Source organism: Pantoea sp. Taur (assembly GCF_009830025.1).
Classification (GTDB): Bacteria; Pseudomonadota; Gammaproteobacteria; order Enterobacterales; family Enterobacteriaceae; genus Pantoea; species Pantoea communis.
Window position 1 is genome coordinate 1 of the sequence record NZ_SZZZ01000002.1, and the last position, 57,671, is coordinate 57,671.

General features: G+C 53.5%; 47 protein-coding genes and 1 pseudogene (1 of these 48 running past the window's edge). 25 read left to right on the plus strand and 23 right to left on the minus strand.

Translation table 11 applies throughout. The features are described 5' to 3' along the window. Nucleotides 1-281, plus strand: a pseudogene (locus FD744_RS25520) (IS4 family transposase); the annotation flags it as partial. Nucleotides 282-327: 46 nt separating this feature from the next. On the opposite strand, the gene dtpA reads toward FD744_RS25520, so the two are convergent. Next, a complete protein-coding gene (gene dtpA, locus FD744_RS02455) occupies nt 328-1,836 on the minus strand; it encodes a dipeptide/tripeptide permease DtpA (protein WP_160867198.1) in 1,509 nt (502 codons plus the stop codon). 652 nt (nt 1,837-2,488) lie between these two features. On the opposite strand from dtpA, the gene FD744_RS02460 reads away from it, so the two are divergent. Further along, complete coding sequence (locus FD744_RS02460) at nt 2,489-3,178, plus strand: CTP synthase (protein ID WP_160867199.1); 690 nt, start codon at nt 2,489-2,491, stop codon at nt 3,176-3,178. Nucleotides 3,179-3,210: 32 nt separating this feature from the next. On the opposite strand, the gene FD744_RS02465 is transcribed toward FD744_RS02460, so the two are convergent. Beyond that, a complete protein-coding gene (locus tag FD744_RS02465; RefSeq protein WP_202403380.1) occupies nt 3,211-4,170 on the minus strand; it encodes a zinc-dependent alcohol dehydrogenase family protein in 960 nt (319 codons plus the stop codon). A gap of 1,249 nt (nt 4,171-5,419) precedes the next feature. Here FD744_RS02465 and FD744_RS02475 point away from each other — a divergent pair. The 8 genes from FD744_RS02475 to FD744_RS02510 all read left to right on the plus strand — a co-directional run bounded on the left by FD744_RS02475 (nt 5,420) and on the right by FD744_RS02510 (nt 16,454). Beyond that, entirely contained in the window at nt 5,420-7,942 is a 2,523-nt protein-coding gene (locus FD744_RS02475; RefSeq protein WP_160867200.1) for a type VI secretion system Vgr family protein, read from the plus strand. A gap of 2 nt (nt 7,943-7,944) precedes the next feature. Next, nucleotides 7,945-8,400 carry a hypothetical protein gene (locus tag FD744_RS02480; protein ID WP_160867201.1) on the plus strand — a complete coding sequence of 152 codons (456 nt, stop codon included), beginning with the start codon at nt 7,945-7,947 and terminating at the stop codon, nt 8,398-8,400. A 14-nt stretch (nt 8,401-8,414) separates the two neighbouring features. Further along, the gene (locus FD744_RS02485; RefSeq protein ID WP_160867202.1) at nt 8,415-9,545 is read left to right on the plus strand and encodes a triacylglycerol lipase; all 1,131 of its coding nucleotides are present in this window, start codon (nt 8,415-8,417) and stop codon (nt 9,543-9,545) included. Further along, nucleotides 9,542-10,639: a T6SS immunity protein Tli4 family protein gene (locus tag FD744_RS02490; RefSeq protein WP_160867203.1), complete on the plus strand. Its 1,098-nt coding sequence runs from the start codon at nt 9,542-9,544 to the stop codon at nt 10,637-10,639. The genes FD744_RS02485 and FD744_RS02490 overlap by 4 nt, the downstream gene beginning before the upstream one ends. Before the next feature lie 238 nt (nt 10,640-10,877). Next, complete coding sequence (gene yiaA, locus FD744_RS02495; protein ID WP_160867204.1) at nt 10,878-11,318, plus strand: inner membrane protein YiaA; 441 nt, start codon at nt 10,878-10,880, stop codon at nt 11,316-11,318. Nucleotides 11,319-11,662: 344 nt separating this feature from the next. After that, nucleotides 11,663-11,917: a PAAR domain-containing protein gene (locus FD744_RS02500; protein ID WP_072226632.1), complete on the plus strand. Its 255-nt coding sequence runs from the start codon at nt 11,663-11,665 to the stop codon at nt 11,915-11,917. 5 nt (nt 11,918-11,922) lie between these two features. Then, nucleotides 11,923-13,041: a hypothetical protein gene (locus FD744_RS02505; protein WP_160867205.1), complete on the plus strand. Its 1,119-nt coding sequence runs from the start codon at nt 11,923-11,925 to the stop codon at nt 13,039-13,041. A 110-nt stretch (nt 13,042-13,151) separates the two neighbouring features. After that, nucleotides 13,152-16,454: an ImcF-related family protein gene (locus tag FD744_RS02510; protein WP_160867206.1), complete on the plus strand. Its 3,303-nt coding sequence runs from the start codon at nt 13,152-13,154 to the stop codon at nt 16,452-16,454. Nucleotides 16,455-16,562: 108 nt separating this feature from the next. Here the strand turns inward: FD744_RS02510 and nth are convergent, their stop codons facing one another. From nth to ydgT, 9 genes are all read right to left on the minus strand, one after another. Next, nucleotides 16,563-17,195 carry an endonuclease III gene (nth, locus tag FD744_RS02515; RefSeq protein WP_058962383.1) on the minus strand — a complete coding sequence of 211 codons (633 nt, stop codon included), beginning with the start codon at nt 17,193-17,195 and terminating at the stop codon, nt 16,563-16,565. After that, complete coding sequence (locus tag FD744_RS02520; protein WP_097119808.1) at nt 17,192-17,893, minus strand: electron transport complex subunit E; 702 nt, start codon at nt 17,891-17,893, stop codon at nt 17,192-17,194. Before FD744_RS02520 ends, nth begins: the two co-directional genes overlap by 4 nt. After that, entirely contained in the window at nt 17,890-18,522 is a 633-nt protein-coding gene (gene rsxG / locus FD744_RS02525; RefSeq protein WP_166931562.1) for an electron transport complex subunit RsxG, read from the minus strand. Before rsxG ends, FD744_RS02520 begins: the two co-directional genes overlap by 4 nt. A gap of 2 nt (nt 18,523-18,524) precedes the next feature. Then, nucleotides 18,525-19,583, minus strand: a complete 1,059-nt coding sequence (gene rsxD / locus FD744_RS02530) for an electron transport complex subunit RsxD (protein ID WP_160867207.1) — start codon at nt 19,581-19,583, stop codon at nt 18,525-18,527. Then, nucleotides 19,584-22,505: an electron transport complex subunit RsxC gene (rsxC, locus tag FD744_RS02535; RefSeq protein WP_160867208.1), complete on the minus strand. Its 2,922-nt coding sequence runs from the start codon at nt 22,503-22,505 to the stop codon at nt 19,584-19,586. It abuts the gene before it with no gap. After that, nucleotides 22,498-23,076 carry an electron transport complex subunit RsxB gene (rsxB, locus tag FD744_RS02540; protein WP_034827415.1) on the minus strand — a complete coding sequence of 193 codons (579 nt, stop codon included), beginning with the start codon at nt 23,074-23,076 and terminating at the stop codon, nt 22,498-22,500. The genes rsxC and rsxB overlap by 8 nt, the downstream gene beginning before the upstream one ends. Next, complete coding sequence (gene rsxA / locus FD744_RS02545) at nt 23,076-23,657, minus strand: electron transport complex subunit RsxA (protein ID WP_034827413.1); 582 nt, start codon at nt 23,655-23,657, stop codon at nt 23,076-23,078. The genes rsxB and rsxA overlap by 1 nt, the downstream gene beginning before the upstream one ends. Nucleotides 23,658-23,780: 123 nt before the next feature. Next, on the minus strand, nt 23,781-24,224 hold the full coding sequence (locus FD744_RS02550; RefSeq protein ID WP_034827411.1) for a DUF2569 domain-containing protein: 444 nt from the start codon (nt 24,222-24,224) through the stop codon (nt 23,781-23,783). 101 nt (nt 24,225-24,325) lie between these two features. Continuing rightward, nucleotides 24,326-24,541 carry a transcription modulator YdgT gene (ydgT, locus tag FD744_RS02555; protein ID WP_034827409.1) on the minus strand — a complete coding sequence of 72 codons (216 nt, stop codon included), beginning with the start codon at nt 24,539-24,541 and terminating at the stop codon, nt 24,326-24,328. 675 nt (nt 24,542-25,216) lie between these two features. On the opposite strand from ydgT, the gene ytfQ reads away from it, so the two are divergent. Genes ytfQ through yjfF form a run of 4 tightly spaced genes read left to right on the plus strand, consistent with a single transcriptional unit; the run spans nt 25,217 to nt 29,742 of the window. Then, nucleotides 25,217-26,173 (plus strand): galactofuranose ABC transporter, galactofuranose-binding protein YtfQ, encoded by a 957-nt coding sequence (gene ytfQ, locus FD744_RS02560; RefSeq protein WP_160867209.1) that lies wholly within the window; start codon nt 25,217-25,219, stop codon nt 26,171-26,173. Between the two features lie 56 nt (nt 26,174-26,229). Then, nucleotides 26,230-27,750: a galactofuranose ABC transporter, ATP-binding protein YtfR gene (ytfR, locus tag FD744_RS02565; RefSeq protein ID WP_034827399.1), complete on the plus strand. Its 1,521-nt coding sequence runs from the start codon at nt 26,230-26,232 to the stop codon at nt 27,748-27,750. After that, nucleotides 27,743-28,759, plus strand: a complete 1,017-nt coding sequence (gene ytfT / locus FD744_RS02570; protein ID WP_160867210.1) for a galactofuranose ABC transporter, ATP-binding protein YtfT — start codon at nt 27,743-27,745, stop codon at nt 28,757-28,759. Before ytfR ends, ytfT begins: the two co-directional genes overlap by 8 nt. Next, nucleotides 28,756-29,742, plus strand: coding sequence for a galactofuranose ABC transporter, permease protein YjfF (gene yjfF, locus FD744_RS02575; protein ID WP_038647220.1), 987 nt, complete (start codon nt 28,756-28,758; stop codon nt 29,740-29,742). The genes ytfT and yjfF overlap by 4 nt, the downstream gene beginning before the upstream one ends. Nucleotides 29,743-30,794: 1,052 nt before the next feature. On the opposite strand, the gene araA is transcribed toward yjfF, so the two are convergent. Beyond that, complete coding sequence (gene araA, locus FD744_RS02580; RefSeq protein ID WP_160867211.1) at nt 30,795-32,285, minus strand: L-arabinose isomerase; 1,491 nt, start codon at nt 32,283-32,285, stop codon at nt 30,795-30,797. Between the two features lie 11 nt (nt 32,286-32,296). Continuing rightward, nucleotides 32,297-33,982 carry a ribulokinase gene (locus FD744_RS02585; protein WP_160867212.1) on the minus strand — a complete coding sequence of 562 codons (1,686 nt, stop codon included), beginning with the start codon at nt 33,980-33,982 and terminating at the stop codon, nt 32,297-32,299. 366 nt (nt 33,983-34,348) lie between these two features. On the opposite strand from FD744_RS02585, the gene FD744_RS02590 reads away from it, so the two are divergent. The 5 genes from FD744_RS02590 to FD744_RS02610 all read left to right on the plus strand — a co-directional run bounded on the left by FD744_RS02590 (nt 34,349) and on the right by FD744_RS02610 (nt 40,126). Then, entirely contained in the window at nt 34,349-35,332 is a 984-nt protein-coding gene (locus FD744_RS02590; protein WP_160867213.1) for an arabinose ABC transporter substrate-binding protein, read from the plus strand. A gap of 144 nt (nt 35,333-35,476) precedes the next feature. Further along, a complete protein-coding gene (araG, locus tag FD744_RS02595) occupies nt 35,477-36,997 on the plus strand; it encodes an L-arabinose ABC transporter ATP-binding protein AraG (protein ID WP_097117235.1) in 1,521 nt (506 codons plus the stop codon). Between the two features lie 17 nt (nt 36,998-37,014). After that, the gene (araH, locus tag FD744_RS02600; RefSeq protein WP_097117234.1) at nt 37,015-38,001 is read left to right on the plus strand and encodes an L-arabinose ABC transporter permease AraH; all 987 of its coding nucleotides are present in this window, start codon (nt 37,015-37,017) and stop codon (nt 37,999-38,001) included. A gap of 89 nt (nt 38,002-38,090) precedes the next feature. Then, nucleotides 38,091-39,008 carry an arabinose operon transcriptional regulator AraC gene (araC, locus tag FD744_RS02605; RefSeq protein ID WP_034827384.1) on the plus strand — a complete coding sequence of 306 codons (918 nt, stop codon included), beginning with the start codon at nt 38,091-38,093 and terminating at the stop codon, nt 39,006-39,008. Nucleotides 39,009-39,085: 77 nt separating this feature from the next. Beyond that, nucleotides 39,086-40,126 (plus strand): oxidoreductase, encoded by a 1,041-nt coding sequence (locus tag FD744_RS02610; RefSeq protein ID WP_160867214.1) that lies wholly within the window; start codon nt 39,086-39,088, stop codon nt 40,124-40,126. 119 nt (nt 40,127-40,245) lie between these two features. Here the strand turns inward: FD744_RS02610 and add are convergent, their stop codons facing one another. The 3 genes from add to malX form a co-directional block, all read right to left on the minus strand. Continuing rightward, nucleotides 40,246-41,244 (minus strand): adenosine deaminase, encoded by a 999-nt coding sequence (add, locus tag FD744_RS02615; RefSeq protein WP_034827380.1) that lies wholly within the window; start codon nt 41,242-41,244, stop codon nt 40,246-40,248. 118 nt (nt 41,245-41,362) lie between these two features. Next, nucleotides 41,363-42,541 carry a MalY/PatB family protein gene (locus FD744_RS02620; RefSeq protein WP_160867215.1) on the minus strand — a complete coding sequence of 393 codons (1,179 nt, stop codon included), beginning with the start codon at nt 42,539-42,541 and terminating at the stop codon, nt 41,363-41,365. Further along, nucleotides 42,538-44,127 carry a maltose/glucose-specific PTS transporter subunit IIBC gene (gene malX, locus FD744_RS02625; RefSeq protein ID WP_160867216.1) on the minus strand — a complete coding sequence of 530 codons (1,590 nt, stop codon included), beginning with the start codon at nt 44,125-44,127 and terminating at the stop codon, nt 42,538-42,540. Before malX ends, FD744_RS02620 begins: the two co-directional genes overlap by 4 nt. A gap of 179 nt (nt 44,128-44,306) precedes the next feature. Here malX and malI point away from each other — a divergent pair, with 179 nt between their 5' ends. Next, on the plus strand, nt 44,307-45,332 hold the full coding sequence (malI, locus tag FD744_RS02630) for a Mal regulon transcriptional regulator MalI (RefSeq protein ID WP_160867217.1): 1,026 nt from the start codon (nt 44,307-44,309) through the stop codon (nt 45,330-45,332). Nucleotides 45,333-45,366: 34 nt separating this feature from the next. Here malI and FD744_RS02635 read toward each other — a convergent pair whose 3' ends face one another. Both FD744_RS02635 and manA read right to left on the minus strand, forming a co-directional pair. Then, nucleotides 45,367-46,866 (minus strand): YdgA family protein, encoded by a 1,500-nt coding sequence (locus FD744_RS02635; RefSeq protein WP_160867218.1) that lies wholly within the window; start codon nt 46,864-46,866, stop codon nt 45,367-45,369. Between the two features lie 128 nt (nt 46,867-46,994). Next, entirely contained in the window at nt 46,995-48,170 is a 1,176-nt protein-coding gene (gene manA, locus FD744_RS02640; RefSeq protein WP_160867219.1) for a mannose-6-phosphate isomerase, read from the minus strand. Between the two features lie 196 nt (nt 48,171-48,366). Here manA and fumC point away from each other — a divergent pair, with 196 nt between their 5' ends. Further along, nucleotides 48,367-49,764, plus strand: coding sequence for a class II fumarate hydratase (gene fumC / locus FD744_RS02645; protein ID WP_034827360.1), 1,398 nt, complete (start codon nt 48,367-48,369; stop codon nt 49,762-49,764). A gap of 82 nt (nt 49,765-49,846) precedes the next feature. Here the strand turns inward: fumC and tus are convergent, their stop codons facing one another. Continuing rightward, nucleotides 49,847-50,773 (minus strand): DNA replication terminus site-binding protein, encoded by a 927-nt coding sequence (gene tus, locus FD744_RS02650; protein ID WP_160867220.1) that lies wholly within the window; start codon nt 50,771-50,773, stop codon nt 49,847-49,849. 155 nt (nt 50,774-50,928) lie between these two features. Here tus and FD744_RS02655 point away from each other — a divergent pair, with 155 nt between their 5' ends. Continuing rightward, nucleotides 50,929-52,128, plus strand: coding sequence for an MFS transporter (locus FD744_RS02655; RefSeq protein WP_160867221.1), 1,200 nt, complete (start codon nt 50,929-50,931; stop codon nt 52,126-52,128). A 159-nt stretch (nt 52,129-52,287) separates the two neighbouring features. Beyond that, nucleotides 52,288-52,773, plus strand: a complete 486-nt coding sequence (locus tag FD744_RS02660) for an Rrf2 family transcriptional regulator (RefSeq protein ID WP_034827354.1) — start codon at nt 52,288-52,290, stop codon at nt 52,771-52,773. Nucleotides 52,774-52,818: 45 nt separating this feature from the next. On the opposite strand, the gene FD744_RS02665 is transcribed toward FD744_RS02660, so the two are convergent. From FD744_RS02665 to FD744_RS02675, 3 genes are read right to left on the minus strand one after another with little or no spacing between them, the layout of a single operon-like run. Beyond that, nucleotides 52,819-53,073 (minus strand): pentapeptide MXKDX repeat protein, encoded by a 255-nt coding sequence (locus FD744_RS02665; RefSeq protein ID WP_160867222.1) that lies wholly within the window; start codon nt 53,071-53,073, stop codon nt 52,819-52,821. A 29-nt stretch (nt 53,074-53,102) separates the two neighbouring features. Continuing rightward, entirely contained in the window at nt 53,103-53,885 is a 783-nt protein-coding gene (locus tag FD744_RS02670) for a molybdopterin-dependent oxidoreductase (protein ID WP_202403392.1), read from the minus strand. Between the two features lie 8 nt (nt 53,886-53,893). Next, a complete protein-coding gene (locus FD744_RS02675) occupies nt 53,894-54,508 on the minus strand; it encodes a cytochrome b/b6 domain-containing protein (protein WP_058960005.1) in 615 nt (204 codons plus the stop codon). Nucleotides 54,509-54,645: 137 nt separating this feature from the next. On the opposite strand from FD744_RS02675, the gene FD744_RS02680 reads away from it, so the two are divergent. Continuing rightward, nucleotides 54,646-55,365: a response regulator transcription factor gene (locus FD744_RS02680; protein ID WP_237449323.1), complete on the plus strand. Its 720-nt coding sequence runs from the start codon at nt 54,646-54,648 to the stop codon at nt 55,363-55,365. Further along, nucleotides 55,362-56,804 carry a HAMP domain-containing sensor histidine kinase gene (locus FD744_RS02685; protein ID WP_160867224.1) on the plus strand — a complete coding sequence of 481 codons (1,443 nt, stop codon included), beginning with the start codon at nt 55,362-55,364 and terminating at the stop codon, nt 56,802-56,804. Before FD744_RS02680 ends, FD744_RS02685 begins: the two co-directional genes overlap by 4 nt. Before the next feature lie 45 nt (nt 56,805-56,849). On the opposite strand, the gene oqxB is transcribed toward FD744_RS02685, so the two are convergent. Beyond that, nucleotides 56,850-57,671, minus strand: the final stretch of a protein-coding gene (oqxB, locus tag FD744_RS02690) for a multidrug efflux RND transporter permease subunit OqxB (protein ID WP_160867225.1). Its footprint extends 2,331 nt past the window's final position; 822 of the gene's 3,153 nt are visible here — the last part of the coding sequence; its start codon lies beyond the right edge, outside the window — the gene reads right to left on this strand; its stop codon occupies nt 56,850-56,852.

Consider the following 57,671-nt stretch of genomic DNA (forward strand, 5'->3'; position numbering starts at 1 on the left):
ACAATCTGGTGAGATATCAGATGATAAGAATGGCCTCAACGCTGAAGGGATACTGGCCTAACCAGCTCAGCTTCAGGGAATCGACAGCGTGGGTGATGAAACTGCTCTGGACACTTGAAGGCGCTTCGCCTGGGCGTATCCCGGAACTGGTAAAGGACGTAAGTTCGATAGCAGAGATGGTCAGACTACCGGGACGACGGGAGCGCTCGTTCCCAAGGGTGGTGAAAGAGAGACCCTATAAATATCCGACAGCCAGAAGAAAAAATGCCAGTCAGGCTTAACTGACTGGCATTAGGGCGTTTGCCCGGCTTATTCACATCACCTTCATTACTGATTGGCGTTAGCGCTTTTCAGTTCAGGCTGTGAAGCATCACTCTGCGTCATGCGGTTCAGCAGTGGCGCGGTGATCAGCATCAGGATAGCGATCACACCGGTCGCAATACCAATCTGCTGGAACACATGGCTGTAAACTTCCAGTGAAGCATGCGGATCGGTCACATCATTCGGTACGGCCATCAGATTCGCCACTTTACCGGCAATCATTGCAGCACCCGCCGTGGTGAGGAACCAGGAACCCATGATGAAGCCCATCAGACGCTGTGGGACTAACTGCGCCACCATCGCCAGGCCAAGACCGGAAATCATCAGTTCGCCCACACTCTGCAGTGCATAGCTGATGATCAACCAGTTCACAGACACAATACCGGCATCATTAGCGAACTTGGCACCAAATGGCAGCACCAGGAACGCAGCAGAGCACAGCACCATACCAATCGCGAACTTGTGTGGCATAGGCAGTTTGTCGCCCAGCTTGTTGTAAACCGCTGCCAGAATCGGGCTGGCCAGCATGATCCAGAACGGGTTCAGTGCCTGGAACTGTTCAGGTTCGAAGGTAATGCCCAGAATGGCATGCTCAACGTTACGAATAGCAAAGAAGTTCAGTGAGGTTGGCATCTGCATGTAGAGCACGAAGAACACAATCGCTTCGAGCATCAGCAGGAAGGCGACGATCATTTTACGGCGTGCTGCACCTTGCAGGGCAAAGGCTTCTTTCGCGAACACCAGCACGATGCCGATGGCAATCACGCCCAGTGCCATACGCGCAATGCTTTGGTGATGCAACAACCAGGCGGCAATGGCAACCAGCGCCACCACACCTACCAGCGTCATCAGCAATTTGCTGACATTCAGTGGCGCAAAGTCCGGTTTAGAACCGTAGTTTTTCACCAGGCGCTGGCAGAACAGGAAGTTCAGTAAGGTAATCACCAGACCCACCACGGAGAGCGAGAACGCTGCGCCCCAGCCGTAATGTGCAGCCAACCACGGTGTCAGCATCATCGAGAACAGAGAACCGATGTTGATCGACATATAGAACATGGTGAACGCACCGTCGATGCGCGGATCATCTTTCTCGTAGCAGGTAGACAGCAGAGAAGAAGGGTTGGCTTTAAACAAGCCACTACCCACGGCGATAGTCGCCATACCGACGTACACCATCGCAGTGTCATGACCTGAGAAAGCGATCAGTGCATAACCGAGCGCCAGCACGATCACGCCGAGCACAATCACGCGTTTGGTACCCAATACTTTATCGCCCAGCCAGCCGCCAATCGCGACCATGCCGTAAACCAGGGCGCTGAACGAGGTGAACAGGGTAATGGAGTCCGCTTCGGACATGCCAAGCTGTTTCACCAGGTAAACGGCCATGATGGCTTGCAGACCGTAGTAGCCGAAACGCTCCCACAATTCGATGGAGAAGATCAGATAAAACGCTTTCGGTTGCTTGAACGCGTTGAGGCTTACTGCCTCGTCAGTGTGTTTGTTTGCAGTTGACACGTGTACCTCAGTTTATACATAGCCTGTTTTACGACAGGAATTAAGTCTGCGTCGGGCTGAGTAATCCCGCGCAACATTGTTATTAGAAAGGAAAAACGGCGCCTAATTTGGCTGAATCAGGCCAACAGGGCAAGCATTTTTTGCACGCTGAAATACTTGTAACAGGTAGGGTTAATGCCGTTATAAGAAGCTGTAAATCAGTGTTAAATATTGCTGTGTGGCATTATATCAGAATAATCGTGCTAACTGGAGATCCTTAGGATCATTTTCCTGATATAAACCGCTTAAGGTGTATTTTACAGAACATAACGCTATAGATGATAATTTAAACCAATATAAAGACCGTGAATGTACATTTACTAAGCACAATTGCTTGATAGTTGAGCGTAATAGGCTGACTAAAGTTTCCAAATGGCTAATTTGTTGATCCTGCGCACAAAATTACGAATTAATTAAAACTGTAAAAGAAGTAAACGATTGCGTGGTCAACATCCGTCGAGTTAATCACCACAAAGAGGAATGTTTAGCCGTATAAAAAGCAGGCTATAACCAAAATGCGCGCAAACGAAAGTGAGTGATATCGCGCTGAAATGCGCTTAGACAGGTCGTGATGTTTGCTGTAACCTCGTTTTTTCCCTAAAAGGACGTAGCCATGACGCAGTCAGTTCGTGTCGCCCTTGTTGGCGATTACCGTGCCAATGCCGTTGCACATCAAGCCATTCCTCCTGCTGTACAGTTTGCCGTAAAATCCCTCTCGCTCGACGTCACCGCCGACTGGATCGCCACCCCAGACATCCATCAACACAACTGGAACGATTACGATGCCATTTGGGTGGTGCCGGGCAGCCCGTATCTCAACGACGAAGGTGTCTTTGCGACGATCCGCTGGGCGCGTGAAAACCACAAACCGTTCCTCGGTTCGTGTGGCGGTTTCCAGTATGCGGTGGTGGAGTACGCCCGCAATGTACTGGGTTGGGAAGATGCCGGGCATGCGGAAACCGATGAAAGTGGGCGCTGGGTGATTGCCCCACTGGCCTGTTCGCTGGTGGAACAGCGTGGCACGGTGACTTTCGAAGCGGGTTCAAAGATTGCGCAAGCTTACGGCACGCTGGAGAGTGATGAAGGGTATCACTGCAATTTCGGCGTGAACCCGGAATTCAGTGACGCGCTGGCAACCAAGAATCTTAAGATTACGTCATGGGATTTGGATCGTGACGTACGCGGTGTTGAACTGACCGATCATCCGTTCTTTGTCGCGACGCTGTTCCAGTCAGAACGGGCGGCGCTGCAAAATCGGCTATCCCCGCTGGTGGTCGCCTGGCTGCAGGCTGCGGCTAAATAATTGATTGAACAGAGAGGCTGCTTCGCCTCTCTTTACTCGTCCAGACACAGCAGGGGTTTACGCGCACGACCCGACTGGTGATAACTTTCGATTGCCGCGCGCCACTCTTTCAATGGGAAAATTTCCACCTCACCACACTCGCTGTCGCGCAGCAGTGGCCAGATCTTTGAGAAAAGCTGTTGCCACGGTGCCGCGCCAATATCGCCCAAGGTGTGCCGCACATGAAACCAGTGCAGTGCTGGACGGGCGGCATTCACTTTTACCGGCGCGCCGCTTAATACCCCGTAAGCCACAAAGTGCGCGTGCTCAGGTAGCGTTCGCCAGATCAACTGCCCCACATCGCCCCCTACCGCATCAAAGACGATATCGGTTTGCGCACTCACTGCTTCTATCGCTTCACGCGCGTTGTCCTGCAACGCAGTCAGATCCAGGGCATGCAACCGTTCGGCATGTGCTGACGCGCGATACACCACCACAACCCGACGCGCACCGTGCAGTTTCGCCCACTGGGCCAGCAACAGGGCGCAAGCAGAACCACCGGCAGTGATCAGGACATTTTTACCGCTGACCGGCCATTGCTGCAGCATCAGCCAGGCGGCCAGCGGATTGATATAGGCGCGTGCGGCCAGCGTACTCGTAATATCCGATGGTACCGGAATAGCGAGTTGTGGATCGATATCCACATAACGTTGCCAGCAGCCCATACCACGCAGCGGTAACACGCGTTGCCCCACTAAATGTGAGTAAGCAGAGGGCGCGGAGATCACGGTGCCCACGCCTTCGTAGCCAGCGACCTGTGGCGGCGCGACACGGTGACGATAAGCACCGGTAATCGGGATCAGATCAGATGCGTTCACTGGCGCATAGTGCATTTGCACGCGCAGCAGATCAGCGGAACAAGGGGATAAAGAAGAGGATTCCAGCGTCAGTACATCAACAGGATCGCCAAACTGCCGATACCAGAGCGCGAGATTGCGATCCGTTATCGGCATGGACTCAGACTTCGGTTTTGGCGTCGAATTAGGATGGTGAAGTCCTAAATAACCATTATTTAATGTCATGAGGTTTTAGCTTAAGGACGATTTCTTATAATTCTACATGACCACTTTTGCTTTTTTCCATTAATAGCAACCCGCTAATGCAATGGATTATATCCTTTCGGTTAAAGCCCAGATCTGCCGGCATCTCTGATAGAGAGGAAAATGTGTCCCAAACTGAGTGCTATTTGTGAAACAGAGATAGCGGTGGCGCTTTTCCCCCCCTCAACCTCGGCAATGTGTACCGGGCGCAACGATCACGGCAATCGCCCCCCAAAATAATCCCTCGGAGAAAGTTGTTATATTTTCTTACTGGTTTTTCCTCATTTGAATGAAGTGACCGCCTGAGAATAAATTTTCTCAAAAATTTTTTCAGATATTTCTGGCTAAATTATGAGCCATCTAACAATGACTTAAAGCCAAATCTAAGAATTTCCTTATATAAATCAGCAATAAGAGAACGTGTCAGGCTGTTGCTTTAGGTCCATTGATTACTTTATATTCGTGCGCGGACTTACAGGAAAAGTCGGGTCTTAATGCTTTTCTCCACTATTTATACGATTGAATCATAAGTGTGGATTATCAAACTGGGGCTTTGAAAGTCCGTTCCAATTTACGCCAGTGCCTGCACACCGCAGGGGCGCATAAGTCAATCGAGCTTCCCCTCTCGTTCATAAGGAGAACGCAAGGGTGGTTAAGGTTAACCCTGTGATGCACGACATCAAGGGCACTTATAAAAAGAAGGGCAACTACCTGGAGCAGATTGAACTGCGCAGCGAATAAAAACCTGGACTTACAAGGATGTCAAAATCATTCATTCCAATTCATTGCACGAACGCGCCTTCGCGTAAGCCCGTGTGGGTGGTTCACTGTGCGCTTTTTCAGAGGTTCGCCTGCGCGCAGATACGCCTCTGAAAAATACACCGATTTACAGATGCCTCAGACCTTATAGGCCTCGGTTAACGGCCAGGGGCGGTAGCGTGCCTGAAACAGAGTGAGAATTTATCAAATTTAGTAGTCGCAGCAGTCGTATGACAATCACTGGGGGCGGTTTTTCCCTATGGAAAAGCATGCGATATCGGTGACGTTAATCCCTGATAGCTTGATAAAGAAGTCATTATCGGCAATCAAGAAATAAAAATCTTACTGACGTTATTCTCTCTGCAATTAGTGGGAGACATAACAATTCGTCATCAAGGAGAGAATGACAATGATCCCCTCTGGCCTAATAGAAAAAACAGCATCGGTAATTTCCTCTACGCTCAATCGATATTCTTTATTGATTCCAGCCTGCAATTCACCGATTGATGTGGAAAATCTTACGGGCATGGAAGCGCTGAGCGAGAACTACCTTTACAGCGTGATGTTCACCAGCCCGGATAATGACATTTCACCAGACCGGATGCTGCGCAAAGCGGTGACGCTGATTATGGGCATTGGACCTCTGCAGAAATTCGAATCGCAGAAGATTGTTCACGGCTACATCACCGACTTCCGGCGTCTGACGGGTTCCGCAGACCAGGTTAGTTATCTCATTATTATTGAACCCCGCTTTGCGCTTCTGGATAAGCAATACCGCTCACATCGCTTCTTTGTGAATAAATCCGTTCCGGAAGTTGTCAGTCAGATACTGGATGAGCATGGTTTTCAGGGGTGGGAATATGAATTCAGCCTGAAGCATGACTACCCCAAAAGAGAGCAGATTAACCAGTATCAGGAAAGTGACCTGAAGTTTGTACAGCGTCTGTTGTCTGAAATCGGCATTTTCTATTACTTCACACTTCATCCCGACACTCAGACTGAGGTCATCCGTTTTGGTGACGCGCAGAGCGCTTATTCCGATCAGAAGTCGCTGCCGCTGAACAGCCCGTCAGGTCTTGAAGACAATGCTCAGGAATCTGTCTGGAACCTGAATCTGACCCATAACGTGGTTGAAGCGGGTGTGACAACAAAGGATTACAACCACCGTGAGGCACAGCGCGTGCTGCGGTCGGTGAAGGCTGATATGACACGGGGTGATGGTGAGAATATCTCTTACGGGGAGGTTTATCACTATCGTCCCCGCCATCCTTACAGCGGCGATAAGTTTGCTCCGGAGACCGAGACCGCAAACTTTTATGCCCGTCTCGATCATGAACGTTTTCTTGCCCGGCAGACGCTGATATCCGGTATTTGCAACGATACTTTTATCGGCCCCGGACATGTTTTATCTGTTACCGAAACAGGCATACCCACGCTGCCTGCACAGTTGCAGAGTCCCGTTTTAATCACCCAAATCAATGTCAGTGCGAGCCGACGTTCGGCCTTTCAGGCAACGCTGAATGCTGTGCCTTACAGTGAGACGCTTTGCTGGCGCCCCGCACTGCCTGCTCGTCCTAAAGTCAGCGGTACCATGACGGCGCGCGTGACCAGTGCGAAAGACAACGACATCTATGCCTGGCAGGATGCATCCGGGTTATACCGAGTGGTGTTTGATGCGGACGAGGAGGGTAGAGAGCGCGGCCTGGAAAGCATGCCCGTTCGCCTCGCGAAACCTTACGGTGGAGATATGTACGGCTTCCACTTCCCGCTGATACAGGGGACGGAGGTGGCAATAGCGTTTCGTGAGGGTGACCCGGACCAGCCGTATATTGCTCATGCGCTGCATGATTCTCGTCATGTTGATCACGTCACCGAGAAAAACAGCACCCGCAATGTTATCCGTACGGCAGGGCTGAATAAACTGCGTATGGAGGATAAGCGTGGTGAGGAGCATATCAAGCTCAGCACGGAGTATGGGGGCAAGACGCAGCTGAATCTGGGGCACAATGTCGATGCGCGGCGTGAGCTTCGTGGCGAAGGAGCAGAGCTACGGACTGATAATCATATCGCTATCCGTGGTGGCAAAGGCGTGTTTATCACTGCGGATATTCAGCCTCAGGCACATGGGAAGATGTTGTCGATGCAAGATGCACTTAGCGAACTTCAAAAGGCGCAGCAATTAACTGAGTCCTTGCGAAGTGCAGCAGAGATGGCAAAAGCCGAATTGGCGGATTTACAAACCCAGAAGTCGCTTTTGAGTGATGCCATCACCGAGCTTAGGCAGTCTGCGTTACTACTCTCAGCGCCTGGTGGCATCGCGCAAGCCACGAGTAAAAGTCTGCAACTGTCAGCAGGTGAAAACCTCATTGCAACCAGCGGTAAAAACACTGACTTCAGCGTAATGAAAGCTTTTACGGTGGCAGCGGGCGAAAGAATCAGCCTGTTTGCACAAAAGCTGGGACTGAAGTTACTAGCAGCTAAGGGGAAAGTCGAAATTCAGTCTCAGAGTGATGAGATGTTGCTGGACGCATTCCAGGATGTACGCATCAGTAGTAGCGAAGGTAAAGTTATCATACGTGCAAAACAGGATATTTTGCTGGTAGGTAGCGGTGGTGCTTATCTGAGAATAGGAGACGGTGAAGTAGAGAGCGGTGCCCCGGATAAAATTATTCAGCGCGCAGCGGTATGGCAAAAATTCGGTGGTCAAAGCGCAAGCGAAATGTTTAATACCTGGCAACAGGGTAATTATGAACTCAACACGCAACTCATCCGGGCAGGAACCAAAGAAGCGGTAAAAAGTCATCAGGGGAATGTGATTAGTGCTCTTGGGAAGACATTGGCGACCTCAGATGATGCAGGGAAAATAGCCCCTCAAAGCTTTCCTGACATTGCCAGCATCAATTTAAACTTGAACAAGGAGCGTTAGTCATGTCTGAGGAAAAAACGACACCAAAAATTGAGCCGACATTTGATGAGGATGGTAATGCTTGTTATCAGTTGTTTACCACGCCTAAAGAAAAAAACATTTTACAGCGATGTGTCGTGTATCCAGACCGGGTTATTCCAGTCATTTTTATACCGGGAGTAATGGGTAGCAATTTAAAAGATAAGAAAGGTAAAAAAATCTGGAGGCTTGATAGTAATCTCCAGATTTTAGGCGACTGGTTTAAAGAAAATGCGGCAGTCCGAAAAAAGAAATTAGACCCTAATGAAACAATAGTTGATGATGGCGGAAATATTATCGGAAAATCAGAATCCCATTTGCTCAAAACTCGCCGGCAGCGAGGATGGGGAACTGTGGGATACACAAGCTATGCCACTTTTCTTGACTGGCTGCAGAACACGCTTAACGACTTTGAAAACACCCCTCTAACGAGCGCGTGATTCTACTGAAATCTATGCTGAAAACAGAAACAGGTGATGTCTCACTGAGTAAAGGTGAGGTGGATTTGACTTACCGTTACCTTTTTCCGGTATTTGCCATGGGTTATAACTGGCTGCAGTCAAACGGTGATTCAGCAATTGCATTGGCTAAATTCATTGACAAGCAAATTCAGTTTTATCGGCAGAAGGGCCGGATGTGCGAGAAGGTGATCCTGATTACGCATTCCATGGGGGGGCTCGTTGCCCGGCACTATACTCAGAACCTTGGGGGGGCAGCCAAGGTTCTGGGAGTGGTACACGGCGTGATGCCGGCACTCGGAGCCGCAGCGACTTACCGCAGAATGAAAGCCGGGACGGAAAATGGCTCAGGCAACGTAGTTGGTTGGTTGGGTGCACAGATACTTGGCCCAAGTGCGGAAGCCATGACCGCCGTGCTATCTCAGTCTCCCGGTCCTCTGCAACTGTTACCGGGAAAAGCTTACGGGCAGCGCTGGCTGAAAATCAGGGATGACAAAACCATCCATGCGTTACCGGTAGCCGACCCTTACAGCGAAATTTATCTGCAGCGGGATAAATGGTGGGGGCTGTGTGAGGGTCAGTTTATAAACCCTGGCAAAAGCACTGACCCGGCAGACAGGGATAAAGATTGGCAAACATTCTCAAAAACAATTCAACGAGAAGTTAAGCCTTTTATCGAGGATCTCTGCGGAAAGTATCATCCGAATAGTTGGGCATTCTACAGTGCGGATATGACGTACCGGGCCTACGGTGACGTCTGCTGGCGCGCAAATACTCCTCGTGCAGAAGCGTGGCTGAATCGCAACCGTAAGCGTGACGGGCTTGCAGCTCGCGCGCTTGATAAAACGGAGATGTTTGAGAAACGAAGCGTTTCTTCCCCCCTCTCAGGTAGCGGCTGGGCAACGGGCATTCATCAGACTTATCAGCTTTTGCCAGCAGAAGAGGCTGGGGACGGGACGGTTCCGGTGCGGTCTGGACGTATTGCTGAACATCATTTGCAGGCGCGTTTTCAGATTTCCGTTTCACATGAGGCAGCCTTCCAGAACAGACAGGCGCAGAAGTTTACCTTGAGGGCGCTGGTGAAAATCGTTCAGCAGATAGAACAGACCGCGCTGAGGTATGAATGAGTATTAAAAAACCAATCATAACGCTGGTGCTGCTGGCCACCGGTTTTACCAGCTGGTATGGCTACAGATGGATGCCGCCGAGAATAAATCTGACCACTGAGGAGCACAATAACGTGACGCACTTTTTACAGGGAATGGCCACTCGATGTCTTGGACGTTATCTGATAGACCTACCCAATACCTTCGCCACTTCATCAGATCAGGTTATAGCATATGTTAACAAATCACCGCTGAATTATAAACGCATCTATCCTCCGGCTTTTAAACAGAAGATCCGTTTGAGAGAAATTGAATTATCTGCCACAAAAACATTACGCCCACAGGATATGCCATTTTTGAAGGCTATCCATTCTTTACCTGATGGCATGCAGGGCGTTGTATTTGAACGAAATGAAAGCACCCAGATTCCTGATGCTTCACGTATCCTTGAGGCGCACCTCTATACCAATGGTGTTGCAGTAGAAATAACCATGGAAGCCGATAATGGATTATCGTCGCGCTATGATGAAGAGCGAAAGCAGACCCCCGAAATCTACGGTAATACCGTTCCGCAAAAACTGATTGAGCTGACTAAGCTGCTTAAGCGCATTTCCGGCAGGAAAGAAGATGACATACCCAACACCCCCGGTTTTTGCCTGCCAGAGTTGTTCATTAAGGATGGTGATAGCAAGCAAAAAGAGCGCTACGGTTTCCTTTACAAATCATCAGAATTTCCCGCATTAGATTTTGATTTTGACAGCGATAATTACATTGCGTCTGATGATTCTCTGCTGGAGAGAAGTGCCATGATGGAGCGCAACATCAAGCGAGCCGAAGGCAATACGATCGCCAGTGGACGCCGTAACATTAATGGATTGTATGCAGAACAGTGGCTGGCAAAAGGATTGCTTAGTGACACCTACGGTGAAAAAGCCCTCCGATTTGTCATTAATTTCAATGAAAAAACGGCATCTCTCATGCATCCAATGTTATCTCTGACGTTCCTGCAGCAGGGTCTTGAGGGCGAGGGACGTCTTACAGAGGCCGAAGCAGTAAGTATCTGGCAGCAGATTACCGACACTATCCGTATCCGCCCAAATGCGATAGCAAAATAGCCTGCTTTACCTAATCATTAGTACAACCGCATGACATATATGTTTTTTTGCACTGAATGTCGCCTGTCTATTGCCAGACATTCTCCCATTCAATCCGAATATTTTTACTGTTTTTAGTCAACGGCTGTTTGAAAAATGCGCACAGGGCGCAATGCCCTGGTGCATTGGTCTGAATTTAATTCCGGCGGCAGGTCTTTTTAACATTTTAACTTATTTTTAATAAATTAAAGGAAATCCTATGAAAACGCAGAATATCCCTGTTTCACCCGCATTTATCGCTATTTCCTGGATTGCCATGATCGGCGGCAGTGTGGTTTATTTGGCCGGTTTGTGGCAGGCAGGGATGGAGCTAAATGAAAAAGGCTACTATTTTTCTGTGCTGATTCTTGCGCTGTTTGCTGCGGTTTCATTGCAAAAAACGGTTCGCGATCGCCAGGAAAATATCCCCACAACTCGCCTTTACTACGGAGTGTGCCTACTGGCATTTGGTCTTTCAGTTGCGCTGCTGGTTATCGGATTGGTGAATGCAACACTGATGCCTAGCGAAAAAGGGTTTTACGGTGTGTCATTCTTCATGGCGCTATTTGGTGCAGTAGCCGTGCAGAAGAATACCCGTGATAACCAATTCACAGAACAAGGGATACCGGTTAATAATAACGTTGAGAATACTTTGGAGTAATGGCTGTCGGGCGGTGATGCGCCCGATTCGAATTATACAATTAAAGATTGTTCATATTTATTTTTATTTGGCCATTACACCTTTTGTTGAGAGTATGCACATTTAATAGAGTATGCAATTATGATTGACAGGAATGCCGTGGTTCAACTTTTATGCGATCACGTTTTTGTATACTATCGATATAGTGAATAAATAAGTTTAAACTAGTCAACCCTTAGTCGTAATCATGCAACAAAGTATATTTGTCTGTTATTTATTATTTTAAACTATTCACTTTTATATTTCATGGTTTATTCATTTCCGTTAATGCTTTATCTCACCATTTAAAATAGGAGGGAAAGTATATGCCAGCACTGACTTGCTTAGGCGATGCAACCACACACGGCGGTAAGGTTATATCAGCCACATCAACCATGTATGTCGAAGGTGTACAAGTGGCATTAGTAGGAGATAGCGTTTCATGCCCACTGCATGGTTCTAACCACATTCAGCAAGGCGATCCTACAGTGTTTGATAATGGCGTTCAGGTGGTTGTTCACGACTGCGTATGTGAATGTGGTTGCAAAGTTATCAGCTTTCGAAATGAGATGGTAGATTAAATAAAATGAATTGGCCAATTCCAGATATCCCACCAAAAAAAATCTTGAAGAAACCATCCATTAAATTCTTGACGATTGTTTTTATTCTTTTGATTTGCTTAGGTGCATTAACTTCAATTTTTCTGCTGAAAGTTCATGATTACAGAGATATAATAATCAATGGTTTGCTACCTTCAGGGTTGATATGGCTATGTCTCGTGGGAATTATTTGGTTTCGCTATGATCAATCTTCCAATGCAGCTATATTATGGGGTATTCAGACTCAACTTACCAAATCTCATTGGCAGCGTTGGGCTATGTGGCAAAGGCCGATTATAGCAAATATAATCTTGTGTCCTGAAGAAAATGGAAGCGAAGCTTTAATTGGAGATCCTTCTAATATTCCAGCATATCCGGTTAAATGCAGGCATCTACACCACGATTTTTTAAATTTAAGCTCTAAGTTTATTTTTTTAGATGAAAATCTGGAAAGACAATGCCCTGGTTATCGAAATAGTCTTTATGACATCATTTTACTCAAAACAGAAAAGCATGATGCATCTCACATTTCTGAGGCTGTATTTAAACAATGGGATATTGTCCCTAATATTGTGTCTGTGACTGACCAATACTTTTCAGGTTCTGAATTCTGTTCGATTAAAGAAATGGCACTGATTATTACATTACAGGATTGGCCTAACTCTGTTGAATGTGGATATAGTGAATTCATTAACGCAAGTCTTATATGTTCATCAGAAATGATCAAGAGTGATTCATTTCTTGTCAAAGCAGGTGTAGGGAGATTTTTGCATTCAAACTCTCTGACGAAATCACTTGATATTCTCACAGAGTATAACAGGTTGGAGGCTTCAGAAATGAAGCGTGTATGGCTTTCGGGAGTTGAGGAGGCTGATAAGATTACAATCGTACGCTATGCTGAAGAAAAAAAATGGGCACTTCCTTCTCGATATCCATTTTTGGTTGTTAATCATTCATTTGGCCCGCCAGGACCACTATCCTTTCCTGTTTCTATTTCACTATTAGTTGATGCTGCAATTAGAACGGGAGAAACTCAATTATTAATATCAGGTGGCAAGGATAAAGCCTATTCATTTTGTCTGATTACAAGGAAGTTGTTTTTATGACATCAGCAGCTTCGCCGGTCATTCGGCGTTTTAGTGTAACAGGATATTCAATATTAGTCGTGGCGCTTGCATGCGTAAGTGCATTCCTGATCACTACTTTCAGAAGTGGTATGGATATCTTAGGCGTAAATGTTGAATATTTTTGGTTAATCTGGGGGATGTGTGTAATAGCTTTAATAATAGCTGTCTTTACTCTTCATTTTTATCAGAAAAAGTCAATTGGCGAAAAGCAAGAGCAATATTTACCTCAAAAAATAATTGGGCACGACAAGCAATTAGATAAGAAAAAAACCACTTCAACTGAAAATCACCGGATTATTCTTCAGCATCTCCATTATGCTCTCCGCCAACAACACGGCCGTCTTTGGAATTTCAAAGTTCACATCCTTCTCATCACGGGCAGCGTGTCAGACGTTGAACGCTTGGCACCTGGCCTGACCAATCAACTCTGGCAAGAGGACAGTGGTACGCTGTTGTTGTGGGGCGGCGATCCCGCCTCTCAAACTGATGAAAACTGGCTGATTGCTTTAAAGCGTCTGCGTCGCCGTCCTGCAGACGCGATAATTTGGGTGACTTCTGCTGCTGACCAGCTTAACGACATTGGCGGGTTGCCCACTACTGCGCAACCTTCCAGTGCCGCGATTGATGCCACCGCACATGCCTTATCGGCTCGCTGCAATATGCTCGGCTGGCGACTGCCGCTGTTCGTCTGGTCATTGCATATACGGGCTGGAAAGCAATCTGGCCGTATAACTCAGGCCGTTGGGTTCCAGACTTCCACAACCAATAATCACGATGCATTGCTCGCGGCACTGGCGGCGGATCTCATCGCGCAGGGGACCCAGCAGGTGGCGGGCTCGCCGCAGCATCACTTTTTGCTGAGCCTCGCGGACCAGCTGGCGCGTGTGCCTGAATCGATAACTACGCTGCTTTCTCCGCTGCAGAGTGTTCATCGCTCTCTGCCGCTGGCGGGGATGGTGTTCAGCCCGCAATCGGAAGGTACGGCACTTACGGTGCCACACCATTGGATACGCGCTAACCGCTGGGATGCGCTGCCTGCGTCTTCAAATGAACTCCCTGCTCATCTTCGCCCGTCTCGCTATGGCATGCAGTGGAATCGCATTCTCGCCGCAGCCGCCTGTGTGCTGGTGGTACTGTGGGGAGCAGGAATGCTGGTCTCTTTCGCCGCCAATCGCAGCATTATCGGTGATGCCGTACAGGTGACTGAAAACGCTTCTGACAGCAGTCAGTCTTTAAAACAACGGCTTGCTGCGATGGGCGTGCTTCAGGATACGATCGGGCAATTACAGTATCGCCAGGAGCATGGTACGCCCTGGTACAGCCGCCTCGGACTGAATCAGAACGAAGAACTGCTGTCTGCCCTGTGGCCTCTTTACCGTCAGGCGGCGCTGCCCCTGCTACGCGACGCCGCAGCCTTGCAGCTTACTGACGCGCTGAAAGCCTATGCCGCACTCCCACCTGACAGCCCATTGCGGGAAACGCAGTCAAAGCAGGCCTACACACAGCTCAGACTGTATCTGATGCTGACGCGCCCTGAACGTATAGATCCCAGTTGGTTCAGCCAGACGCTGATGCAGAACTGGACGCAGCGACAGGGTGTGGACAAGGCATACTGGCAGGGCGCCGGGAGTCCGCTGCTGGCCTTCTATGCAGATAATCTCAATGCTCATCCTGAGTGGGCGCTGAAAGCAGACCCGGAGCTGGTCAGGCAGGTGCGCGCCCTGCTGGTTCGCCAGATGGGGGTGACCAACAGCGAGTCCCGCCAGTATCAGAGGGTGCTGGCGCAGGTGGCGCACCAGTATGCCGATATGCGCTTGGCCGATATGACCGGCGATACGGATGCCGGTCGGCTGTTTACCACCGATGAAGTTGTTCCCGGCATGTTCACCCGTCAGGCCTGGGAAGATGGCGTTAAACCCGCGATTGAAAAGGGGGCGCGGGAGCGGCGTGAGGAGATGGACTGGGTACTCAGTGATGCGCCGCCCCCCGCTGGTGATGCTTCCTCACCCGAAGCGCTGGAGGCGCGGCTCACCAGCCGATACTTTGCCGACTACAGCGCAGCCTGGCTGAACTTCCTCAACAGCCTGCGCCTGCAGCCTGCACCGACGCTTTCCGACGCAATTGACCAGCTCACGCTGATGGCGGATGTGCGCCAGTCGCCGCTGGTGGCGCTGATGAACACCCTTAGCGTGCAGGGACGGACCGGGCAGAGTGGGGATGCTATTGCTGACTCGCTGGTGAAGTCTGCGCAGAACCTGCTCAGTAGGGAAAAGCGCCCTGCCATTGACCAGAACAGCGGCCCGAGCGGCCCACTCGATGCGACTTTCGGCCCGCTGCTGGCGCTGACTGACAGTCAGGGCAGCAGCAGTATGAGCCTGCGCACCTTCCTGACGCGCATGACTCAGGTGCGTCTGCGCCTGCAGCAGGTCACCAACGCAGCAGACCCGCAGGCCATGACGCAGATGCTGGCGCAGACGGTGTTTCAGGGGAAAACCGTGGACCTGACTGACACGCGTGATTACGGCAGCCTGGTCGCTGCCGGGCTGGGACAGGAGTGGAGCGGTTTCGGACAGACAGTGTTTGTGCGCCCGATGGAGCAGGCCTGGCAGCAGGTGCTGATGCCGGCTGCGGGCAGCCTGAACGCCCAGTGGCAGCAGGCGGTGGTGAACGAGTGGAACAGCGCGTTTGGCGGCCGCTATCCGTTTAAAAATGTCAGCAGTGAGGTGTCACTGCCGCTGCTGGCGAAATATCTGAATGCGGACAACGGTCGCATCACCCGCTTCCTGCAGTCGCGCCTGAGCGGTGTGCTGCACCGCGAAGGCACCCGCTGGGTACCGGACAGCATCAACGCCCAGGGACTGACATTCAATCCCGCATTCCTGAAAGCGATGAACCAACTGAGCCGGATTTCTGACGTGGTGTTCACCCGCGGAGAGGCCGGGCTGCACTTTGAGCTGCGTCCTGGCACGGCTGCAGACGTGATGCAGACTGACCTGATTATTGACAGTCAGAAGCTCACCTACATGAATCAGCAACCGGTGTGGAAACGCTTCACCTGGCCGGCTGACACTGAAGCGCCCGGCGCATCACTGAGCTGGATAAGCACGAAGGCTGGCACCCGCCAGTATGGTGATATGCCAGGGAGCTGGGGCCTGATTCGCCTGCTGGATAAGGCTCAGGTCAGCGCTAATCCGGGCATCAGCAGCAGCTGGCAGCTCACCTGGCAGGCTCCCGACGGCCGTCCGCTGAACTACATTCTGCGAACAGAAGCGGGGGAAGGGCCGCTGGCGCTGCTGAAGCTGCGCAACTTCACGCTCCCGGCCGACATATTCATTATCAGTAACGCCCCGGACGTGCCGGATGAAACTTTTGTCAGCGAGGAAGACTCATGACCCTGCAATCCCTGATTAATGCCTGCGGTGCGAATGCGGACCATCTTCGCGTGCTGGCGACGGACTCAGTCTTTCTGTGGGAGCCGTGGCTGAAGCCCCTGGCGGACACTAAGACTCTTTAGCGTCGAACTCACACAGATCTTCAATCAGGCAGGAGCCGCAGCGTGGTTTACGTGCCACGCAAGTATAGCGGCCGTGCAAGATTAACCAATGGTGGCAATCGACTTTAAAGGCAGATGGCACCACTTTGATCAGTTTATCTTCGACTTCTTCGACATTCTTGCCGGGCGCGAAGCGGGTGCGATTGCTGACGCGGAAGATATGCGTATCCACGGCAATGGTCGGCCAGCCAAAGGCGGTATTCAGCACAACATTGGCGGTCTTGCGTCCGACGCCGGGCAGGGCTTCTAATGCCGCACGGTCCTCCGGAACTTCACCACCGTGCTGCTCGATGAGAATGCGGCAGGTTTTAATCACATTCTCTGCCTTGCTGTTAAACAGGCCGATGGTCTTGATGAACTCTTTCACGCCATCAACACCCAAAGCCAAAATAGCGGCGGGGGTGTTCGCTACCGGATACATCTTCGCCGTGGCTTTGTTCACGCTAACATCCGTGGCCTGTGCGGATAACAGCACCGCAATCAGCAGTTCAAACGGCGAACTGAAGTACAGTTCCGTTGTGGGATGCGGGTTGTCATCACGCAGGCGCGTGAGAATTTGCAGTCGCTTTTCCTTGTTCACACGGCCTTCCCGGTTTCACCTTGTGGCGCGGCTTCAGGTTCAGCAGCGCGCAGTGCGGCTCGTTGCTTCATTTTCTGATCGATCAGATATTTACCGGCCAGCAGCATGCCTAAGCCAATAAAAGCTCCAGGCGGCAGCATCGCCAGCAACATCGGTGAATCGAAATGGAACACTTCAATGCGCAGCGCTTTGGCCCAGGGGCCCAGCAGTTGGTCAGCACCGTTAAACAGGGTGCCGCTACCGATCAATTCACGAATCGAACCTAGCGTCACCATCGCGCAGGTCGCGCCCATACCAATGGCAAAACCATCCAGCGCCGACAGCGGAATACTGCTCTTAGAAGCCACTGCTTCAGCGCGGCCCACCACAATACAGTTGGTCACGATCAGGGGAATAAAGATTCCCAATGACTGATACAGGCCATAAGCGTAAGCATTGATCAGCATCTGCACGCAGCTCACCACCGAAGCGATGATCATCACGTAAATCGGGATGCGGATTTCAGCCGGCACCCAACGACGCGAGGCGGAGATAGCGCTGTTGGTGATGGTCAACACCAGCGTGGTGGCCAGGCCAAGGCCGAGGGCATTAGTGGCGGTTGAGGTCACGGCCAGCAGCGGGCACAAGCCGAGCAGCTGCACTAAGGCGGAGTTGTTCTTCCACAGGCCGCCAACCAGCAGGGATTTTGCTTCACTCATGGTGCATCTCCACATTCGGGCAGCGAAGAGAGCTTCGCTGGCAACGTTTCAATCAGTAATGCGGTACGTTTAGTGGCATTCACCACTGCGCGCGGGGTAATGGTCGCGCCGGTAAATTGATCAAATTCACCGCCGTCTTTTTTCACCGCAAAGTTCTTGTCGTCGGCACCGTGCACCACTTTGCCGTTAAAGCTGTTGATCCAGTCGGAGATACGCAGTTCGATCTTGTCGCCCAGACCCGGTGTTTCATGGTGTTCCACCACGCGGACACCTAATACTTTGCCGTGAAAATCGGCACCGACCAGCATCTGAATTGCACCAGAATAGCCGTCTGGCGCGGTGGTCTCAAGCGCCGCCGCGACGGGTTTATCACCTTTACGCGCCAGATAGAGATGATGCGGCTGGTTATTGCCTAATGCCGCTGCATCCGTCACCAGGAAACACTCTTGCTGAATGTGGTTGTCATACATCTCGGTAGGCACTACCTGATCGAGCAGGTTTTTTTGCTGCAGTGCCGTTTGATGTTCCACCGTCGGCTTGGTGACATAGTTCACCACCGCAGTGACGCCGGTGGTGATCACCGCAAACGCCGCCAGCGTCACGGCATTTTTACGAATAGCATCGAACATCATTAATCCTTGCGATGGCCGTAAACGCGCGGCTGAGTGTAGTAATCAATCAGCGGCACGCAAATGTTTGCCAGCAAAACGGCGAACGCCACGCCGTCCGGATAGCCGCCAAAGCTGCGAATCAACCACACCAGCAAACCAATCAGTGCACCATACACCAGGCGACCACGGTTAGTCGTCGAGGCGGTGACCGGATCGGTGGCGATAAAGAACGCGCCGAGCATGGTCGCGCCGGAGAACAAATGAATCAGCGGCGAGTTCAGCGATTCCGGTGAAAACAACCAGCCAAGGGTGGCGCAGAAGGCCAGCGACACCAGGAAACTGACGGGGATGTGCCAGCGAATGGCATTTTTTGCCAGCAGCAGCATACCGCCCAGCAGGTAACCGAGGTTGATCCACTGCCAGCCCAATCCCGCCAGCACACCGGTATAGATCGGTTCCGCCAGCAACTGTTCTGCGCTATGTCCGGCGCGCAAGCCGGTTTTAAAGGTATCCAGCGGCGTGGCCTGGCTGACGCCATCCACCCCGAGCTGCAACTGCTGCATGGTTTCACCGGCCAGCGTGTGATTGGTGAAGATCATGCTGAGAGAATCCAGCAGGCCGGGTTTGATTGCCTGCAATGTATCCGGCGGCAACCAACTGGTCATCTGCACCGGGAAGGAGATCAGTAAGACCACATAACCGACCATCGCTGGGTTGAAGGGGTTTTGACCCAGGCCGCCATACAGTTGTTTCGCGATAACAATGGCAAACACGGTACCAATGACCACCAGCCACCAGGGCGCCAGCGGCGGCAGACTGATGCCGAGCAGCAGCGCGGTGAGCAGGGCGGAGTTATCCGAGAGAGTCGGAACCACTGGTGTTTTGCGCAGACGCAAAATGGCGCCTTCGGTGATCCATGCGGTGGCGGTGGCCAGCAAAACCTGAATCAGAAAACCCACGCCAAAGAAATACCACTGCGCGGCCATACCCGGCAGCGCAGCCAATACCACCAGCAGCATGATGTTGCCGGTGCTGCGGCGGTTGTGGGTATAAGGGGAACTTGCGATACGAAAAGCCATTTAATCCTCAGTCGTCGAAGGCTGCTGCTGCGCTTTACGCGCTTTGGCACGGGCGACCGCGGCGGCAATGGCCGCTTTACGTGGGTCGGCGGAGTCAGGAGAGGCAGCAGCCTCCACTTCAGAAGATGATTCAGGTGCGGCTTCAGCAGACGCAGAAGCTTGCTCTGCAGCCGCTGCAGCTTTCTTCGCTTTAGCGCGCGCAATGGCCGCTTCCACCGCGGCTTTGCGCGGATCGACTTCAGCGGCAGGTGCTGCATCAGAAGGCTCAGGTGCGTGTGGTTCGTCAGCAGGTTCAGAAATCTGCTCAGCCGCCGCAGCCGCAGCCGCTTTCTTCGCCTTAGCTCGAGTAATGGCGGCCTCAACCGCTGCTTTACGCGGATCAACTTCAGCGGCAGGTGCTGCGTCAGCAAGCTCAGACACTTGTTCACCAGAAGCCGCCGCAGCTTTCTTCGCTTTAGCGCGCGCAATGGCGGCTTCAACCGCCGCTTTACGCGGATCAACTTCTGCAGCCGGGGCTGCATCAGCAGATGCAGGCGCTTGTTCGCCAGCCGCAGCGGCTTTCTTCGCTTTGGCACGGGCAATAGCGGCTTCAACCGCGGCTTTGCGAGGATCGACCTCAGCGGCAGGAGTGACATCAGCAGGTTCAGGCGCTTGTTCACCAGCCGCCGCAGCGGCTTTCTTAGCTTTAGCGCGCGCAATGGCGGCTTCAACCGCCGCTTTACGCGGATCAACTTCAGCGGCCGGGACTGCATCAGCAGATGCAGGCGCTTGTTCGCCAGCAGCAGCGGCTTTCTTCGCTTTAGCACGTGCAATGGCGGCTTCAACCGCCGCTTTACGCGGATCAACTTCAGCGGCCGGGACTGCATCAGCAGATGCAGGCGCTTGTTCGCCAGCAGCAGCGGCTTTCTTCGCTTTAGCACGCGCAATGGCGGCTTCAACCGCGGCTTTACGAGGATCAACTTGAGCGGCCGGGGCTGCTTTAGCAGGCTCAGAAACTTGTTCACCAGCCGCAGCCGCAGCTTTCTTCGCCTTAGCGCGCGCAATGGCGGCTTCAACTGCCGCTTTACGCGGATCAACTTCAGCGTCCGGGGCTGCTTTAGCAGATGCAGGCGCTTGTTCGCCAGCCGCAGCAGCTTTCTTCGCTTTGGCGCGCGCAATGGCTGCTTCAACCGCGGATTTGCGTGGATCAGCTTCAGCAACAGGTGTTTCAGCAACGTCGCTGATCGGTTGCTCAGCCACACCAGACTTCTTCGCCTTAGCACGCGCAATGGCCGCTTCAACCGCGGCTTTACGCGGATCGCCAGACTGGCGACTCAGCGCCTGCGTTTCAGACTGTTTTTCCGCCTGCTGAGCTAACGCCTGTGCATGGCGAGCCTCACGCTCGGCAGTTTCCTGTTCCGGTGTTTTGGCGGCACGCGCCTTCACGCGAGCAATCGCCGCGTCACGTTCACCCTGATCGCTACGTGCCACACGCTGTTTAGCTTCTTCATGACGCGCTTCACGCGCCAGTTTTTCCCGCTCTAAACGCGCCTGACGCGCTTCAAAGCGCGCTTTAGCTTCAGCGGTGCGCTTCGCTTCGAGATCGATAGCGCGCAGCTCTGCCTTCTCCTGGCGATAATATTGCACCAGCGGAATATTACTTGGGCAGACGTACGCACAGGCACCGCACTCAATGCAGTCATCGATATTGTGAGCGCGCGCCTTCTCATGATCGCCGCCCTGGCTGTACCAGAACAGCTGCTGAGGCAGCAGTTTCGCCGGGCAGGCATCCGCACAGGCACTGCAACGAATACAAGACTGTTCTTCTTCGTTATTGCCCATTTCACTGGCAGAAGGTGCCAGAATGCAGTTGGAGATTTTAACCAGCGGCACATTCAGTGACGGCAGCGTAAAACCCATTAGCGGGCCGCCCATGATCACCATCTGACGCGAACCCGGTGCGAAACCCACATGATGTAACAGATGGCTAACTGGCGTACCCAGGCGTCCCCAAACGTTACGCGGCTGCGCAATGGCTTCGCCGGTCAGGGTCACGACGCGTTCGGTAATTGGCTCGCCATCGATAATGGCGCGTTTTACCGCCCAGGCCGTACCGACGTTTTGCATCAGCACGCCAATATCGGTGGAACGACCGCCGTGCGGCACTTCAACGCCAGTAAGAATCTGGGTCAGTTGTTTAGCACCGCCAGAAGGGTATTTGGTGGGGATGACACGCAGTTGCAACTCGCGGTCACCACCCAAAGCCTGCTTCAGCGCTGCAATCGCTTCGGGTTTGTTATCTTCGATGCCAATCAGCACACGCTCAGCCTGCAATACCCAGGCGAGGATACGACAACCTTCCAGCACTTCAGCCGCGCAGTCCTGCATCAGACGATCATCGGCGGTGATGTAAGGCTCGCACTCTGCAGCGTTGATAATCATGGTTTTGACACCGCGCAATCCGCCACGTAGCTTGGTGGCGGTCGGGAAGCCTGCACCCCCCAAACCGGCGACGCCTGCCTCATGGATGCGCTTGACGACATCTTCACGAGTAAGCGAACGGAAGTCAGGTTGCGGATCGAGCGTGGTCCAGCGATCTTCACCATCGGCGCGCAGGAAAATGCACAGTTCGGAAAGACCCGAAGGGTGCGCGGTCATATGTGGCGCAATCGCTTCGATGGTGCCGGAGGTCGGTGCGTGCACCGGCAGCATGCGTCCGCTGCCAAACGTCAGCGGCTGACCACGCAAGACGTGATCGCCCGGTGAGACGCAAATCTCGCCTTCATGGCCGATATGCTGTTTTAACGGAATGATGAATTGTTCAGGCAGCGGTAACTGGCTTAACGGCGTGCCGTTAGACTGGGTTTTCATTTCCGGCGGATGAATGCCGCCCTGGAAATCCCACAGCTTCTCTTTACGGAACAGTTTTAACAGATTAAGCATGAGTTTCTACCGGGATCACCCGTACAGGAATGGTTTCGAGATCCCATTTCCAGTTGGCCGTGGTCGTGGCAACCGGACGCATTTCAATACAGTCGGTCGGGCAGGGAGCAACACACAAATCACAGCCGGTACAGACATCGCTTAGCACGGTATGCATGGCACGGGTCGCACCGACAATCGCATCTACCGGGCAAGCCTGAATACATTTGGTGCAGCCGATGCAGTTGGCTTCATCAATCCAGGCTACCGTACGGATCGGTTCCTGCACTTCCTCACCGCCATCAAGCGGTTGCGGTTCAACGTTCAGCAGTGCGGCCAGCTTGAGCATGGTCTGCTCGCCACCGGGGGCGCATTTATTAATGGCTTCACCGTTATTACCCACGGCATCCGCATACGGACGGCAGCCCGGATATCCGCACTGGCCGCACTGACTCTGCGGCAGAATACTGTCGATCTGTTCAACGATCGGATCTTCTTCTACCTCGAATCGGCGCGAGGCATAGCCGAGCAGGGCGCCAAAAACCAGGCCCAGCGCAGCAATAGCCACAATAGCAATCCAAATCGCGGTCATTAGAATTTCACCAACCCGGTAAAGCCCATAAAGGCCAGCGCCATCAAACCTGCGGTGACCAATGCAATCGAGTTGCCCTTAAACGGCGCAGGGACGTTGGCCAATACCAGACGTTCACGCATGCCGGCGAACAGCACCATCACCAGCGAGAAGCCGAGCGAGGCACTGAAGCCATAGACCGCAGCCTGCATAAAGGTATGGTTGAGATTGACGCTCAGCAAAGGGACACCCAGCACCGCACAGTTAGTGGTAATCAGCGGCAGAAAAATGCCCAGCAGTCGATAGAGTGACGGACTGGTTTTGCGCACTACCATTTCGGTGAATTGCACCACCACGGCGATCACCAGGATATACGCCAGGGTTCGCAGGTACACCAGATCGAGCGGCACCAGAATCAGATGGTTCACCAGCCAGGCGCAAATCGACGCCAGGGTGATCACGAAAGTGGTGGCGAGTCCCATGCCAATGGCCGTTTCCAATTTTTTTGACACGCCCATAAAGGGGCATAGGCCGAGAAACTTCACTAATACGAAGTTATTCACCAGCACGGTGCCAATAAAGAGAAGTAAGTAATCGGTCATTTTTTAACCTGGGAAGCCGAAAGGCGCCTATTATCCGGAATTGAGAGGTGCATCTCAACCTCTACACAAAATCTGTGGATGTTGAGAGCACGCAGAATTAAATTCCTGACGAAACTCGCGCCGTTATGGCTGGATAAACGTCTCTTTCACACGTTGAGAACGTTTGAAGTAGGGCACAAAGACCGCCGCCGCCAGCAGTGACAACAACAGCGTTTGAATGGCTTTGTTATCCGCCACCGGGGTGAAAGCGAACGTTTTTAACGCCAGTAAGACCGTCATCAGCAACCACAGGATGTAATGACGCGGTAGACGGCGCGAACGTTTACAGAACATCCAGCAAACCCAGATACTGTAGACCCAAACCACGCCTGCGGTGAGCAGGGAAATCGCCCATTGCGTGAACAATTGGCTGGCATGAGTGAACAACGTGGTACGCAATTCTGTATCAAACAACGGGCTCAGATACATGGCCACCACCAGCGCACTGGTCAGCATCGTCATAATCAACCAGGCTAGCGGCAACAACAGCCAGCCAGCAATACGCGGCGGGTTTACCGATTCGGTCATCTTGCGGATCCTGTAGCGAAATTAAGAAGGCGTTGTATGTCCAAACGGGGCACGCCCGACATGGACAACGCAATAGTGCAGAAAAAGGCGGGGAAAACCCATTACATTACGTAGCGCCAGACTGATTTCGGCACGCGGCCCATATCATAAAGGCGGCCGCCGGAAACAAGTTCAGCACGACGATGATCGGCAGCGCGATACATATTGATGATGTCATTGTCATCGGTCAGCGAATAATTAAGATGGTCGTAGAGTTTTTCCAGACTATCGAGATTATTCACTTTGCGGAATTTCAGCAGGTAATCTAGCGCAGTCATGATTGCCATTTAAAAATAAAGTGCTCGGAAGTGCCCAAGTATAGGGAGCACACTGACAGAGTCCATACGCCAGCGTTAAAAAAATTCAAAAATCAGATAACGTGAGCTAATTCGCTCATCAAAAGACATTTTTTCTTCATTTTGCCATTTTAAACGCGCATTTCCAGACGGGATTAAGACAAATTCAACCCTGACAGACGGCATAATGTGAAAAAAGCTCACACCCTTAACGCAAATGAAAGTTGTCATTTTTTATCTGGCTTAGTGCACTGACTTTCATTCATATAAGACGTTTATTAGGCCGATTTATGTCGAACTGTTAAGCAATGGCATCTACACGCTTTGAAACTGTAAATCATGTAGTGTGCGAATAATCACAAAACTGATCATTGCTTGTGCCCGCAGTCGATAACCATTCTTTACGCAGCGTCTGTAATCGCTTCCAGTATCCACCATCCTAACCGATTCTGTTTATTACATTTATTTAACCGACACTGAAATAAATATCAGGCAAATTGTCCATATGGCTGGTATGACTTCTTATATGCATAATTTCGTAACTCCTTTAATTCATTCTATTTTGTGAGGCATGTCGCGCTTGTTTTCTCGCTTTTGCGCCAGGCTTAATCTGCGTTTTGTACCCCTACAGCACACTCCCTTCAGAGGAATGAAATTATGTGGAAACGTTTACTCTTAACCGCCATGGTCAGTTCAGCACTCAGTGCTTCGGTACTTGCCGCTGACATGACGGTGGGCTTCTCACAGGTTGGCTCGGAGTCTGGCTGGCGTTCAGCAGAAACCAACGTGGCGAAAAGCGAAGCGCAAAAGCGCGGTATCACGTTGAAAATCGCCGATGGTCAGCAGAAGCAGGAAAACCAAATCAAAGCGGTGCGCTCGTTTATCGCGCAGGGCGTTGACGCCATCTTCATCGCCCCGGTAGTACAAACCGGTTGGGAACCGGTGCTGGAAGAAGCCAAAGACGCCAAAATCCCGGTGTTCCTGTTAGACCGCGCTATCGTGGTGAAAGATAAGTCGCTGTACATGGCAGTGGTGACCGCAGACAACGTGCTGGAAGGCAAGTTGATCGGTGACTGGCTGGTGAAAACGGTCGGCGATAAGAAGTGTAATGTGGTTGAGTTACAAGGCACCGTGGGTGCCAGCGTAGCCATCGACCGCAAAAAAGGCTTCGCCGAAGCCATCGCAGGCCACAACAACATCAAAGTGATCCGCTCGCAGTCCGGCGACTTTACCCGTAGTAAAGGTAAAGAGGTGATGGAGAGCTTTATCAAAGCGGAAAACAACGGCAAGAACATCTGCATGGTGTATGCGCACAACGATGATATGGCGATCGGCGCCATTCAGGCCATTAAAGAAGCGGGTCTGAAGCCAGGCAAAGATATTCTGACCGGTTCTATCGACGGCGTACCGGATATTTATAAAGCGATGCTGGCGGGTGAGGCCAATGCCAACGTCGAGCTGACGCCAAACATGGCGGGTCCGGCATTCGATGCGCTGGAGAAATTCAAAAAAGACGGCACGATGCCACCAAAAATCATCAAAACCGAATCGAAACTGTATCTGCCAGACTCAGCGCAGGCACAGCTCGACACCAAAAAAGGCATGGGTTACTGATCCCCGCAACCGCCCTTCGGGGCGGTTTTTCATGACGTAAGGCGAGGTAGAACCTGATGAGCACCGCAGATGCATCCGCACTCCTGACTCTCAACGGTATCAGCAAAGGTTTCCCCGGCGTGAAAGCGCTGGATAATGTGTCGTTCAGCATTCGCAAAGGCGAGATCATGGCGCTGCTGGGCGAAAACGGTGCCGGGAAATCCACGTTAATTAAAGTGCTGACCGGCGTGTACACCCGTGATGCAGGCACCATCACCCTGAATGGCACTGCCATTTCACCGCACAATACCGCCGATGCACAGCAAATGGGCATCGGCACGGTTTATCAGGAGGTGAATCTCCTGCCGAATATGTCGGTGGCAGACAATCTCTACATCGGCCGCGAGCCGCGCCGCTTTGGCATGATTGACCGCAAGCGTATGGTGCGCGATGCCGATGCGCTGATGCGCAACTACGGTTTTGCGCTCGACGTGACGCGTCCCCTGGGCCATTACTCGGTGGCGATGCAGCAAATCATTGCGATTTGCCGCGCCGTGGATCTCTCCGCACAGGTGTTAATCCTCGATGAACCCACCGCCAGCCTCGATGCCAGCGAAGTGGAAATGCTATTCACCCTGATGGCGCAACTGAAAGCCAAAGGGATGAGCCTGATTTTTGTCACTCATTTTCTCGACCAGGTATATCGCATCACCGATCGTATTACCGTTTTGCGCAACGGGCAGTTTATTGCCACGCGTGATACGGCATCGCTGCCGCAAATCGAATTGATCAAACTGATGCTGGGGCGGGAGTTACTTGAAACCGCCTTGCAGCGTCAGGGCAGCACGCTGAAGAGCAATCAACCGGTGGTGTCATTCAAAGATTACGGCAAGAAGGGCACCATTGAACCTTTCGACCTTGAGGTGCGTCCGGGAGAAGTGGTGGGCTTAGCGGGATTACTGGGATCGGGGCGCACGGAAACCGCCGAAGTGCTGTTTGGTATCCGTCGAGCGGATCGGGGTACTGCCACCATCAAAGGCAAAGTGCAGCACATCCGGACACCGGCTAAAGCTTCCCATCTGGGCATGGGGTTCTGCCCGGAAGATCGTAAAACCGACGGTATTATCGGCGCTGCATCGGTGCGCGAGAATATTATTCTGGCGCTACAGGCCCAACGCGGCTGGCTGCGACCGATTAAACGGCGTGAGCAGCAGGCCATCGCCGATCGCTTTATCAAAAGCCTGGGAATTCGCACGCCACATGCCGATCAGCCGGTGGAATTACTCTCCGGCGGTAATCAGCAGAAGGTGCTGCTGTCACGCTGGCTGGTGACGAAGCCGCAATTCTTAATTCTCGACGAACCGACGCGCGGCATTGACGTCGGTGCTCATGCCGAGATCATTCGTTTGATTGAAACCCTGTGCGCCGATGGACTGGCGTTACTGGTTATCTCCTCTGAACTCGAAGAGCTGGTGGGCTATGCCGATCGCGTGTTAATCATGCGCGATCTGAAGCAAGTGGCTGAAATCCCGCTGGAGCAGCTGTCGGTGGCGTCGATCGTCAATGCCATCGCCGATGGAGGAGCACAACATGCTTGAATCCCCTATGACACATCCAAAACCTGAACGGCGTAAGCCGAAGTTACCGCCAGGCATGCCGCAAATCGTCGCACTGATTCTGGTGCTGTTGGTGGATAGCCTGGTCGCCAACAATTTTTTTGCCGTGCATATTCAGGACGGCCGCCTGTTCGGCAGCCCGATTGATATCCTGAACCGCGCTGCACCCGTCGCCTTACTGGCGGTCGGTATGACGCTGGTGATTGCCACCGGCGGCATTGATTTGTCGGTCGGCGCGGTGATGGCGATTGCGGGGGCGACGGCGGCCACGTTAACCGTTGCGGGGCACAGCCTGAGCTTTATTATTCTCGCCACCCTTGGCACCGGCCTGGCCTGTGGCTTGTGGAATGGCGTGCTGGTGGCGCTGCTGAAGATTCAGCCGTTTGTTGCCACGTTGATTTTGATGGTGGCCGGACGCGGTATTGCACAGCTGATTACTCAGGGCCAGATTGTGACCTTTAACAGTGACAGCCTCGGCTGGTTTGGCAGCGGCTCGTTGTGGATGCTGCCGGTCCCGGTGTGGATAACCTTGCTGGTGGCGCTGTTGGTGTGGCTGCTGACACGCAAAACTGCGCTGGGCCTGTTTATCGAAGCGGTGGGGATTAACCTGCGTGCTGCCCGCAATGCCGGTGTTAACGGTTGGTTAGTAGTGATGTCCACCTATGCCATCAGCGGTGTGTGTGCGGCTGTCGCGGGCCTGATCGTGGCAGCCGATATACGTGGCGCCGATGCTAACAACGCCGGTCTATGGCTGGAGTTGGATGCCATTCTCGCCGTGGTGATTGGCGGTGCATCGTTGATGGGCGGGCGTTTTAATCTGGTGTTGTCGCTGGTTGGCGCGCTGATTATTCAGTCGATGAACACCGGTATTTTGCTGTCTGGCTTCCCGCCGGAGCTGAATCAGGTGGTGAAAGCGGTGGTGGTGATGTGTGTGCTGTTGCTGCAATCGCCGCGCTTTATCGCCATGCTGAAAGGGAGACATCCAAAATGATTAAACGCCATCTGCCATTGATGATTACGCTGCTGGTGTTTGTCGCCGGTTATCTGTTCTGCCTGAGTCAGTTCCCCGGTTTTGCCTCGACTCGCGTGATCTGCAATATCCTGACCGATAACGCGTTTCTCGGCATTATCGCCGTGGGCATGACGTTTGTGATTTTGTCAGGCGGTATCGATCTGTCAGTGGGGGCCGTTATCGCCTTTAGCGGTGTATTTTTGGCGAAAATTATCGGTGATTATCACGTCGATCCGATTCTTGCCTTCGCGATTGTGCTGGCGATGGGAGCACTGTTTGGCGCCATGATGGGCTGGCTGATCGATGCGCTGAAGATCCCGGCCTTTATTATTACCCTGGCGGGGATGTTTTTCCTGCGCGGCTGTAGCTATCTGGTGTCGGAGAATTCGATTCCCATTGATCATCCGCTCTATTCCACACTGTCGAGCCTGGCGTGGAAGATTCCCGGCGGCGGGCGTCTTAGTTTGCTGGCAGTGATTATGCTGGTGGTGGTGATTGGCGGGATCATCCTCGCGCATCGCACGCGTTTTGGTAATCAGGTGTATGCCATCGGCGGCAATCTGACATCAGCGCAGTTGATGGGCGTTTCGACGCGCGCCACCACCATCAAGATTTATATGCTTTCCACCACCCTGGCGACACTGGCGGGGATTGTGTTCTCGATCTATACCTCAGCAGGCTACGCCCTGGCAGGGTTGGGCGTGGAACTGGACGCGATTGCCTCTGTGGTTATTGGCGGCACCTTGTTGTCCGGTGGCGTGGGCACGGTGCTCGGCACGTTGTTTGGGGTGTTGATCCAGGGGCTGATTCAAACATGGATTAACTTCGACGGCACGCTGAGTTCGTGGTGGACGAAGATCGCCATCGGTATTCTGTTGTTCGCGTTTATCGCACTGCAGCGCCTGCTGACCGTGATGTGGGATCGCCAGAAGAATGCGCCGGTTAAGCGTTTAACATCGTAGTTGTCAGTGGGATGTTTAAGAGGTGCGCAAATTGGCGCACCTTTTTTGTTTTGGGTCGCCAATTCGAGGATGTTGGAGGCTTGGTGCTCAGAATTGTGGATGTTGGGTGGGGATTGCAGGGGTTGGCGCTTATATTTTGAATGTTAGGTAGGGTTGCTGAAAGTTTTGTGCATAGCCCCATAAAGGCCAGCCCGATCGCAAAGGAACCCCGCATCCATGCAGATCGACCGCGCCATCCCTGGCGCGAACGCTTTGCTCTTCGGGCTGGCCTCTATGGGACAATTGAGACTGTCATTGCTGTAGTCAGTGCAAATCTGAAAATTCGATTCAAATTCAGCTCCAAAAAAACCGCAACGAACCTGCATAAAGGAGACAAAGGTGGGCAGTGGAGTAAAGCGTACGCCGCATGGATGCGGCGTCCGAGGCTACAGTGATGTATTCACGCCGACTTTACGTAACGCCCACCTTTGTCGACTGGACCGCACGTTTTTAGTCACAGCGCCCATCTTGGCAAGTTAGGTGGAGTTGCTGATGGTTCGGTGCGAAGCCCCACAAAGGCCAGCCCGGTCGAAAAGGAACCCCGCATCCATGCAGATCGGCCGCGCCATCCCTGGCGCGAACGCTTTGCTCTTCGGGCTGGCCTTTATGGGGCAATTGAGACTGTCATTGCTGTAGTCCCTGCAAACTTGAAAGTTCTGTTCAGTACTGGACTAATAAAACATCGCATCAAGCCTCCGTATAGAGACAACGGTGGTCAGGGCTGTTATTGCTGTAGCCAGTGTGAACCTGAGCGTTCGATTCAAATTCAGCGCCAAAAAACCGCAACGAACCTGCATAAAGGAGACTAAGGTGGGCAGTGGAGTAAAGCGTACGCCGCAGGGATGCGGCGTCCGAGGCTACAGGGATGTATTCACGCCGACTTTACGCAACGCCCACCTTTGTCGACTGAACCGCGCGTTTTTAGTCACAGCGCCCACCTTTGTTGAATGGAACGCAGGTTTTAGCCACAAAAAAGCCGCGACTCAACGCGGCTTCAACAGGTCATAACACAATCAACGCGCTAACCGGTAATACGCCTCATTCCAGCGCAATGCGTCTTTGAACGCCGGCAAACGCGTATCCTCATCAATCACCAGCACCTCAATGCCGTTCAGCTCGCCGTACAAATACATATCATCCAAATCCAGTGCCTGACTAAACACCGTATGGTGTGCGCCACCGGCTAAAATCCAAGCCTCGGAAGCGGTAGCCAGCGATGGCTGGGCACGCCACAAGGCACGCGCGACCGGCAGTTTAGGCAGCGGTTTCGGCTGCTCAATCGCATCCACCACATTCACCAGCAAACGGAAACGATCGCCCATATCAATCACACTGGCATTCACCGCGCGACCAGCTGGCGTGGAGAAAATCATGCGCGCCGGATCGGCTTTGCCACCAATGCCGAGGAACTGCACATCAATCAACGGCTTCGCCTCTTTGGCAATCGATGGACACACTTCCAGCATATGTGAACCCAGCACCAAATCATTGCCCGGGGAAAAGTGATAGGTGTAATCCTCCATAAATGAGGTGCCGCCCGCACGATTCCCGGCTTGCACCTTCAAAATATGCAGCAGCGCAGCGGTCTTCCAGTCACCTTCACCGGCAAAACCATAACCCTGGCCCATCAAACGTTGAACGGCCAAGCCTGGCAACTGCGTCATGCCGTGCAGAGTCTGGAAATTAGTGGTAAAGGCTTTGCAGCCCTCATCATCGAGGAAACGCTTCAAACCTAATTCAATGCGCGCCGCATCCAGCACGTTCTGACGCTTCTCGCCATTCACGGCGGCAGCCTCGCTGAACAAATACTGGCTCTCGTATTCATCAATCAACGCATGCACATCGCCATCGCTGACGCTGTTCACCACCTCAACGAGATCGCCGACGCCCCAACCGTTGACCGAATAACCAAACTGAATCTGTGCCGCCACCTTATCGCCTTCGGTCACCGCCACTTCGCGCATATTGTCGCCAAAGCGCGCCACTTTCAGCTGCTGACTGGCCTGCTTCGCTAGTGCCGCATTGATCCAGCGCCCGATGCGTTGCTGGCTGGTCTTATCCTGCCAGTGGCCAGTCACCACGCTGTGCTGTAAGCCCATGCGCGCGCCGATAAAGCCGAACTCTCGGCCGCCGTGTGCGGTCTGGTTCAGGTTCATAAAGTCCATATCCATACTGTCCCACGGAATTTCTGCGTTGAACTGGGTATGGAATTGCAACAGCGGCTTATTCAGGATACTCAGCCCACCAATCCACATCTTGGCCGGTGAGAAGGTGTGTAACCAGGTCATGATGCCGACACAACTATTGTCGTGATTGGCTTCGCGGCACAGCGCCAGCGCTTCATCCGGTGATTTCACCAGCGGCTTCAACACCAGCGGCACCGGCAGCGTGCCCGCCTGATTCAATCCGTCCATCACCTGGCGCGCGTGATGTTCAACCTGGCGCAAGGTTTCCGCTCCGTAGAGATGCTGAGTCCCAATCACAAACCAAACGTTCTGTTCCATTTCTCGCTCCTTTACTTAGCGGATGTGGCGCGGGCGGCATACTGAGGTTCAGCGGCCTGGCACCAGTTTTGATAGCGTTGATAAAGCTGTTGATAGCCCGCCACGCGCAAACTGTTGGGTTGCAAGGTCACGGCGATCGGACTCGCCATCACCTGCTGTGCGGCAGGCACATCGGCATACACGTTCGCGGCGACGGCAGCAAAAATGGCAGCGCCCAGCGCACAGCACTCGTCAGAAGCCACGATATCCAGCGGACGATTCATCACGTCGCAACAGGCTTGCATAATGGCAGGGGACTTACGCGCGATGCCGCCGAGCGTCAGAATGCTCTCCACCGGAATCTGCTGTTGCTCGAAACACTCCATAATGGCGCGGGCACCAAACGCCGTGGCGGCCACCAGACCACCAAACAACGCAGGCGCGTCGGTGCCAAGATTCAAATCGGTGATCACGCCTTTCAGACGCTGATTAGCATCCGGTGTGCGACGCCCGTTGAACCAATCGAGCACCACGGGCAGATGATCAAGATGGGGATCGGCAGCCCAGGCTTCGGTAAGGGAACGGATTAAATCCTGCTGCATCTCGGCGAGTTGCGGCTGCAACTCAGGATGGCGCGCCACGGCCTGCTGCAGCGGCCAGCCCAGCAAGCGGCTAAACCAGGCGTAGATATCACCAAACGCTGATTGACCGGCTTCGCAGCCAATGGCACCCGGCACCACGCTGCCATCGACCTGGCCGCAGATACCTTTGATGGCGCGATCGCCGACTTTCTCGCTGTCGGCAATTAAAATGTCGCAGGTTGAGGTGCCAATCACTTTCACCAGCGTATAAGGCTGCGCGCCAGCACCGACCGCGCCCATATGACAGTCGAAGGCCCCACCGGACAAAATTACCTGCTCAGACAATCCCAAACGCTGCGCCCATTCGCTGGAAAGCGTGCCCACCGGTACATCAGCAGTGAAGGTGTCGGTAAACAATGGAGAATCCAGCTGCTCAACCAACATCGGCTCGAGTGCACGGAAAAAATCTGCGGGCGGTAAACCCTGCCATTCAGGATGCCACAGCGATTTATGCCCGGCGGCGCAGCGTCCGCGTTGCAGCTGTGCTGGGGCGGTGCGACCACTCAACAGCGCAGGCACCCAATCGCAGAGTTCCACCCAAGACACTGCCGCATCACGCACTGCTGCATCCTGGCGTGACACGTGCAGAATCTTGGCCCAGAACCACTCCGACGAATACACGCCGCCGATATAGCGGGTGTAATCGGTGAAATGACCGTTGCGGCACAGCTGATTAATCTCTTCCGCTTCTTCGATCGCGGTGTGATCTTTCCACAACACAAACATAGCGTTGGGGTTGGTGGCGAATTCCGGGCGCAAGGCTAACACATTGCCGTCACGGTCAATCGGTGCAGGGGTTGAACCCGTTGAATCCACTCCTATCCCCACCACGGCAGCGCGTTGTTCGGGAGTTAACGCTTGCACCACCGCGACCACCGCCTGCTCCAGCGCGTCGATATAGTCTTGTGGATGATGGCGAAAACGGTTGGCGTGCGCGTCACAGAATTCACCCTTCGCCCAGCGTGGATAGTTCACCACCGCCTTTTCCAGCTCTTTACCACTGTGGCAGTCCACGGCGAGGGCACGCACCGAGTCACTGCCAAAATCCAGCCCAATTGTTATGGCGCCAGCACCCATTGGGATTCTCCTGTGTGAGTTATCTGGCTCTATCCTGGAATGCGGGTGCATAAGCGGTTAGTCATCGCTGGCTGAGAATATGCACTTTTCTGTCATCGGAACCGTTCTGTGATCGGCAGCAAAAGTTAATGACTGGTTAATTTCGCTGAATATATGGAGGAATTGGTCATCGTTTTGGGATGTGATACCGCTCTACATTTTTCTTCGCCATTACCGCTACAACTAGCCCAGCGTTTGCACAGCCTTTGTACAACCTTTGAGCTAACGCGCTGATTTTGCGCTGTACCCAAACGTGAAATCCAATTGGTAGCGTTTACACCGATTCGTTATTAACAGCGATAAAACATCATTGTGCCGGAGAGCATCATGCATAAATTCACTAAAGCGCTGGCGGCGGTAGGTCTCGCCGCGGTTATGTCACAATCCGCTATCGCCGAGACCATGAAACTCGGTTTCCTCGTCAAACAACCGGAGGAACCCTGGTTCCAGACCGAATGGAAGTTCGCAGATAAGGCTGGCAAAGATTTTGGCTTTGACGTGATCAAAATTGCCGTGCCCGACGGCGAGAAAACCCTGAATGCTATTGATAGCCTGGCGGCAAGCGGGGCCAAAGGCTTCGTGATTTGCACCCCGGACCCGAAGCTGGGTTCAGCCATCGTGGCGAAAGCGCGTAGCTATGGCCTGAAAGTGATTGCGGTTGATGACCAGTTTGTTACCGCCAAAGGCAAGCCAATGGACACCGTGCCGCTGGTGATGATGGCCGCAACCAAGATCGGTGAGCGCCAGGGCCAGGAACTCTACAAAGAGATGCAGAAACGCGGCTGGGATGCGAAAGAGACCGGCGTCATGGCGATTACCGCCAATGAGCTGGACACTGCGCGTCGTCGCACCGGCGGTTCGATGGACGCGCTGAAAGCGGCTGGATTCCCGGAGAAGCAAATCTATCAGGTGCCGACCAAATCCAACGATATTCCGGGGGCATTTGATGCCGGTAACTCGCTGCTGGTGCAGCATCCAGAAGTAAAACACTGGCTGATTGTCGGCATGAATGACAACACCGTGCTGGGTGGCGTGCGCGCGACCGAAGGCCAGGGCTTTAAAGCGCCCGACGTGATTGGCATTGGCATCAACGGTGTGGACGCGGTGAGCGAGCTGTCTAAAGGCGCACCAACCGGCTTCTACGGTTCGCTGCTGCCCAGCCCGGATGTGCACGGTTATAAGAGCAGCCAGATGCTCTATAACTGGGTGACCAAAGGCGAAGAGCCCGCGAAATTCACCGAAGTCACCGATGTGGTGCTGATTACCCGCGACAACTTCAAAACTGAGTTGGCGAAGAAAGGGCTGATGTAAGTCGCCTGATTGATAAACGCAGCCTCCATCCCGGGTGTTGCAGCAGGTTGGCCATCGCGTTTGCGCCCGTTTCATTGATGGCTGGGGCAAAGCGCGAAGACAACACAGCAACGGCGCGAAGGATGGAGGCGAAGAGGAGTTTCCATGGAAACTGATCAAGCTTTTCTGTCCTTTCATGGCATCAGTAAAACCTTTCCGGGCGTGAAAGCGCTGCAGGATATCTCATTCCAGTGCCGCGCCGGGGAAGTGCACGCGCTGATGGGCGAAAACGGCGCGGGAAAGTCCACGCTGTTAAAGATTCTCAGCGGCAGTTACCAGCCGACTGAAGGTGAGATTCGCATCAAAGGCGAAGTGAAAAGTTTCAACAACACCGTGGATGCGCTGGATGCGGGCGTGGCGATCATCTATCAGGAACTGCATCTGGTGCCGGAGATGAGCGTGGCGGAGAACATCTATCTCGGGCAGTTGCCGCACAAACGTGGGTTGGTGAATCGCAAACTTCTGCGCTACGAAGCGGATTTGCAGCTGAAAAATCTCGGCATGGATATTGATCCTGATATGCCGCTGAAATATCTGTCGCTCGGCCAGTGGCAGATGGTGGAGATCGCCAAAGCGCTGGCGCGTAATGCGCGCATCATCGCCTTTGACGAGCCAACCAGTTCACTTTCAGCGCGTGAAATCGAGCATCTGTTCCGCGTCATTCGTCAGCTGCGCGATCAGGGCCGTACGGTGCTGTATGTGTCGCACCGTATGGAGGAGATCTTTGCCCTGAGCGATGCGATAACCGTGTTCAAAGATGGTCGCTACGTGCGCACTTTCACTGATATGCCGAATACGCATCATGACGACCTGGTGCAGGCGATGGTCGGTCGTAACCTTGGCGATATCTACGGCTATGCGCCGCGCGCCTTGGGCAAAGTGCGTTTGCAGCTTGACCAGGTCGAAGCCAAGGGCGTGCGTATGCCGATTTCGCTCACGGTGCGAGCCGGTGAAATCGTCGGCCTGTTTGGGCTGGTGGGGGCGGGGCGCAGCGAATTGATGAAAGGGCTGTTTGGTGCCACCAAACTGCGCGGCGGTAGCGTGTCGCTGGATGGCAAAAAGCTCAACATCCGTCAGCCGATCGATGCGATCCGCGCGGGCATCATGCTGTGCCCGGAGGATCGTAAATCCGAAGGGATTATTCCGGTGCACTCGGTGCGCGACAACATCAATATCAGCGCGCGCCGCCATAACCTCACGGCGGGTTGTCTGATTAAACCCGGCTGGGAGGCGAAAAACGCCGATCTTCACATCCGCTCATTGAATATCAAAACGCCAGGACCGCAGCAGCTGATCATGAACCTGTCAGGGGGCAATCAGCAGAAGGCTATTCTGGGTCGCTGGTTGTCCGAAGAGATGAACGTGATTCTGTTGGATGAGCCAACACGCGGCATTGATGTGGGTGCCAAGCATGAGATTTATAACCTGATATACCAACTGGCAAATAAAGGGATCGCGGTGCTGTTTGCCTCCAGCGATTTGCCCGAAGTGATGGGCCTGGCTGACCGCATCGTGGTGATGCGTGAAGGAGAAATTGCCGGAGAACTGCCACACGACGCGGCCACGGAGCAGCTGACGCTGAGCCTGGCGATGCCGAAAACCCCTCAAGCGGCCGCCGTGGCCTGATGTAAAGGAGAGCAACAATGGCTTCATCTACCACTTCCAACACGCCACCGGTGCAGCGTAACGGCCTGCAACTGGGACGTATCTGGGATAACTTCGGCATGCTGGTGGTCTTCGCGCTGCTGTTTATCGTTTGCGCCATCTTCGTACCCAACTTTGGCACGTTCATCAATATGAAAGGGCTGGGGCTTGCCATGTCGATGTCCGGCATGGTGGCCTGCGGCATGTTGTTCTGCCTCGCGTCAGGCGATTTTGACCTTTCCGTCGCCTCGGTGATTGCCTGCGCAGGTGTGGTAACCGCCGTGGTGATCAACATGACGGAGAGTCTGTGGCTGGGCGTTGCGGCCGGTTTGATACTCGGCATGGTCACCGGATTCATCAACGGCTTCGTGATTGCCCGGCTGAAGATCAATGCGCTGATCACCACGCTGGCGACGATGCAGATTGTGCGTGGTCTGGCCTATATCTTCTCTGACGGTAAAGCGGTCGGCATCGAGGATGAACGCTTCTTCACCCTCGGTTATGCCAACTGGCTCGGCTTGCCAGCGCCAATCTGGCTGACCATCGCCACTATGATTGTGTTTGGTTTCGTGCTGAATAAAACCACCTTTGGCCGCAACACGCTGGCGATTGGCGGTAATGAAGAAGCGGCTCGTCTGGCCGGGGTGCCAGTGGTGCGTACCCGCATCATCATCTTCATTCTTTCGGGACTGGTTTCGGCGGCGGCGGGCATTATTCTGGCCTCGCGCATGACCAGTGGTCAGCCAATGACCTCACTCGGTTATGAATTGATTGTGATTTCAGCCTGTGTGCTGGGCGGCGTTTCGCTGAAAGGCGGCATCGGTAAGATCTCTTATGTGGTGGCGGGCGTGCTGATTCTGGGTACGGTTGAGAATGCGATGAATTTATTGAATATCTCGCCGTTCTCACAGTATGTGGTGCGCGGTTTGATACTGTTAGCGGCGGTGATTTTTGACCGCTACAAACAGAAAAACAAAGCGGCCTGATTCCAGCCGTAAAAGATGAGGCAGGGCGGCCAAATGGTCGTCCTTCTGGCGCGCGGCACTGCGCATTTACAGGTTACCGTGAGGGCACTATGTACCATCGTGAACCCCCCAGTGAGCAGCAGAACCCACTGCTACCCGGCTATCCGTTTAATGCCTGGCTGGTGGCGGGATTAACGCCGATCAATGCCAACGATCAGCTGGACTTCTTTATCGACCGACCGCTCGGCATGAAGGGTTACATCCTTAATCTGACCATCAAAGGTCAGGGCCGCATTTTTGATGGCGAATCGGCGTTTGACTGCGAACCCGGTGACTTGCTGCTGTTCCAGCCTAAAACCCCGCACTACTATGGCCGTTCACCAGACAGCCCATGCTGGTTCCATCGCTGGGTCTATTTCCGTCCACGGGCTTACTGGACGGACTGGTTGCAGTGGCAGGATGAGAGCCAGGGCGTGGGGCGGTTACGCTTGCCGGAAGCGCAGCGTGCCGAGTTTGATCGTCTGTTTGCCAGCATTGAGCAAACCCACAATTCGGGGCGTCGCTTTGCCGAGGAACTGGCGATGAATCTGCTGGAGCGCCTGCTGTTGCGTGCGGTGGAGGAGGATCCGCGTAGTCATCAGCAAATCCGCGATCCGCGCGTGATTGAAGCCTGCCAATACGTCACCAACCATCTGGCAAGCGAGGTGAAAATCGAGGAAGTGGCGCGCCATGTGTGTCTTTCCCCATCACGACTGGCGCATCTGTTTCGCGAACAGATGGGGATCAATTTGCTGCGCTGGCGCGAAGATCAGCGGGTGATCCGCGCCAAACTGTTACTGCAAACCACGCAGGAGCCCATTGCCTCGGTCGGGCGCGAAGTGGGTTATGACGATCAGCTCTATTTTTCTCGCGTGTTCCGTAAACGGGTTGGCGTCAGTCCCAGTGATTTCCGCCGTCGCAGTCAGGATGCGCACGATGCCCTGGTGGCGCAGGAAAGCTGGCAACCGGCACGGAGTGCTATCTCCTGAGTTTTCAGGTGATTCCGCCTTGTTGTTGCTGGCTGATTCGTCTTAAATCAGTCTGGTAACGAACAAGAGGAATGAGAATGAGCGATAAATTACGTGTCGGCCTGATTGGCTACGGTTTTGCCAGCAAAACCTTTCATGCTCCTTTGATCGTCGGTACGCCAGGCGTTGAACTGGCAGCCGTCTCCAGCAGCGATGCCAGCAAGGTGCATGCAGATTGGCCCTCGGTGCAGGTGGTCTCTGATCCACAAGCCCTGCTGGATGACCCGACACTGCAACTGATTGTGATACCCACGCCAAATGATACTCACTTCCCGTTAGCCAAAGCGGCGCTGAATGCCGGTAAACATGTGGTGGTGGATAAACCGTTTACCGTGACACTGTCACAAGCGCGTGAGCTGGATGCACTGGCCAAGGCCAAAGGGCTGCTGCTCTCTGTCTTCCACAATCGTCGTTGGGACAGTGACTTCCTGACGCTGAAAACCTTGCTGGCTGATGGCGCCTTAGGTGATGTGCGTTATCTCGAATCGCATTTTGATCGCTTCCGCCCTGAAGTTCGTCAGCGCTGGCGTGAGATGAAAGGCCCTGGCAGCGGTATCTGGTTCGATTTGGGGCCGCATGTGCTGGATCAGGCGTTGCAGTTATTTGGTCCGCCAGTAGCGATCACCGTGGATATGGCTGAACTGCGTCCGGGTGCGCAAACCGCCGATTATTTCCACGCAGTGCTGACCTATCCTACCCGTCGTGTGGTGCTGCACGCCAGCATGCTGGTGGCGGCAGAATCGGCGCGCTTCGTGGTGCACGGCACGCGGGGCAGTTACGTCAAATACGGCCTGGATCCGCAGGAAGACCGTCTGAAAGCCGGCGAACGTCCACCACAGGAAGACTGGGGCTACGACATGCGCAACGGCACTCTGACGCTGGCAGAAGGCGATGTGATGGTGGAAAAAGAGCTGCTGACGCTGCCGGGTAACTATCCGGCTTACTATGCAGCAATTCGTGATGCGATTGCGGGCACCGGTGAAAACCCGGTACAGGCTGAAGAGGCGATTCAGGTGATGGAGCTGATTGAACTCGGTTTACAGTCCGCTGAGAAGCGCCAGACGATGTCGCTGAAGTGACAAAATATAAAGCGCACGATGAGAGAATCGATGCCATCAAATAGGCAAGGTCACTCTAAAGTGCGACTTCATTAAAGAAGGTGCGCAGCGATGCGCACCTTCTTTGCTTTTAAAGTGCTTTATCCTGCTACGCGCTGACGCAGCGCAGCTTTCTCTGCATCGCTGAGGAAGGCAATCGTCACACCATTTTCCTGCGCCTGACGCATCTCTTCGGCAGTGAGTCCTGCCTGCGGCGCTGCATGCTCATATTCATGCGCCAGCTCAATACCCTGAACTGCCGGATCATCGGTGTTAATAGTGGCGAGAATGCCATGTTGCAGGAAGGCTTTCAGCGGATGGGTTGCCAGCGAAGCCACGGTGCTGGTCTGAATATTCGAGGTCATGCAGGATTCGATACCTATGCGCTGCTCTGCCAGGAAATCCATCAGCGCGCGGTCTTCAATCGCTTTCACGCCATGGCCAATACGCTCCGCGCCGAGTTCGCGAATCGCCTGCCAGATGCTTTCCGGACCGGCAGCTTCACCGGCGTGCACGGTAATGCGGAAACCAGCATCACGCGCGCGATTGAAGTGGCTGAGGAACTCACTGCCCGGGAAGCCGAGCTCATCACCAGCCAGATCCACAGCAGTAATCCCATCGCGGTGTGCCAGCAAACCTTCCAGTTCGCGCAGGCAGGCCTCATCACCAAAGGTACGGCTCATAATGCCGATCAGGTTCACATCCACGCCATACTGTTTTACGCCAGCACGCACGCCATCAATTACGGCTTCCACTACACCGGCAATCGGCAGGTTATGCGTCATCGCCATGTATCCCGGTGAGAAACGCAGTTCTGCATAATGAATCCCTGCGCGAGCGGCATCTTCCACGTTTTCCAGCGCAATGCGGCGGCAGGCATCTAAATCGCCCAACACTTTCACGCCCCAATCCAGCTTCTGCAGGAAGCTCACCAGGTCGGGTTCATTGGCCGTCACTTGCACATGCGGACGCAGATCGTCGAGCGAGTTGGCTGGCAGCGCGAGATTAAACTGGCGACCTAAATCAAGAATGGTTTGTGCGCGGATGTTGCCATCAAGGTGGCGGTGGATGTCGGTCAGGGGGAGTTTCAGGTCAATCATGTCGCACTCGCTAAAGTTTCATAAAGTGCAGAGCATTATAAAAACATCTTGCGCAACAGCGCCAGTGATTTGCGCAAGTCGTGAAATGGATGCTGAATTAATCAGCATCCGAGCGCATTTAATACGATTTTAAAGCCGCAATCAGGCGATCCAGCCCTTCATCCAGCTTGCTGCGTGGGCAACCCGCGTTGAGGCGCAGATAACCGCGGCTGGCATCACCGTAAGTCGAACCCGGCATGATCGCCACCTTGTACTGATGAATCAGCTGCTGTTGCAGTGCCTGTTCATCAATACCGAGCGGAGTAAGATCAATCCATGCAAGATAGGTGGCGGCAGGGGGCTGCCAGCTCAGCGCAGGAAACGCGGCATTCAGCCGTTGCGCGATGTGCTGCATATTCGCCTGCAGATAGTCGCGCAGTGCATCCAGCCAGGCTGAACCTTCACGATACGCGGCAATGGTCGCCGTGACGGCCATCACCGCCGGTGACGATAAACCATCCTGCTGCTTCAGCGCGTGGAACCACGCCTGGCGATCGGCTTCATGCGGAATGATGCCCCACGCGCCGGTCAACGCCGGAATGTTGAAACTCTTTGATGCCGACGTGAATAACGCCCAGGAAGATTGCGCCACCTGGCTCCACGGGGTGTGGTGTGCGTCGCCCAACACCATATCCATATGGATCTCATCGCTGATCACTTTCACATCATGACGCGCACAGAGCGCGGCCATTTGCTGCAACTCCTCACGCTGCCACACTTTACCGGTAGGATTGTGCGGGCTGCACAGCAGCATCACTTTGCAATCGGGTCGCGCCAGCAGCGGTTCCAACTGCGCCATATCACACTGCCAGTCATTACCCTGGCGCTGTAGCGGCAGTTCCAGCACGCGGCGCTGATTACCGTTGATGGTGTGATAAAACGCATCGTAGGCGGGCGTATGAATCAGCACTTCATCGCCGGGTTTGGTCCAGTGGCGCAGCAATTGCGCCACCATGTAAATCACCGACGGGCCGTAAACCAGCGATTGCGCCTCAACCTCTGTGGCAAAACGATTCTTCATCCAGTGTTGAATGGCCGAGGTAAAGTCCTCATGCTGCCAGCGGCTGTAGCCCAATACGCCATGGTTTAACCGCTGTTGCAGGGCCTCAATGATGCAGGGCGCCGTGGCGAAATCCATATCGGAGATGGTGAAGGGCAATAAGCCCTCCACACCAAAACGGTCCGCCACGAAATCCCACTGCGTGCACCAGCTGCCGTGGCGATCCACGGCCTGGTCGAAATCAAACCTCTGCATCATGACACCGTCGCGCTCATCAGGTGTGCCATTTCATCTTTCACCGACTGCACCTGCGGACCGATCACTACTTGCAGGCTGGTTTGGTTGAGATGCACCACACCAATTGCGCCATTGGCTTTCAGTGCGGCATCGTTCACTTTGCTCATGTCCGCAATGGTAAGACGCAGGCGCGTCAGGCAGTTATCCAGCGAGGTGATATTTTCCACACCGCCCAGAGCCGCCAGAATCGCCGGGGTGTTGTAGCCTGATTTCCCCACGCCTGCGCGGCTAACCTGCTGTTCCACGCTGCTGGTTTCTGCTTCGCGACCCGGTGTTTTGATATTGAAGCGGGTAATAGCAAAACGGAAGATGGCGTAGTAACCCACGAACCACACCGCCGCAATCACCGGCACCCAATACCATTTGGTGGAGAGGCCATGCAGCACGCCGAACACTAAGAAGTCGATAACGTTGCCGTCGGTGTTACCGATGGTCACGCCGAGTATCGCCATCACGGTGAAGCCCAGACCCGTCAACAGGGCGTGGATCAAATACAGTACCGGAGCCACGAACAGGAACAGGAATTCGATCGGTTCGGTAGTCCCGCCGACCACGCAAGCCACCACACCCGAAATCAGCAGCCCTTTAATTTTGTGACGATTTTCAGGACGTGCGCAGTGATAAATCGCCAGTGCGGCACCCGGCAAACCACCGAGGAAGGCCGGCATTTTGCCTTGCGACAGGAAACGCGTGGCGCTTTCCGCAAAGCCGTGGGTATCCGGGCAAGCCAGCTGCGCCTGGAAGATGGTGAGGGCACCGCTGACGCTTTTGCCGCAGACGTCGAGCGTACCGCCCGCATCGGTGAAGCGAATAATTGCCACCAGAATATGTTGCAGGCCAAACGGCAGCAGCAGACGTTCACCGGTGCCGAAGATCATCGGGCCAAATTCACCGGCACTGTTGATCATCCAGCCGAGGCCGGTGATGGCGCGCGCAAAGAATGGCCAAATCAGAGGCACCACTAAGCCGAGTAAGCCCATCACCACGGTGGTGACAATCGGCACAAAGCGCGTACCGCCGAAGAAGGCCAGCGCATCCGGCAGACGGATATTGTGGAAGCGTTCATGCAGCCAGAACACCACTACACCAACAATCACCGCGCCGAGAATACCGGTGTCGATCGACTGAATGCCAAGGATGTTTTGTACGTTGTTGGCTTTCAGCACCGCTGCGTCGGTGGTTGGCAGAATGCCATTGATATTGAGCCAGAAGTTCACGCTCAGGTTTAGCACTGCGTAGCCGACAAAACCGGCAAAGGCAGCGACGCCTTTGTTCTCCCGCGCCATGCCCAGAGGAATCGCAATCGCGAACATCACCGGCAGATAACTGAAGGCAAATGAACCCAGCTTCGCCATCCAGATAAAGAGGTATTGCAGGAACGGCTGATCGAGCATCGGAATCGGCGTGAGCACATCGTGGCTACTGAGTGAACTACCGATCCCGAGCAAAATGCCGCAGAACGACAGCAGGGCAACGGGCAACATAAAGGTTTTACCCAGACTCTGGAAAAATTCCCAAAGTGACATTTTGGGTCGGCTGGCGGACATAGTCTCTCCTGGTTAAAAAGCGGCAAATTTTCAAAATGGTAAAGAATGATAAAACGTTTTACCAAGCAGTTTTGTGGCTATAGTCACAAAGCGTGACTAATCCCAGGCTTTATTTTTGCGTGAATCAGTGTAACGTTTTACCTCTTTGTTTCTTCATCAGTTGTTGGAAACGGAACCGGATGTCTCAGCCTAAAACCACTATTCACGATGTCGCGCAGGCGGCTGGCGTATCGGTATCGACAGTCTCTCTGGTGCTGTCCGGTAAAGGACGTATCTCTTCCGCCACGGCCGAGCGGGTTAATCAGGCGATTGAGCAACTGGGATACGTGCGCAACCGTTCAGCCTCCATCCTGCGTGGTGGCGAGAGTGGTGTCATAGGTTTGATTGTGCGCGATCTCAGCCAGCCGTTTTATGCGGCGATGACGGCGGGGCTGAGTGAAGTGCTGGAGCAGCAGGGAAAAGTGCTGGTGCTGACGCAAAGCGGACAGCACGGGCAGCATCTGCAACGCTGCTTCGATTCCCTGGCCGCTCAGGGCGCGGATGGCATTGTGTTGGGTGGTGCCGTTGCGCAGGCGGATACGCTGGTCGCGCAGGCGCATGAGCAACAGATTGCACTCATTTGCGCCGCGCGGGCCAGTAGCCTCGATAAGGTCGATTCCTTGCGTCCGGATAACAGCCAGGCGGCGCGCATCGCCACCGAATATCTGATCCGTCAGGGGCATCAGCGTATCGCGTGGGTCGGCGGATTGGGTTCTTCTCTAACGCGCGCGGAACGTATTGGCGGCTATTGTGCGACCCTGTTGCAATACGGTTTATCGTTTCGTCCAGACTGGATCATTGAGTGCGACGATCGGCAGCAGAGCGTATCGGCATTGACGCAGGACCTGCTGCATCACCATCCGCGCATCACCGCTATCATTGCCCATAACGCCAGTACCACGCTCGGCTGCTATTTTGGTGCGATCCACAGCGGACGCTCGCTGGGCGAAGATGCGGTGGACAGCTACTTCACGCAAAAGCTGGCGCTGGTCGGCTTTAATGACGATCCGCTACGCGAGTCGTATGACTCCTCGCTAACGTTTGTCAGCAGTGAAGCGCGTGATGTGGGAAGGCGAGCAGGGGAAAGGATGCTGCAACGACTGGCGAAACCGGATGCGGAAGTGCAAACGCTGATTGTGCCGCCGCAGTTGGTGCGGGGCGTTTAGCGGCGCGATAGCTCGCGCCGCGGGTATATCGCTGTTACTCAGGCATTCCTTCGCTGGTCTGCGCACCCAGCATATAACGTGACAGGAACTGCTCCAGTGACATCTTGTCGCCGTTCATAGTCACCTGACCGTTGCCGTATTGCAGGCTGGTGGTGATGTTATCATCCTGCTGCTGCGTCAGACGGAACATCTGGCCCATTGCCGCCAGACCTTTCACCTGCTGATCCGCCAGCTTCTGCGCATCGTCGCCCTGATAACCTTCAGCCAGCCCCACATGACGCATCGCTTCGGTAGCCATTGGCATATTGATGTTCAGCTTGCCATCCAGGGTTTTTAGCACGCGATCCACTGCGGCACCAAGATTCTGCGCCTCACCCGTTACGGTAGCAGGATCGTTGAAGCCAACGCTGAGGTTAAAGGTACTTTCCCCTTTATCGTTTTTCCAGCTCAGCGGCGCGATGCTGACGGTCGGTGAACCCTTCAGCAGCGTCGGCAGGTTATTCTTCAGGATGGTCTGCACGCTAGCCTGATAGCGGACGGGATCCTCGACTAAACCTGGCTGGTTCAGCAGTGCCTGCATCTGCGCGTTGTAGCTGTCCGAGAAGGTTTTCACCGCTTGCGCATCAAACTGTGCAAACTTCATCGCCAGCTTAGCTTCGCCGAACGGCTGCTTCTGCAGGCTGATGTTGCCGACGTTCATATTCAGATCGCCGCCGATTTTGCCATCTTTATTATCGAAGGAGGATTGAGTGTCCAGCTTCTGCAATGACAAACCTTCCTGACCGTTAATGCTGGCGTCGAGTTTATCCAGGCTGATGGACTGATCCCCCACGCGCACACCTTCCGGGCTGAGATGAGTATCACCCTTCAGCTTCAGGCCGTTAAGGGTAAACAGCACCGGCTGCTCAACCTGGTTTTTGCTGGTAACAGCGATGCTAGAGAAATCGCCATTCAGACTGACTTTATCGCCCTTGCTGTCGGCGCTGATTTCGAGGGTGCCGCCGTTGGTGGCAAGACGATCGCCGGTCTGCGCGTTGTTATAATCCACCGCCAGCAGATCCAGTGCGGTATCAGTGGCACCGCTGTACCCGACGCGCGTATCAGCGGTCACCAGCGATTTACCGTTGGTGAGTTCAAACAGTTTCTTCACCGCATCGGTGTTTTCCAGCTCGGTATGCACCGAAGCCATGCTCGGAATCAGGCTGCCGCGCTTCAACTGTGCAAAGGGGAAGGGACCATGGTCGATGGTTTCGTTCAGCACGATGCTTTGACCCGGCTTCAGCAGCGGGTTGTCTTCCGTCTGTGAACTGGCCTGAATCACCAGCTTAGTTTTGCTGCTGAAGATGCCGCGCTGGTAATCCTGGTAGCTAAGCGTCAGGCGAGCGTTCGGTGCATAGGCATTAAGCTGGGTGTTGGCGTTCTGCAACATCTGATCCATATGGCTTTCCAGCTGCTTGCCGGTAAACCAGGCCGCGCCTGTCCAGATCACGCCGATCGCTACAATTACACCTACGGCAACCTTGGTCTTTTTCATCGCTGAGTCGTCCTTATCCTTGGGTCCGCACGCCGCTGCTTGGGGGCGGCGGTGAAGAAAAACGCCCGCAGGCGTTTTAAAGTAATAGTTTGAAAGAATAGCAGTTAATGCTGGTATCGTCAGCCGGATCAGCTGAGCGCGTTATAAACCCGCGCCAGGCGTCCTGTACCTGCGGCATTAACCGGGGATTCATTGGCGGCAACGAAGCATGATTCACCGGGCTTCAACAGCAGTTGCTCACCTGACTTCTCAATCACCGCCTGACCTTCGATACAGAACAGCAGCGCCGCACTCTGTTGCGCTAACGGCTGCGGTGTGGCGGAAAGAGCGTGGATGGCAAAGGCAAAATCGTCCACCGGAATTGGGAAGTTCAGCGTGTCGCCCACTTGCTGAGGCTGCGTCAACAGCGTGGCAGCCGGTTTGGCCTCAAACTTCAGGTTCGCCATCAACTCCGGAATATCGATGAATTTCGGTGTCAGACCCGCGCGCAGAACGTTATCGGAATTCGCCATGACTTCGAGTGCCACCCCCTTTAAATAGGCATGCGGCGTCTCGGCAAACAGGAACATGGCTTCGCCAGGCTGCAGGGTGATGACGTTCAGCAACAACGGCGAGAACAAGCCGGTATCGTCCGGATAATCAGCCGCAATGCTTTTGATGGTCTGCCAGGGTTCGCCACTACGCGAGTTAAGTGCAGATTTCAGCACCGCCAACGCCAGTGATTTAGGCTCGTCTTTTAACGACAGCAGGGTGGAGAACAGTTTGGCGAGGCTTGCCTCATCAGGTTTTTCGAGGAAGTGAGCGATCTGCGGATGGGCACCGGCCACCGGCTCAAGCAGTGAGACGATTTCGTGCATCTCGCGGAAGCCGTTCATCGCCTGGAATGGGGTCAGGGCATACACCAGTTCCGGCTTGTGATTCGCGTCTTTATAGTTGCGCTCAGCAGCGCCAATCGGAATACCGGCGGCATTCTCGCGCGCAAATCCCTCTTCGGCTGCGGCTTTGCTTGGGTGAACCTGAATCGATAAGGCCTGATCGGCACACAGCACCTTAAACAAAAACGGCAACTCGCCAAAACGCTGTACGACGGCCGCGCCTAAGGCTGCGGTTTGGTCATCATTGATGACATCGCGCAGGGAACGTGTTTCACCTTTGATCTCAACGGTTGACGGACTCTTCGGATGGGCGCCCATCCACAGCTCCGCCATCGGTAATCCTTGTGGGTTCTCAATGCCGTAAAGTTCGGTCAGCGCAGTTTTACTGCCCCAAGCGTAATTTTGCAGCGAATTGTTCATTTTTTGCATCGTTTACCCTTAATAACCGTAAGTAAATAGGCTTATTAAAGCAGAAAGTGCCATACAAAATACATCAACAAGTGCAATAAACGCGATGGGCTCGCATAATGTTAATTTCTTGTGTGTGACAATCTTGCTCGCTCAACGGCGTCGCGGGAAGACGACCTGAGCGGAAACCTCTAATCTGAGCTAAGGAGACGTAGTCATGGCAGCGAATCGCATTGAAAAAGATTCAATGGGACCGATCGAAGTACCGGCAGATAAGTTGTGGGGGGCACAAACCCAGCGTTCGCTGGAGCATTTCCGTATCTCAACCGAGAAGATGCCCGTTGCACTGGTGCATGCTTTGGCGTTGACCAAACGCGCTGCAGCACAGGTGAACCGCGATCTCGGCCTGCTTCCGGCTGAGCGTGCAGAAGCGATTCTGAAAGCGGCTGACGAAGTGCTGGCTGATAAACACAGTGAAGAGTTTCCGCTGGCCATCTGGCAGACCGGTTCCGGTACCCAGACCAACATGAACATGAACGAAGTGCTGGCCAACCGCGCCAGTGAAATTCTCGGCGGCGAGCGTGGCATGTCGCGTTTGGTGCACCCAAACGACGACGTCAATAAGAGCCAAAGCTCCAACGATGTGTTCCCCACCGCCATGCACGTGGCCGCGGTCATCGCCGTGCGGGAGCAGCTGATTCCGCAAATTCATGTGCTGAAAAAGACCCTGAGCGAGAAGTCTGAAGCCTTCAAAGACATCGTGAAGATTGGTCGTACCCACCTGCAGGATGCTACGCCATTGACGCTGGGCCAGGAAATTTCTGGCTGGGTGGCGATGCTGGAGCATAACCTCAAGCACATCGAACACAGCATTCCACACGTGGCCGAACTGGCACTGGGTGGCACCGCCGTGGGCACCGGTTTAAACACCCATCCCGAGTATGCGGTGCGCGTGGCGAAAGCGCTGGCCGATCTGACACAGCAACCGTTTGTGACTGCGCCGAATAAATTTGAAGCGCTGGCAACCTGTGATGCGCTGGTGCATGCACATGGCGCATTGAAAGGTCTGGCGGCTTCACTGATGAAGATCGCTAACGACGTGCGCTGGCTGGCATCGGGTCCGCGTTGTGGTATTGGCGAACTTGCCATTCCAGAGAACGAACCGGGCAGCTCAATCATGCCAGGTAAAGTGAACCCAACCCAGTGTGAAGCGCTGACCATGCTGTGCTGCCAGGTGATGGGTAACGATGTTGCGGTGAATATTGGTGGTGCTTCGGGCAACTTTGAGTTGAACGTGTTCCGTCCAATGGTGATCCACAACTTCCTGCAGTCCATTCGCTTGCTGGCCGACGGGATGGACAGCTTCAACCATCACTGTGCGGTAGGCATCGAACCGGTGCGCGAGCGTATCGATCAGTTGCTGAACGAGTCGCTGATGCTGGTGACGGCGCTGAATACCCATATCGGTTATGACAAAGCGGCGGAAATCGCTAAGAAAGCCCATAAAGAAGGGCTGACGCTAAAAGGCTCAGCGTTGAAGCTCGGCTATCTGACTGAAGAGCAGTTTGACGAGTGGGTGCGTCCTGAAGAAATGGTTGGCAGCATGAAGCAATAATTATTGCGATAACTGAGGGGGAATGCCGCTCAGTTCAGCGATGATTGGCGATGACAGAGGCGGCCTTAGGGCCGCTTCTTCATTAAAGCTTGTCACTCCACAAGTGCAGCCGTGGGATCACCAGATGCAGCGGCAGCGCTAGCGGCTTATGACGATGCGTGACGTTATCGGCATCGTAGTCCAGCAATTCCCCTAGAATCGGTACCTGAGTTTTATCCCGACACAGCACCAGCAGCGGTGAAGGGCAGGCGAGTTGCACCTGCTTCTTATTACTGGCGCGCCAGACGCGGGCAATTGGTTGGACCTTAACCGGACGCTTGATTTTCAGTTTGGCATCGACGGGCAGTGACAAAATCATCTCCAGTTCTTGCTGCACCTTCTCGGCCCACTGTTCGCGCGTCCAGGGCGCTTGCGCACGGTTTGCCTTTAGGCTGCGTTCCAGCTGCTCGACCACGGCTTCACGGGTCAGGTTTTTAATGATGTTCTTGTTGGCCCAGCCAAAGCGCAGGCTATCCGGCGCGTGCAGCAGGGTCACACTGCGATAGGCGTTCAGGGTGATTAAACCGCGCAAATGCTGGTGAACAAATTCAAAGCGTGCCTCACTCGGCAGCCCCGACTCCACGGTAATCAGGTGTTCCAGGCGCAGCTTAAGCGCATTGATATCGGCCACCTGCTGACTGATGTGCTCGCTGACGGCTTCATCCGCTTCTATACAGATGGCGCCAGGCAAACGCACCGCAGCCTTGGTGCTGAGTTTTTCCGACTGATGCTGCATAAACAGACGACAGTAGTGAGCCAGCGCCATGTCTCGCGCTTTCTGCCCGAGATGTTGAGTCACGGCGATACGCTCAATTTCATCATTCTCGTGGCCTTTCTCGATTTCGGGCAAGCTGAATGCGCGCGCGATCAGCAACGGCTGCTGTTCGACTTGCTGGCGCAGGCTACTTAAACCGCGTTCCAGTGCGTTGACGCACTCGTGCAAATCAGCCACTAAATCATAGCGAGACATGTTACGCTCCATAGTTACAACATACCATTTAACTTATCGTATTTGGTGCCAATCTTCCACTCTGAAACGTGATTTCGCTAAGCAGGGCACACAAACATTTTTCCAGCAGGATGAACATGTTATAACAATGCTTTGCCTGCTAACGGAAACCTGTCGTGGAGCATCACCCTAAACCTGCGGTTCCTGCCATTGTGACACTGGGAGGCGTTCAAATCCTTTCGTGGGGCGGTTCGTTTTATCTTATGGCCGTGATGGCGAATCCGATCGTCGCGGAAACCGGCTGGTCACAGCAGTGGGTGTATGGCGCATTATCCTTAGGCATTTTGGTTTCTGGCCTGCTAGCCCCCTTAAGTGGCCGCCTGATTGCGGGCAGCTATGGGCGCGTGCTGCTGGCGTCGAGCGGGGCGGTGATGGCGCTGGGCCTGGTGATTATGGGATTCAGTCACCATTTGCTGCTGTTTCTGTTTGCCTGGCTGATTATCGGCATCGGAATGGCGATGGGTTTATATGACGCCCTGTTTGCCACCCTCGGAACGCTTTATGGTGGACAGGCTCGTGGCGCGATTACCGGCATTACCTTAATCTCCGGCTTTTGCACCACGCTGGTGTGGCCGGGGACTGCGTTGCTGATTCACTGGCTTGACTGGCGCGGCGCCTGTTTCGCCATCGCCGCGCTGTTATGTCTCACCGTGTTGCCAGCCTACTGGTATGCACTGCCTGCGCCGATTAAACCCATCGTGAAAACGGCGAAAAAGCAGCATAACGCCAGTGGTGAGTTGGCACCGGCGCTATTCTGGCTGCTATGCAGCATTTTTACCCTTGCTTCAGTGATCATGACCGCTATTTCGGTGCAGTTGATTAGTCTATTACAAGCCAGCGGCCACTCATTGACCGCCGCCTTAGCCATCAGCGCGATTCTGGGTCCTTGTCAGGTTGGGTCACGTATTGTGGATATCGCGTTCAAACGGGGACATCCGATCTGGACGACGTTTTTCTCGGTAGGACTGGTGGCCATCGGATTGCTGTTGCTGACCCTGTATCCGCAGTTCGCGCTGGTCAGTATGGTGCTATACGGCGCCGGAAATGGTTTGCGGGCGATAGTGCGGGGAACTTTACCGCTGGTGATGGTCAAACCAGAGGCCTACGCCATTGTGGTAGGGCGCATGGCGCGTCCGGCTCTGATTGGTCAGGCATTAACGCCGCTGGTAGGGGGATATGTTTTTCAGCAGCTTGGGGCGAATGCCACATTATGGCTGCTGTGCCTGTTGGCGTTCGTGAATGTGGTGCTGGTGGGCGTGCTAAAGCAAAAATTGCCCGCGCCCAATCCGCAACCGCAAAAGGGAGCCGTAAACTAAGCAGCCTGTGCGCTTCTGCCTGATCAAATGATGAATACGTGCCTTGATCACAGCAGCTCGCTTCTAAAAAGCAACAGTGTTTGTTATATTTATTGCTCATTGATTACTCACTGCCGCGGCAAAAAAACAATAAGATAAACCGCAACTCAGGATACAGAAATGCTTGATTACCGCTTCCCGACAGCTTTGCAGATGGTTTTGAGCGTAGCGATGGCGGAGCAACTGGGCAAACGCTCGACCAGTGCTATTTTGGCGTATGGTCTTGAAGCGAACCCCAGTTTCATTCGGAAACTGATGGTTCCGTTAACTCGCGATGGCATCATCGTCTCTACGCTTGGCCGTACTGGTTCGATTCACCTCGGGCGTCCGGCCGCAGAGATCACGTTGCGCGATATTTACACCTCTGTGATTGAAGACAAAAAACTCTGGGCTTCACGCCCTGATGTCGCACCGCGTTGTCTGGTGAGTGCCAACCTGTGCTGGTACTTCAAATCGATTGCTGAAGAGGCGGAAGAAGCCTCGTTGAAAGTGCTGGAGACGCGTACGGTGGCTGACGCACTGGCTGAGCTGAAAAAACACGACACCAGTAGCTGCGATGAACTGCCCGATCTCGAAATCGAAGACCTTTGTAAAAAATCCCGCTGATATCAGTAAAACAGTTACCGGGCATACGCCCGGTAACTGACACTGTTACTTAGACATCCCGTCCTTAGACATCTCATCCTTCGCCATACCGTCTTTAGCCATGCCATCTTTAGACATGCCATCTTTCTTCATGCTGTCATGTTTCTTCATCGGTTTTTTCATGTGGTCTTTTTTCATGCCGTCGTGCGACATACCGCTTTCATTCTGCATACCATCTTTGGCCATATTGTCAGCAGCATAAGCGCCAGAGAAAGCCATCAACAGTGCGCCAGCGAATACAGTTGCAATAATCTTTTTCATCTTCATTTCCTTACAGGGTTTTGGGGAGATTAACTGCCGCCAAACCAGTTATAGCCCTGGTCTTCCCAGTAGCCACCGGTAAAGCGGTTGGTGATTTCAATTGAAATAATATGCTTGGGGTTTTTGTAGCCCAGTTTGGTCGGAATCCGTAATTTCATGGGATAACCGTATTCCGGCGGTAATATCCGACCATCCCAACTCAGTGCTAATAAGGTTTGCGGGTGCAATGCCGTCGCCATATCAATGCTGGTGTAATAATCATCGGCACAGCGAAAGCTGACATATTTCGCTTTGGTGTCAGCCCCAATCAGTTGCAGGAAGTCGCTGAATCGAACGCCGCCCCAGCGGCCAATGGCACTCCATCCTTCTACACAAATATGGCGGGTGATTTGTTCATGCTGAGATAATTTATATAACTCAGGCAGTCGCCAGCTGCGTTTATCACGTATCAGTCCGCTCAGTTGCAACTGGTAATCATCACCGTTTACCTGCGGAATATCCTCTTCACCGTAAAAGGCATTAAACGGGAAGGGCCGCGTAATATCTTTTAGGGTATATTCTGGCGCCATTTGATAACCGCTGAATAACCATCCCTGAATACGGTCATTAAAACGTGACATGCGGCTTAAAATGTTTTCGATGTCAGGATTATTGTCGATGTCGCACCCGGTCAGCAACGCCACACCGCCCGCAGTCAAGCCCATGCGCAGAAATTGACGTCGTGAATGGCCAGACATTTTTTTCGCCAGAATCGTGGTGGCGTCTTTTAATAGGGCGTCAGTTTCACTGCTGGGACGTTCAATCTTTTTCATCGTCATTTTTAGCGTCCGCGTGTCATCAATAATAACGTTTTAGGTACCAGTGCCACCATGATCAGATGGATAACAACAAAGGCGCATAAAAAAGCCATGGCAAAAAAGTGAATGAAGCGAGCCGTGTCATAGCCGCCCAATACTTCTCGCAAAAACGGAAATTGCACCGACTTCCACAAGACTAACCCTGAAAAGGCTAATAACATGCCATCAATGACCACCAGCAAATACGCAAATTTTTGCACCATATTATATTGGCGTAAATCGTGATGGCTAAGATGTCCTTTTAATGCAGATAGGCCATCTTTTACTAATTGAGTCATGCTTAAGGGCAGAAAACGTTGGCGAAAACGTCCGCTCAGAAGATTCAGCGTCAGATAGAGCACGCCATTACCGGCAAAAAGCCACATCGCCGCAAAATGCCATTGCAGTGCACCACCCAGCCATCCTCCCAGGGTATAGCTATTGGGAAAATCAAATGGAAATAAAGGAGACGCGTTATAAATCCGCCAGCCACTGAGAATCATTAATGTCATCGCAACGGCATTGATCCAGTGAGTCAATCTCAACCACAACGGATGAACCTTTTTATCGGGAGCACATTTCACTCTGCACCTCTGCATATTGCTATGCCGTCTGGAATGAAGAGACTTTGCGCCGATATTGATCACAGAGTCCTCACGCAGAGTTAAACAAAATGTGATAACTCCGGGGGGCAATTCTGTATAAGATTTAAAGGATGTTCATTGAGGCGGTCAACATGGCGAAGAAGATCTTAATCGTTGAAGACGATGGCAATATTGCCGAGCTGTTGCACATTCATCTGCGTGACGAGGGCTTTGATATTACGCATGCTGCGGATGGTGATAGTGGCAGTCAGCTGCTGGAAAGCCAGCGTTGGGATGCCTTGATTTTTGACATTATGTTGCCTGGTGTTGATGGGCTGGAACTGTGCCGTCGTGCACGCAATATGCCGCACTACACGCCGATTGTAATGATCAGCGCTCGCGCCAGTGAAGTGCATCGCGTACTGGGGTTGGAACTGGGCGCTGATGACTATTTGACCAAACCCTTCTCGATGCTGGAGCTGGTGGCGCGCGTTAAAGCACTTTTCCGCCGCCAGGAAGCGATGAGCCAAAATTTGCGTCAGGATGCGGGAAACCTGCGTCTTGGCAGCCTGAGTATTGACCCGGTAGCCCGAGAGGTTCGGCTGGCTCAGACGCTAATTGAGCTGACGCCTCGTGAATTCGAGCTGCTCTACCATTTTGCCCGTCATCCAGGAAAGGTCTTTTCGCGACTTAGCTTGCTGAATCTGGTGTGGGGCTACCAGCACGAAGGTTATGAGCACACGGTTAACACCCATATCAACCGATTACGCCTCAAAATTGAAGCGACGCCAGCTGAGCCACGTTGGATTCTTACGGTGTGGGGACAGGGCTACAAATTCGTGGTGCCGGGTGAGGGAGATCAGGTTACATGAAACGTCTGTCACTCACTCAGCGTTTGACGCTGGTCTTTGCCCTGATGCTACTAATCAGTAGTGCGCTGATCCTGTTGATTCAGGACAACAACCGCCAGCAATACAGCGATGCCATGATGCAGAATTTATCGCGAAATCTGGCCGCTTCTATTGCCAAAAGTAGCGCATTGATGAATGCCGGAAACACCGATGCTCCGGCACTCAAGCAGCTGTTCGGCCAGATGATGTCCTACAACCCGAGCGTTGAAGTTTACCTGCTGGATGCGCAAGGACAGATTCTGGCCAATGATGCGCCAGCCGGCCATGTCCATCGCGATCGGGTCGACGTGCGTCCACTGCAAAAGTGGCTGAATGGGGCGCCACTGCCGGTGTATGGTGAGGATCCTCGTTCACCTTCCGCGCTCAAAGTGTTCAGCGCTGCGCCTATTCTGGATGGCAACAGAACGGTGGGTTATCTCTATGTGATTTTGCAGGGGGAGAATTATCAACATCTGCAGCAGGGCGTTAAAATGTCCGTGCTGCGCAGCGCCATGCTTGGGTCGGTGGTGGTGATTGTGCTGCTCGGGTTGATGGCTGGTGCGGCCGCCTATTATTGGGTTACGAGACCGGTGCGACAGCTGACACAAAAGGTGACAGCGGGTGAGGATGCGCTACAACGCCTTGCCGCGCTACCTCATTCCCCGCAACAGGATGAAGTGGCGCAGTTGCAAAACGCCTTTATCGATATGGCGCAGCGTATTGATGCTCAGGTACAGACGCTGGAGCTGAAAGATCAGCAGCGTCGTGAATTTGTCGCCAACATTTCGCATGACTTGCGCACGCCGCTGATGTCGATTCAGGGTTATCTGGAGACGCTGGCAGTGAAAGCTGGCAGCTTGACTGAAGCGGAGCGCAGCCGATATTTACAGATTGCCCTGACGCAAAGTGAAAAGGTCGGCATGCTCGCGCAGCAACTGTTTGAGTTAGCGCGGCTGGAACATGGTGTTGTCACGCCACAGTACGAACGGTTTTCGCTGCCGGATTTGGTTCAGGACGTGATACAGAAATTTGAGCTGGCGTTGGAGAAATCCCGCCTGAATTTGTCGGTTGATATCGCGTCGGGTTTGCCCATGATCGACGCGGATATGTCGATGATAGAGCGTGTTCTGACCAACCTGGTGGATAATGCCATCCGTCATACGCCGTCGGGTGGGAACATTACCCTGCGTTTATGGCTGGAAGGGGAGAACGTGATGATGGAGCTGGAAGACAACGGCCCAGGTATCTCACCGGAAGTCAGTCAGACCCTGTTTGAACGCCCCTCCATTATCGATCCTGACCGTCGTGATAATGGTGGATTGGGGTTGGTCATCGTTCGTCGTATGTTGCAATTGCATCGCGGTGATATTGCCCTGAAACCCGCGCCGGGGGCCTGCTTCCAGCTCTTCGTTCCCTTATAAAAAAGGCGGCCATCTCTGGCCGCCGCAATTTACCCTAAAACAGATTTACACCGTCTGCACTTCCGCATCCGGCTGCTTTCGCGTCACCAGTTTACGTAACGTCACATAGAACACCGGCGTCAGGAACAGACCAAACAGCGTCACGCCCAGCATGCCGGAGAATACAGTAATCCCGGTGACACCACGCACTTCGGCACCGGCACCTTCACCCAGAATTAGCGGAACGGTACCGGCAATAAAGGCAATCGAAGTCATCACGATCGGGCGCAGACGCAGGCGGCAGGCTTCCAGCGCCGACTCGACAATTCCTTTGCCCTGCATTTCCAGCTCACGGGCGAATTCGACGATCAGAATGGCGTTCTTACACGCCAGCCCCATCAGTACCACCAGCCCTACCTGCACAAACACGTTGTTATCGCCGCCGGTGAGCCACACGCCAACCAGCGCGGACAGCATGGTGACCGGCACAATCAGGATCACCGCCAGCGGCAGCGTCCAGCTCTCATACAATGCCGCCAGCACCAGGAACGCCAGCAGTACCGCAACCGGGAAGACGATAAACGCCGTGTTGCCCTGAGTGGCCTGCTGATAGCTCAGGTCGGTCCATTCGATGTTCATGCCATTCGGCAATACCTGGCCCGACATCGCTTCCAGCTTCTCCATTGCCTGCGCTGAAGAGAGCACGCGTGGATCGGCATCACCAATCAAGTCCGCCGCCGGATAGCCGTTATAACGAATCACCGGATCGGGGCCGTAAGTGGTGGTGATGTTGACCATACTGCCGATTGGCACCATCTCGCCCTGATTGTTACGGGTACGCAGATTGGCAATATCCTGTACGCTGCTACGGAAATCACCGTCCGCCTG

Coding starts and splice junctions, on each gene's coding strand:
- manA (WP_160867219.1), bottom strand. CDS start 48,170: ATGCAAAAAATGAACAATTCGCTGCAAAATTACGCTTGGGGCAGTAAA.
- FD744_RS02670 (WP_202403392.1), bottom strand. CDS start 53,885: ATGAAAAAGATTGAACGTCCCAGCAGTGAAACTGACGCCCTATTAAAA.
- FD744_RS02590 (WP_160867213.1), top strand. CDS start 34,349: ATGCATAAATTCACTAAAGCGCTGGCGGCGGTAGGTCTCGCCGCGGTT.
- FD744_RS02485 (WP_160867202.1), top strand. CDS start 8,415: ATGCTGAAAACAGAAACAGGTGATGTCTCACTGAGTAAAGGTGAGGTG.
- add (WP_034827380.1), bottom strand. CDS start 41,244: ATGATTGACCTGAAACTCCCCCTGACCGACATCCACCGCCACCTTGAT.
- FD744_RS02505 (WP_160867205.1), top strand. CDS start 11,923: ATGAATTGGCCAATTCCAGATATCCCACCAAAAAAAATCTTGAAGAAA.
- FD744_RS02610 (WP_160867214.1), top strand. CDS start 39,086: ATGAGCGATAAATTACGTGTCGGCCTGATTGGCTACGGTTTTGCCAGC.
- malI (WP_160867217.1), top strand. CDS start 44,307: ATGTCTCAGCCTAAAACCACTATTCACGATGTCGCGCAGGCGGCTGGC.
- FD744_RS02480 (WP_160867201.1), top strand. CDS start 7,945: ATGTCTGAGGAAAAAACGACACCAAAAATTGAGCCGACATTTGATGAG.
- FD744_RS02490 (WP_160867203.1), top strand. CDS start 9,542: ATGAGTATTAAAAAACCAATCATAACGCTGGTGCTGCTGGCCACCGGT.
- tus (WP_160867220.1), bottom strand. CDS start 50,773: ATGTCTCGCTATGATTTAGTGGCTGATTTGCACGAGTGCGTCAACGCA.
- ytfR (WP_034827399.1), top strand. CDS start 26,230: ATGAGCACCGCAGATGCATCCGCACTCCTGACTCTCAACGGTATCAGC.
- FD744_RS02665 (WP_160867222.1), bottom strand. CDS start 53,073: ATGAAAAAGATTATTGCAACTGTATTCGCTGGCGCACTGTTGATGGCT.
- FD744_RS02620 (WP_160867215.1), bottom strand. CDS start 42,541: ATGATGCAGAGGTTTGATTTCGACCAGGCCGTGGATCGCCACGGCAGC.
- araH (WP_097117234.1), top strand. CDS start 37,015: ATGGCTTCATCTACCACTTCCAACACGCCACCGGTGCAGCGTAACGGC.
- rsxA (WP_034827413.1), bottom strand. CDS start 23,657: ATGACCGATTACTTACTTCTCTTTATTGGCACCGTGCTGGTGAATAAC.
- FD744_RS02475 (WP_160867200.1), top strand. CDS start 5,420: ATGACAATGATCCCCTCTGGCCTAATAGAAAAAACAGCATCGGTAATT.
- malX (WP_160867216.1), bottom strand. CDS start 44,127: ATGTCCGCCAGCCGACCCAAAATGTCACTTTGGGAATTTTTCCAGAGT.
- FD744_RS02460 (WP_160867199.1), top strand. CDS start 2,489: ATGACGCAGTCAGTTCGTGTCGCCCTTGTTGGCGATTACCGTGCCAAT.
- FD744_RS02510 (WP_160867206.1), top strand. CDS start 13,152: ATGGATATCTTAGGCGTAAATGTTGAATATTTTTGGTTAATCTGGGGG.
- yjfF (WP_038647220.1), top strand. CDS start 28,756: ATGATTAAACGCCATCTGCCATTGATGATTACGCTGCTGGTGTTTGTC.
- FD744_RS02635 (WP_160867218.1), bottom strand. CDS start 46,866: ATGAAAAAGACCAAGGTTGCCGTAGGTGTAATTGTAGCGATCGGCGTG.
- fumC (WP_034827360.1), top strand. CDS start 48,367: ATGGCAGCGAATCGCATTGAAAAAGATTCAATGGGACCGATCGAAGTA.
- rsxC (WP_160867208.1), bottom strand. CDS start 22,505: ATGCTTAATCTGTTAAAACTGTTCCGTAAAGAGAAGCTGTGGGATTTC.
- FD744_RS02685 (WP_160867224.1), top strand. CDS start 55,362: ATGAAACGTCTGTCACTCACTCAGCGTTTGACGCTGGTCTTTGCCCTG.
- rsxG (WP_166931562.1), bottom strand. CDS start 18,522: ATGTTCGATGCTATTCGTAAAAATGCCGTGACGCTGGCGGCGTTTGCG.
- FD744_RS02550 (WP_034827411.1), bottom strand. CDS start 24,224: ATGACCGAATCGGTAAACCCGCCGCGTATTGCTGGCTGGCTGTTGTTG.
- araG (WP_097117235.1), top strand. CDS start 35,477: ATGGAAACTGATCAAGCTTTTCTGTCCTTTCATGGCATCAGTAAAACC.
- FD744_RS02680 (WP_237449323.1), top strand. CDS start 54,646: ATGGCGAAGAAGATCTTAATCGTTGAAGACGATGGCAATATTGCCGAG.
- FD744_RS02500 (WP_072226632.1), top strand. CDS start 11,663: ATGCCAGCACTGACTTGCTTAGGCGATGCAACCACACACGGCGGTAAG.
- FD744_RS02585 (WP_160867212.1), bottom strand. CDS start 33,982: ATGGGTGCTGGCGCCATAACAATTGGGCTGGATTTTGGCAGTGACTCG.
- ydgT (WP_034827409.1), bottom strand. CDS start 24,541: ATGACTGCGCTAGATTACCTGCTGAAATTCCGCAAAGTGAATAATCTC.
- araA (WP_160867211.1), bottom strand. CDS start 32,285: ATGGAACAGAACGTTTGGTTTGTGATTGGGACTCAGCATCTCTACGGA.
- FD744_RS02520 (WP_097119808.1), bottom strand. CDS start 17,893: ATGAGTGAAGCAAAATCCCTGCTGGTTGGCGGCCTGTGGAAGAACAAC.
- FD744_RS02660 (WP_034827354.1), top strand. CDS start 52,288: ATGCTTGATTACCGCTTCCCGACAGCTTTGCAGATGGTTTTGAGCGTA.
- rsxB (WP_034827415.1), bottom strand. CDS start 23,076: ATGACCGCGATTTGGATTGCTATTGTGGCTATTGCTGCGCTGGGCCTG.
- yiaA (WP_160867204.1), top strand. CDS start 10,878: ATGAAAACGCAGAATATCCCTGTTTCACCCGCATTTATCGCTATTTCC.
- rsxD (WP_160867207.1), bottom strand. CDS start 19,583: ATGGCTTTTCGTATCGCAAGTTCCCCTTATACCCACAACCGCCGCAGC.
- FD744_RS02465 (WP_202403380.1), bottom strand. CDS start 4,170: ATGCCGATAACGGATCGCAATCTCGCGCTCTGGTATCGGCAGTTTGGC.
- ytfQ (WP_160867209.1), top strand. CDS start 25,217: ATGTGGAAACGTTTACTCTTAACCGCCATGGTCAGTTCAGCACTCAGT.
- FD744_RS02675 (WP_058960005.1), bottom strand. CDS start 54,508: ATGCAGAGGTGCAGAGTGAAATGTGCTCCCGATAAAAAGGTTCATCCG.
- ytfT (WP_160867210.1), top strand. CDS start 27,743: ATGCTTGAATCCCCTATGACACATCCAAAACCTGAACGGCGTAAGCCG.
- araC (WP_034827384.1), top strand. CDS start 38,091: ATGTACCATCGTGAACCCCCCAGTGAGCAGCAGAACCCACTGCTACCC.